The sequence below is a fragment of the Serratia sp. A07 genome (assembly GCF_058725505.1).
Genome location: NZ_JBZXDO010000009.1, coordinates 56,270 through 112,332, shown reverse-complemented (window position 1 = coordinate 112,332; position 56,063 = coordinate 56,270). Strand labels below are relative to the sequence as shown.

General features: G+C 60.3%; 56 protein-coding genes (2 of these 56 running past the window's edge). 43 read left to right on the top strand and 13 right to left on the bottom strand.

What is annotated here, in order from left to right; genetic code table 11:
• The 3 genes in view from AC4PR2_RS12105 to AC4PR2_RS12095 are tightly spaced (each overlapping or abutting the next) and all read left to right on the top strand, a layout consistent with a single transcriptional unit that may run on beyond the window.
• Positions 1–1,465: the 3' portion of a protein-disulfide reductase DsbD family protein gene (locus AC4PR2_RS12105; RefSeq protein ID WP_337046883.1), read on the top strand. The gene continues 572 nt to the left of window position 1, outside the view; 1,465 of the gene's 2,037 nt are visible here — the last part of the coding sequence; the start codon falls outside the window, past its left edge; the stop codon is at positions 1,463–1,465.
• On the top strand, positions 1,462–2,178 hold the full coding sequence (locus AC4PR2_RS12100; protein ID WP_197803807.1) for a DsbA family protein: 717 nt from the start codon (positions 1,462–1,464) through the stop codon (positions 2,176–2,178). Before AC4PR2_RS12105 ends, AC4PR2_RS12100 begins: the two co-directional genes overlap by 4 nt.
• The gene (locus AC4PR2_RS12095) at positions 2,171–2,671 is read left to right on the top strand and encodes a protein disulfide oxidoreductase (protein WP_084827340.1); all 501 of its coding nucleotides are present in this window, start codon (positions 2,171–2,173) and stop codon (positions 2,669–2,671) included. The genes AC4PR2_RS12100 and AC4PR2_RS12095 overlap by 8 nt, the downstream gene beginning before the upstream one ends.
• Here the strand turns inward: AC4PR2_RS12095 and pdxR are convergent.
• Positions 2,668–4,134, bottom strand: coding sequence for a MocR-like pyridoxine biosynthesis transcription factor PdxR (pdxR, locus tag AC4PR2_RS12090; RefSeq protein WP_060439342.1), 1,467 nt, complete (start codon positions 4,132–4,134; stop codon positions 2,668–2,670). The genes AC4PR2_RS12095 and pdxR overlap by 4 nt on opposite strands.
• 172 nt (positions 4,135–4,306) lie before the next feature.
• Between pdxR and AC4PR2_RS12085 the strand changes: the two genes are divergently transcribed.
• Both AC4PR2_RS12085 and AC4PR2_RS12080 read left to right on the top strand, forming a co-directional pair.
• A complete protein-coding gene (locus AC4PR2_RS12085; protein ID WP_049200152.1) occupies positions 4,307–5,302 on the top strand; it encodes a DMT family transporter in 996 nt (331 codons plus the stop codon).
• Between the two features lie 155 nt (positions 5,303–5,457).
• Positions 5,458–6,087 carry a CatB-related O-acetyltransferase gene (locus AC4PR2_RS12080; protein WP_084827343.1) on the top strand — a complete coding sequence of 210 codons (630 nt, stop codon included), beginning with the start codon at positions 5,458–5,460 and terminating at the stop codon, positions 6,085–6,087.
• Between the two features lie 34 nt (positions 6,088–6,121).
• Here the strand turns inward: AC4PR2_RS12080 and AC4PR2_RS12075 are convergent, their stop codons facing one another.
• The 3 genes from AC4PR2_RS12075 to AC4PR2_RS12065 are packed head-to-tail and all read right to left on the bottom strand — an operon-like array spanning position 6,122 to position 9,081.
• Positions 6,122–7,639, bottom strand: coding sequence for a tripartite tricarboxylate transporter permease (locus tag AC4PR2_RS12075; protein ID WP_016926872.1), 1,518 nt, complete (start codon positions 7,637–7,639; stop codon positions 6,122–6,124).
• Positions 7,640–7,650: 11 nt separating this feature from the next.
• Positions 7,651–8,082 (bottom strand): tripartite tricarboxylate transporter TctB family protein, encoded by a 432-nt coding sequence (locus AC4PR2_RS12070; protein WP_019453755.1) that lies wholly within the window; start codon positions 8,080–8,082, stop codon positions 7,651–7,653.
• A gap of 15 nt (positions 8,083–8,097) precedes the next feature.
• Positions 8,098–9,081 carry a Bug family tripartite tricarboxylate transporter substrate binding protein gene (locus AC4PR2_RS12065; protein WP_084827344.1) on the bottom strand — a complete coding sequence of 328 codons (984 nt, stop codon included), beginning with the start codon at positions 9,079–9,081 and terminating at the stop codon, positions 8,098–8,100.
• A 276-nt stretch (positions 9,082–9,357) separates the two neighbouring features.
• Between AC4PR2_RS12065 and AC4PR2_RS12060 the strand changes: the two genes are divergently transcribed.
• The 3 genes from AC4PR2_RS12060 (at position 9,358) to AC4PR2_RS12050 (ending at position 11,934) form a co-directional block, all read left to right on the top strand.
• On the top strand, positions 9,358–9,687 hold the full coding sequence (locus AC4PR2_RS12060; RefSeq protein ID WP_049200156.1) for a hypothetical protein: 330 nt from the start codon (positions 9,358–9,360) through the stop codon (positions 9,685–9,687).
• A 167-nt stretch (positions 9,688–9,854) separates the two neighbouring features.
• Positions 9,855–10,529 (top strand): transcriptional regulator TctD, encoded by a 675-nt coding sequence (gene tctD / locus AC4PR2_RS12055; protein ID WP_038876462.1) that lies wholly within the window; start codon positions 9,855–9,857, stop codon positions 10,527–10,529.
• Complete coding sequence (locus AC4PR2_RS12050) at positions 10,516–11,934, top strand: sensor histidine kinase (protein ID WP_342168943.1); 1,419 nt, start codon at positions 10,516–10,518, stop codon at positions 11,932–11,934. The genes tctD and AC4PR2_RS12050 overlap by 14 nt, the downstream gene beginning before the upstream one ends.
• Here AC4PR2_RS12050 and AC4PR2_RS12045 read toward each other — a convergent pair.
• The gene (locus AC4PR2_RS12045) at positions 11,931–12,851 is read right to left on the bottom strand and encodes a DMT family transporter (protein ID WP_055311859.1); all 921 of its coding nucleotides are present in this window, start codon (positions 12,849–12,851) and stop codon (positions 11,931–11,933) included. The two genes, AC4PR2_RS12050 and AC4PR2_RS12045, sit on opposite strands and share 4 nt — an antisense overlap.
• A gap of 117 nt (positions 12,852–12,968) precedes the next feature.
• Between AC4PR2_RS12045 and AC4PR2_RS12040 the strand changes: the two genes are divergently transcribed.
• The 15 genes from AC4PR2_RS12040 (at position 12,969) to hisP (ending at position 27,277) form a co-directional block, all read left to right on the top strand.
• On the top strand, positions 12,969–13,742 hold the full coding sequence (locus AC4PR2_RS12040) for an AraC family transcriptional regulator (protein WP_038876456.1): 774 nt from the start codon (positions 12,969–12,971) through the stop codon (positions 13,740–13,742).
• A gap of 53 nt (positions 13,743–13,795) precedes the next feature.
• Positions 13,796–14,917, top strand: a complete 1,122-nt coding sequence (gene pdxB, locus AC4PR2_RS12035; RefSeq protein ID WP_443014438.1) for a 4-phosphoerythronate dehydrogenase PdxB — start codon at positions 13,796–13,798, stop codon at positions 14,915–14,917.
• A 110-nt stretch (positions 14,918–15,027) separates the two neighbouring features.
• Positions 15,028–16,038, top strand: coding sequence for an aspartate-semialdehyde dehydrogenase (locus tag AC4PR2_RS12030; RefSeq protein WP_038876452.1), 1,011 nt, complete (start codon positions 15,028–15,030; stop codon positions 16,036–16,038).
• Complete coding sequence (gene truA / locus AC4PR2_RS12025) at positions 16,038–16,859, top strand: tRNA pseudouridine(38-40) synthase TruA (protein ID WP_055311861.1); 822 nt, start codon at positions 16,038–16,040, stop codon at positions 16,857–16,859. Before AC4PR2_RS12030 ends, truA begins: the two co-directional genes overlap by 1 nt.
• A gap of 78 nt (positions 16,860–16,937) precedes the next feature.
• On the top strand, positions 16,938–17,600 hold the full coding sequence (locus AC4PR2_RS12020; RefSeq protein ID WP_019453745.1) for a DedA family protein: 663 nt from the start codon (positions 16,938–16,940) through the stop codon (positions 17,598–17,600).
• A gap of 232 nt (positions 17,601–17,832) precedes the next feature.
• The gene (gene accD / locus AC4PR2_RS12015; protein ID WP_025303691.1) at positions 17,833–18,741 is read left to right on the top strand and encodes an acetyl-CoA carboxylase, carboxyltransferase subunit beta; all 909 of its coding nucleotides are present in this window, start codon (positions 17,833–17,835) and stop codon (positions 18,739–18,741) included.
• A gap of 191 nt (positions 18,742–18,932) precedes the next feature.
• Positions 18,933–20,198 (top strand): bifunctional tetrahydrofolate synthase/dihydrofolate synthase, encoded by a 1,266-nt coding sequence (gene folC, locus AC4PR2_RS12010; protein ID WP_047730185.1) that lies wholly within the window; start codon positions 18,933–18,935, stop codon positions 20,196–20,198.
• On the top strand, positions 20,199–20,948 hold the full coding sequence (gene dedD / locus AC4PR2_RS12005) for a cell division protein DedD (protein ID WP_038876445.1): 750 nt from the start codon (positions 20,199–20,201) through the stop codon (positions 20,946–20,948).
• Between the two features lie 234 nt (positions 20,949–21,182).
• On the top strand, positions 21,183–21,683 hold the full coding sequence (gene cvpA / locus AC4PR2_RS12000) for a colicin V production protein (RefSeq protein WP_004936119.1): 501 nt from the start codon (positions 21,183–21,185) through the stop codon (positions 21,681–21,683).
• 21 nt (positions 21,684–21,704) lie between these two features.
• Entirely contained in the window at positions 21,705–23,222 is a 1,518-nt protein-coding gene (gene purF, locus AC4PR2_RS11995) for an amidophosphoribosyltransferase (protein ID WP_049200165.1), read from the top strand.
• Positions 23,223–23,353: 131 nt separating this feature from the next.
• Complete coding sequence (locus AC4PR2_RS11990) at positions 23,354–23,926, top strand: UbiX family flavin prenyltransferase (RefSeq protein WP_336850834.1); 573 nt, start codon at positions 23,354–23,356, stop codon at positions 23,924–23,926.
• A gap of 303 nt (positions 23,927–24,229) precedes the next feature.
• On the top strand, positions 24,230–25,012 hold the full coding sequence (gene hisJ / locus AC4PR2_RS11985) for a histidine ABC transporter substrate-binding protein HisJ (protein ID WP_019453740.1): 783 nt from the start codon (positions 24,230–24,232) through the stop codon (positions 25,010–25,012).
• Positions 25,013–25,094: 82 nt separating this feature from the next.
• Positions 25,095–25,781: a histidine ABC transporter permease HisQ gene (locus AC4PR2_RS11980; RefSeq protein WP_049200166.1), complete on the top strand. Its 687-nt coding sequence runs from the start codon at positions 25,095–25,097 to the stop codon at positions 25,779–25,781.
• A complete protein-coding gene (locus tag AC4PR2_RS11975) occupies positions 25,778–26,482 on the top strand; it encodes an ABC transporter permease (protein ID WP_087763411.1) in 705 nt (234 codons plus the stop codon). The genes AC4PR2_RS11980 and AC4PR2_RS11975 overlap by 4 nt, the downstream gene beginning before the upstream one ends.
• A 21-nt stretch (positions 26,483–26,503) precedes the next feature.
• Positions 26,504–27,277: a histidine ABC transporter ATP-binding protein HisP gene (gene hisP / locus AC4PR2_RS11970; protein WP_038876434.1), complete on the top strand. Its 774-nt coding sequence runs from the start codon at positions 26,504–26,506 to the stop codon at positions 27,275–27,277.
• 7 nt (positions 27,278–27,284) lie between these two features.
• On the opposite strand, the gene AC4PR2_RS11965 is transcribed toward hisP, so the two are convergent.
• From AC4PR2_RS11965 to yfcG, 3 genes are all read right to left on the bottom strand, one after another.
• Complete coding sequence (locus tag AC4PR2_RS11965; RefSeq protein WP_087763410.1) at positions 27,285–28,199, bottom strand: TIGR01777 family oxidoreductase; 915 nt, start codon at positions 28,197–28,199, stop codon at positions 27,285–27,287.
• A 16-nt stretch (positions 28,200–28,215) separates the two neighbouring features.
• On the bottom strand, positions 28,216–28,587 hold the full coding sequence (folX, locus tag AC4PR2_RS11960; RefSeq protein ID WP_063988979.1) for a dihydroneopterin triphosphate 2'-epimerase: 372 nt from the start codon (positions 28,585–28,587) through the stop codon (positions 28,216–28,218).
• A gap of 111 nt (positions 28,588–28,698) precedes the next feature.
• The gene (gene yfcG / locus AC4PR2_RS11955; protein WP_055317045.1) at positions 28,699–29,328 is read right to left on the bottom strand and encodes a GSH-dependent disulfide bond oxidoreductase; all 630 of its coding nucleotides are present in this window, start codon (positions 29,326–29,328) and stop codon (positions 28,699–28,701) included.
• Between the two features lie 233 nt (positions 29,329–29,561).
• Here yfcG and yfcE point away from each other — a divergent pair, with 233 nt between their 5' ends.
• Positions 29,562–30,113: a phosphodiesterase gene (gene yfcE / locus AC4PR2_RS11950; RefSeq protein WP_033635338.1), complete on the top strand. Its 552-nt coding sequence runs from the start codon at positions 29,562–29,564 to the stop codon at positions 30,111–30,113.
• A gap of 99 nt (positions 30,114–30,212) precedes the next feature.
• A complete protein-coding gene (gene yfcD, locus AC4PR2_RS11945) occupies positions 30,213–30,758 on the top strand; it encodes an NUDIX hydrolase YfcD (protein WP_004936086.1) in 546 nt (181 codons plus the stop codon).
• A 54-nt stretch (positions 30,759–30,812) separates the two neighbouring features.
• Here yfcD and AC4PR2_RS11940 read toward each other — a convergent pair whose 3' ends face one another.
• Complete coding sequence (locus tag AC4PR2_RS11940; protein WP_004936083.1) at positions 30,813–31,832, bottom strand: LacI family DNA-binding transcriptional regulator; 1,020 nt, start codon at positions 31,830–31,832, stop codon at positions 30,813–30,815.
• A 310-nt stretch (positions 31,833–32,142) separates the two neighbouring features.
• Here AC4PR2_RS11940 and AC4PR2_RS11935 point away from each other — a divergent pair, with 310 nt between their 5' ends.
• The 7 genes from AC4PR2_RS11935 (at position 32,143) to AC4PR2_RS11905 (ending at position 37,362) form a co-directional block, all read left to right on the top strand.
• Entirely contained in the window at positions 32,143–32,586 is a 444-nt protein-coding gene (locus tag AC4PR2_RS11935) for a PTS sugar transporter subunit IIA (RefSeq protein ID WP_038876423.1), read from the top strand.
• 92 nt (positions 32,587–32,678) lie between these two features.
• On the top strand, positions 32,679–32,960 hold the full coding sequence (locus AC4PR2_RS11930; RefSeq protein WP_025303676.1) for a PTS sugar transporter subunit IIB: 282 nt from the start codon (positions 32,679–32,681) through the stop codon (positions 32,958–32,960).
• A 23-nt stretch (positions 32,961–32,983) separates the two neighbouring features.
• Positions 32,984–34,363, top strand: coding sequence for a PTS ascorbate transporter subunit IIC (locus AC4PR2_RS11925; RefSeq protein ID WP_492175168.1), 1,380 nt, complete (start codon positions 32,984–32,986; stop codon positions 34,361–34,363).
• Positions 34,364–34,376: 13 nt separating this feature from the next.
• The gene (locus AC4PR2_RS11920; RefSeq protein ID WP_197803821.1) at positions 34,377–35,228 is read left to right on the top strand and encodes a thiamine pyrophosphate-binding protein; all 852 of its coding nucleotides are present in this window, start codon (positions 34,377–34,379) and stop codon (positions 35,226–35,228) included.
• The gene (locus AC4PR2_RS11915) at positions 35,221–36,195 is read left to right on the top strand and encodes a transketolase family protein (protein WP_060420040.1); all 975 of its coding nucleotides are present in this window, start codon (positions 35,221–35,223) and stop codon (positions 36,193–36,195) included. The genes AC4PR2_RS11920 and AC4PR2_RS11915 overlap by 8 nt, the downstream gene beginning before the upstream one ends.
• Before the next feature lie 208 nt (positions 36,196–36,403).
• On the top strand, positions 36,404–36,943 hold the full coding sequence (locus AC4PR2_RS11910; protein WP_084827354.1) for a hypothetical protein: 540 nt from the start codon (positions 36,404–36,406) through the stop codon (positions 36,941–36,943).
• Positions 36,940–37,362 carry a putative T6SS immunity periplasmic lipoprotein gene (locus AC4PR2_RS11905; RefSeq protein WP_197786511.1) on the top strand — a complete coding sequence of 141 codons (423 nt, stop codon included), beginning with the start codon at positions 36,940–36,942 and terminating at the stop codon, positions 37,360–37,362. The genes AC4PR2_RS11910 and AC4PR2_RS11905 overlap by 4 nt, the downstream gene beginning before the upstream one ends.
• 71 nt (positions 37,363–37,433) lie before the next feature.
• On the opposite strand, the gene pta is transcribed toward AC4PR2_RS11905, so the two are convergent.
• Positions 37,434–39,593 (bottom strand): phosphate acetyltransferase, encoded by a 2,160-nt coding sequence (pta, locus tag AC4PR2_RS11900; RefSeq protein ID WP_049203683.1) that lies wholly within the window; start codon positions 39,591–39,593, stop codon positions 37,434–37,436.
• A 74-nt stretch (positions 39,594–39,667) separates the two neighbouring features.
• Positions 39,668–40,870: an acetate kinase gene (ackA, locus tag AC4PR2_RS11895; protein WP_055312511.1), complete on the bottom strand. Its 1,203-nt coding sequence runs from the start codon at positions 40,868–40,870 to the stop codon at positions 39,668–39,670.
• A 358-nt stretch (positions 40,871–41,228) separates the two neighbouring features.
• On the opposite strand from ackA, the gene yfbV reads away from it, so the two are divergent.
• The 4 genes from yfbV (at position 41,229) to AC4PR2_RS11875 (ending at position 44,925) form a co-directional block, all read left to right on the top strand.
• Positions 41,229–41,684, top strand: a complete 456-nt coding sequence (gene yfbV, locus AC4PR2_RS11890; protein ID WP_004936061.1) for a terminus macrodomain insulation protein YfbV — start codon at positions 41,229–41,231, stop codon at positions 41,682–41,684.
• A gap of 143 nt (positions 41,685–41,827) precedes the next feature.
• Entirely contained in the window at positions 41,828–42,322 is a 495-nt protein-coding gene (locus AC4PR2_RS11885) for a YfbU family protein (protein ID WP_016926898.1), read from the top strand.
• A gap of 17 nt (positions 42,323–42,339) precedes the next feature.
• A complete protein-coding gene (locus AC4PR2_RS11880) occupies positions 42,340–42,996 on the top strand; it encodes a sugar phosphatase (protein WP_147840078.1) in 657 nt (218 codons plus the stop codon).
• Between the two features lie 78 nt (positions 42,997–43,074).
• Positions 43,075–44,925, top strand: a complete 1,851-nt coding sequence (locus AC4PR2_RS11875) for an SLC13 family permease (RefSeq protein WP_072265425.1) — start codon at positions 43,075–43,077, stop codon at positions 44,923–44,925.
• Positions 44,926–44,952: 27 nt separating this feature from the next.
• On the opposite strand, the gene yfbR is transcribed toward AC4PR2_RS11875, so the two are convergent.
• Together yfbR and AC4PR2_RS11865 are read right to left on the bottom strand one after the other, a co-directional pair.
• Positions 44,953–45,552, bottom strand: coding sequence for a 5'-deoxynucleotidase (gene yfbR, locus AC4PR2_RS11870; protein WP_025303666.1), 600 nt, complete (start codon positions 45,550–45,552; stop codon positions 44,953–44,955).
• A gap of 107 nt (positions 45,553–45,659) precedes the next feature.
• Positions 45,660–46,874, bottom strand: coding sequence for a pyridoxal phosphate-dependent aminotransferase (locus AC4PR2_RS11865; protein WP_004936047.1), 1,215 nt, complete (start codon positions 46,872–46,874; stop codon positions 45,660–45,662).
• Between the two features lie 857 nt (positions 46,875–47,731).
• Here AC4PR2_RS11865 and lrhA point away from each other — a divergent pair.
• The 7 genes from lrhA to nuoG all read left to right on the top strand — a co-directional run.
• Positions 47,732–48,676 (top strand): transcriptional regulator LrhA, encoded by a 945-nt coding sequence (lrhA, locus tag AC4PR2_RS11860; RefSeq protein ID WP_004936045.1) that lies wholly within the window; start codon positions 47,732–47,734, stop codon positions 48,674–48,676.
• Positions 48,677–49,383: 707 nt separating this feature from the next.
• Entirely contained in the window at positions 49,384–49,821 is a 438-nt protein-coding gene (gene nuoA, locus AC4PR2_RS11855) for an NADH-quinone oxidoreductase subunit NuoA (RefSeq protein ID WP_443014439.1), read from the top strand.
• A gap of 15 nt (positions 49,822–49,836) precedes the next feature.
• Positions 49,837–50,511, top strand: a complete 675-nt coding sequence (locus tag AC4PR2_RS11850) for a NuoB/complex I 20 kDa subunit family protein (RefSeq protein ID WP_004936039.1) — start codon at positions 49,837–49,839, stop codon at positions 50,509–50,511.
• 96 nt (positions 50,512–50,607) lie between these two features.
• Positions 50,608–52,404 (top strand): NADH-quinone oxidoreductase subunit C/D, encoded by a 1,797-nt coding sequence (gene nuoC / locus AC4PR2_RS11845; RefSeq protein WP_004936036.1) that lies wholly within the window; start codon positions 50,608–50,610, stop codon positions 52,402–52,404.
• Between the two features lie 2 nt (positions 52,405–52,406).
• Positions 52,407–52,958, top strand: a complete 552-nt coding sequence (gene nuoE / locus AC4PR2_RS11840) for an NADH-quinone oxidoreductase subunit NuoE (protein WP_015378580.1) — start codon at positions 52,407–52,409, stop codon at positions 52,956–52,958.
• Positions 52,955–54,301, top strand: a complete 1,347-nt coding sequence (gene nuoF, locus AC4PR2_RS11835; RefSeq protein WP_015378579.1) for an NADH-quinone oxidoreductase subunit NuoF — start codon at positions 52,955–52,957, stop codon at positions 54,299–54,301. Before nuoE ends, nuoF begins: the two co-directional genes overlap by 4 nt.
• 76 nt (positions 54,302–54,377) lie before the next feature.
• A protein-coding gene (gene nuoG / locus AC4PR2_RS11830) for an NADH-quinone oxidoreductase subunit NuoG (RefSeq protein ID WP_031300541.1) crosses the window boundary here: on the top strand, positions 54,378–56,063 show its 5' portion. 1,053 nt of this gene lie beyond the right edge of the window; 1,686 of the gene's 2,739 nt are visible here — the first part of the coding sequence; it begins with the start codon at positions 54,378–54,380; the stop codon falls past the right edge of the window.

Sequence of the window (56,063 nt, the reverse complement as noted above, 5' to 3'; positions counted from 1 at the left end):
CGAACGCGCCGCCGGCTGGCAGCAGCCCGCGCTGTTCTTCGATACGCTGGCGGATGCCGATCTCGGCAAGCCGCAGGTCGAGACCGACGGCGCTCAGCTGTTGGTGCGAGTGCCGGTCAGCGATGGCTGGGGCGATGCGGCGCCGGATCTGCGCGGCAAAACGCTGACGCTGGTGATCGACGACGGCGGCATGGCGCAGCAGATTACGCTGCCGATTGGCGATCCGCTGGCCGCGCCCGCCGGTGCGGCGTTCCCGCTATGGCAGGCGGTATTGATGGCGCTGGCGGGCGGGTTGATCCTCAACCTGATGCCGTGCGTGCTGCCGGTGCTGGGCATCAAGCTCGGCTCCATCCTGCAGGTGGAACGGCGCGATCGGCGCAGCGTGCGTTTGCAGTTCCTGGCGTCGTCGTTGGGTATCGTCGCCTCGTTTATGGCGTTGGCCTTGCTGATGACGCTGCTGCGGCTCGGCAACCATGCGCTCGGCTGGGGCATTCAGTTCCAGAACCCGTGGTTTATCGGTTTTATGGTGCTGGTGACGCTGCTGTTCAGCGCCAACCTGTTTGGCCTGTTCCATCTGCGCCTCTCGTCCGATCTGAATACGTCGCTAGCGACCCATAATGGGCACGGTCTGAGCGGCCATTTCTGGCAGGGCGCGTTTGCCACGCTGCTGGCGACGCCGTGCTCGGCGCCGTTTCTCGGCACGGCGGTGGCCTTCGCGCTGGCGGCGTCGCTGCCGGTGCTGTGGGGCATGTTCATCGCGCTCGGCATCGGCATGAGCCTGCCGTGGCTGCTGATCGCCGCCTGGCCATCGCTGGCGCTGCGCTTGCCGCGCCCCGGCCGCTGGATGAATACCGTCAAGCTGGCGATGGGGTTGCTGATGCTGGCGTCGTCGCTGTGGCTGCTGAGCCTGCTGAGCAATCATATCGGCGTGCAAGCCACGCTGTGGCTGGGGGCGTTGGCGCTGCTGGCGTTGCTGCTGGCGGTGTGGCGTCAGCAGGGCGCACGGTTGGCGGCCAAGCTGGCGGCGGGCACGTTGGTGCTGGCGGGCGTGGCCTTGCTGGCCGGATCGCTGACCGCCGGCCTGTGGCGCCAGCCGTTGCAGGATCGGGTGCAGTGGCAACCGCTGAGCGAGCGAGCGATTACCGAGGCGCTGGCCCAGCATAAGCGGGTGTTCGTCGACGTGACCGCAGACTGGTGCGTGACCTGTAAAGCCAATAAATTCAATGTGCTGCTGCGCGATGACGTACAGCGCGCGCTGAGCGCCGACGACGTGGTTGCGCTGCGCGGCGACTGGAGCCGCCCGTCGGCCGACATCAGCGCCTTCCTGCAAAAGCGCGGCAGCGTCGCCGTGCCTTTCAACCAAATCTATGGCCCCGGCAGCCCGGACGGCGAGGTGTTATCCCCGCTGTTGACCCGTGACGCCGTGCTGCAAACGCTTTCCCATGCCAAAGGAACCGAACAATGAAAAAGCTACTGATTTTACTGATGATCATCGTCGCCCCGGTGTGGGCCGCCGAGCCTTTCACCCCGGCACAAGAGGCGCGTATCAAAGAGATGATCCGCGAAACGTTGGTGTCCAACCCGGACATTCTGGCGCAGGCGGTGGACGCCTGGCAGCAGCAAACCGCCGGCCAGCAAATCAGCCAGGCTATCAAGCAGAACGCCAAAACGTTGTACCAGGATCCGGCCAGCCCGCGCCTCGGCGCCGCCAACGCCAAACTGACGCTGGTGACTTTTACCGACTATAACTGCCCGTACTGCAAGCGTTTTGATCCGATGCTGGAGAAGATCGTCAAGCAATACCCGGACGTGGCGCTGGTGGTGAAGCTGCTGCCGTTCAAGGGCGAAAGCTCGGTCAGTTCGGCGCGCGTGGCGCTCACCACCTGGCAACAGCACCCGGATCAATTCTGGGCCCTGCACCAGCGGCTGATGGCGAAAAAGGGCTTCCACGACAACGCCAGCATCGCCGCCGCGCAAGAGAAAACCGGCGTCAAGGCGGTGGCGCCCAGCGAACAGAGCATGACCACGCTGCGCACCAATATGGAGCTGGCGGAACAACTGGGCGTGCAGGGGACGCCGGCGACGCTGATCGGCGATCGGATGCTGCCGGGGGCGGTGTCGTATGAAGAGCTGGAAGCGATGGTGAAGCAGCAGCTGGCGAAGGCCAACCATGGCTAAGCTCAAGCGCTGGGGGCGCGAGTTGCTGCTGCTGGCGCTGATCGCGCTGGCGGTGGTGACGGTGATGGATTGGCTGAACGCGCCGCAGGCGCCGCCGGCCTTCGATGCTCAGACCCTGACCATGCTGGACGGCGAGCGCGTGTCGTTGGCGCAGCTCAGCCATGAGCGGCCGCTGCTGGTTTACTTCTGGGCCAGCTGGTGTGGCGTCTGCCGCTTCACTACGCCGGACGTCGCCCGTTTGCAGGCGGCGGGCGGCAACGTGCTGACCGTCGCGCTGCGCTCGGGCGACGATACCCAGGTGAAACACTGGCTGGCGCGCAAACGGCTGGCGCTGCCGGTGGTCAACGATCCGGCCGGTACGCTCTCGGCGCAGTGGCAGATTGGCGTGACGCCGACCTTCGTGGTGGTCTCGCAGGGCAAGGTGGTGCAGAGCACCACCGGCTGGACCAGCTACTGGGGGATGAAGCTGCGGCTTTGGTGGGCCGCCGTCTAACCGGCGTTTTTCTCCGTTATCACCTCCTCAATCGCCCGGCACAGCCGGGCGATACCTTCTTCAATCTGCGGCGGCGAGTTGGCGGCGAAGTTCAGCCGCAGGCCGTGCGCGCCCAGCTGTTCCTGCGCATAAAAGCATTCGCCGCGTGCGAAGGTTACGCCGTGCCGCCAGGCGACCGGCATCAGTTCGGTGGTGGTCACCGTCGCCGGCAGTGTCAGCCAGATAAATAAGCCCCCCTGCGGCGTTTCGAAGCGGCACCCCGGCGGCAGCCGCCGTTGCAAGGCATCAATCATCACCTCCAGATGGCGGCGGTAGACGCGCCCGGCGCGCCGCAGTTGCTTGTCGTAACGGCCGACGGTGACGAACGCGTCCAGCGCCCGCTGGATCAGGCTGGAACTGGTGAAGCTGTCGACGTGTTTCAGCCTGGCGAAACGCTGATAGTGTTCGCTGTCCGCCACCAGATAGCCGATGCGCATGCTGGGCAGCAGCATTTTGGAGAAGGTGCTGACGTAGATCACCGCGCCCGGCTGCGCCAGCGCGCGCAGCGACGGCAGCTGTTTGCCCTGATAACGCAGATCGCCGACGAAGTCGTCCTCCAGGATCACCACGCCGGCCTGTTGGGCGACAGTCAGCAGGCGTCGCCGCCGCGCCTCGCTCAGGCAGCGGCCGGTCGGGTTGTGGAAATTGGGGATGGTGTAGATCAGTTTGGGGCGGTGGCGTTCCAACAACTCCGGCAACAAATCCACCCGCATGCCGTGGCGGTCGCCCGGTACGGTGACGATATTGATGCGGTGCTGGCGCAGCAGGCCCAGCGCTTCGGCGTAGGTCGGCTCTTCGACGATCACCGTATCGCCCGGCGCCAGCAGGCTTTGCACCACCAGACTGATGGCGTGCTGCGAGCCGTTGGTGATCAGCACCTGTTCCGCCTGCGTGGGGATGCCCTGCGCGCTGAGAATGCGGCTCAGCGTATCGCGCAGCGGGTAGTAGCCGCAGTATTCCCCGTAGCTGAAGGCCTCTTCCGCATGGCGGCTGAGCACCGACAGCAGCACTTTGCGAAACGCCTCCAGCGGAAACACCTTAGGGCTGCCGACGCCGGCGGCGAAGTTGATCAGCCCCTCCGGCAGCGGGGCGTCGGCGTAGCCGTCCAGCCGCGAGGTGAGGGTGGTGAAGCTCTCCAGCGGGAATGGAGCATCGCTGCTCGGCCGGGCCGGGCGCGCCTGCGCCTGCGGGTGCGCGACATAGGCGCCGCTGCCGCGCCGCTGATGCAAAAAGCCCTTGGCCGCCAGTTCGGCGTAGGCGTTATCCACCGTTAAACGGCTGACCGCCAGTTCGGCCGCCAGCGTGCGCGTCGAGGGCAGTTTGTCACCATCGACGAACACGCCGGTGAGGATGGCGCGCCGCAGCGCTTCTTCGATTTGTAAATAGAGCGGAACGTCCTGCTCGCGATCCAACGGGATATGCATGCGAAATTGGCCCGGTTATGGAGAGTGATTTTTACTATACCCCATGTCGAAAGGGCTTCAAGCGCAGAAAAGTGGCCTGCATGACAACGCCGTAAAGTGGCTATAGTGAGAAAAAATGGCCGCGTTACACTGTCCGCCTGAGCATTTACGTCGCCATTTCTCCGAGGATCTCATGTCATTACCGTCAGGCGTTTCCGCCCGGCCGGCGCTGCCCGGCGCGCGCCTCTTTCAGGGCAGCCACCAGGGTTACGTCATCGCTATTATCAGCGCCATGTTGCTGGCCTTTACCGCCATTATCATCCGCGCGCTGACCGAGTACTATCACCTGCCGACCTTCGTGCTGGCGTTCTGGCGCGCGGCGCTGGTGGCGCTGGTGCTGTTGCCGCTGCTGTTGCTGGTGAAACCGCAGTGGGCGCGCCTGCGCCGTGAACAGGTGGTGTTCTACGCACTTTACGGGCTGCTGCTGGCGCTGTTCAACAGCCTGTGGACGCTGTCGGTAGCGCTGAACGGCGCGTCGGTGGCGACCATTCTGACCTACTGCTCGGTGGGCTTTACCGTGTTCCTCGGCTGGGTGATGTACAGCGAACGCCTGACGCTGCGCCAATTGCTGGTGATCGCCATCAGCCTGGGCGGTTGCTTCCTGGTCAGCAACGGCGACAGCATGGGGAACAGCCACTTCGATCTGCTGGGGCTGCTGGTAGGGATGCTGTCGGGCATCGGTTATACCCTGTATACCCTCGGCGGGCGGGTGGCCAGCGAGCGCGGCTATCCGGTGTGGAACACCATCCTGTACGTGTTCGGTTTTTCGGCGCTGTACCAGCTGGTGTTCAACGCGGCGCTGACGGCGTTCCCGCTGGCGGCGTTCCACGGCATGGCCGGCTCTCTGTGGTTCCTGTCGCACGGCGCACAGGGCATCCAGTGGAGCGGCTGGCTGTTGCTGCTGGCGCTGGCCGCCGGGCCGACGCTGCTGGGCTTCGGGCTGTACAATATCAGCCTGAAAACGCTGCCGCTGGCGGTGGCCAACCTGATCCTGTCGCTGGAACTGGTGTTCACCGCGGTGATCGCCTATTTCCTGCTGGGGGAGAGCATGAATCAGCTGCAGCTGCTGGGCAGCGCGCTGGTGATGGGCGGGGTGCTGCTGCTGAAAAGCAAGACCGCCGAGGCGTGATCGGCTACCATTACGCCTCGCAAGAGAGGCCGTAAGATGAATAACCCGAGATTGAAACGAGCGCTTATCGCTTGAATGGCCGTGTTGAGTGAACGACAACACGGCCACAGACATTCCGTTCCGTGGCTTTTATTCCCGTAACAAGAGAATACGCCATGTCCGAAAAACACTGGTCCAAAACTGAGCTGCTGCATCAGACGGTGACCAACCCGAATATCATCATCAAAGGCACCCACAGCTACTACAGCGACTGCTGGGATAACGGCTTCGAGCGCTCGGTGGTGCGCTATCTGCACGGCGACGCGGTCAGCCGGCAATGGCAGCCGCTGGGTGACATAGATCGCTTGCTGATCGGCGATTATGTGTGCATCGCGGCCGAAGCGGTGATCCTGATGGGCGGCAACCACACCCATCGTATCGACTGGTTGAGCCTGTATCCGTTTATGGCAACCATCAAACGGGCGTACCGCCCCAAAGGCGACACCCGGCTGGGGGACGGTTGCTGGATTGGCATGCGGGCGATGTTGATGCCAGGGGTATCGATAGGCGAAGGGGCGATCGTCGCCGCCGGCAGCGTGGTGGTCGGCGATGTTGAGCCTTATGCCATCGTCGGCGGTAATCCCGCGCGGTTTATCCGTTGGCGGTTCGCGCCGGAGGTCATCGCGCGGTTGCTTGCCTTGCGCCTCTATGACTTGTCCGAGGCGGACTTTGCGGTGATTCAGCCCCTGCTCGCCGATGACGATATCGAGGCGTTGGAAAGGGGAATTGCGGCCCTACGCCGTTAAACACAACGGGCGGGGGATCCCCGCCCGTTTCGCGTTACTCGGCTTTGGCCTCGGCCGCCGGTTGGCGGCGTTTGCGCATCAGGCGCAGCAGCGGCGGCAGCGCCAGTACCGCAACCGCCAGCACCAGCAGCGTTTGCGCGATGCTGCTGCTCCACAGAATGCCGAACTCGCCGTTGCTGATCGACAGCGCGCGACGCAGATTCTGCTCCAGCATCTCACCCAGTACGAAGCCCAGAATCAGCGGCGACATCGGGAAGTGCATTTTGCGCAGGATGTAGCCGAACACGCCCAACCCGACCATCAGCAGCAGGTCGAAAGTGGTGCTGTGCACCGCATAAACCCCCACCGCCGACACCGCGGCGATCGCCGGCACCAGGAACCACAGCGGGATGGTCAGCATGCGGGTGAACAGGCCGACCAGCGGCAGGTTCATGATCAGCAAAATGACGTTGGCGATCAGCAGCGCGGCGATCAGTCCCCAGACGATGTCCGGTTGTTCGGTGAACATTGCCGGGCCGGGGGTGATATTGTACAGCGTCAGCGCACCCATCATCACCGCCGTGGTGCCGGAACCCGGCACCCCCAGCGTCAGCATCGGAATGAACGAACCGCAGGCCGAGGCGTTGTTGGCCGCTTCCGGCGCCGCTACGCCGCGGATGTCGCCCTTGCCGAAGGTGTCGCTGTTGCCGCTGATTTTCTTCTCGGTCATGTAGGTCAGCGCACTGGCGATAGTGGCGCCGGCGCCTGGCAGAATGCCGACGAAGAAGCCGATCACCGACGAGCGCAGGGTAGGGCCTGCGCACTGCGCCGCCTCTTTGCGGTTGAACAGCAACCGGCCGGTTTTACGCACCAGCTTTTGCCCGGCGCTGGTGCTTTCCAGCATCAGCAGGATTTCGCTGACCGAGAACAGGCCGATCACCACCACGATAAACTGCACGCCGTCGGAGAGGTGCACGCTGTCAAAGGTAAAGCGGTAAACGCCGGTGTTGGCGTCGACGCCCACCGTCGCCAGCCCCAGGCCGATCAGCGCCGCCAGCAGCGATTTCAGCGGGTTTTGGCTCATCATGCTGCCGAGGCAGGCGATGGCGAACACCATCAGAGCGAAATACTCCGCCGGGCCGAAGGCCAGTGACCAGCGGGCCAGCAGCGGCGCGAACAGGATGATGCCGCCGATGGCGATCATCGATCCGACGAACGAGCTGACCGCCGAGATGGACAGCGCCACGCCGGCGCGCCCCTGCTGCGCCATCGGGTAGCCGTCCAGCGCGGTCATGATCGCCGCCGCGTCGCCCGGTACGTTAAGCAGTATCGACGAGATGCGCCCGCCGTACTCGCAGCCGATATACACCGTCGCCAGCAGGATCAGCGCCGATTCGGCCGGCAGCTTGAGGGCAAACGCCAGCGGCAGCAGGATCGCCACGCCGTTGATCGGCCCGAGGCCCGGCAGCAGGCCGACGATGGTGCCGACGAAGCAGCCGATCAGGGCGATAATCAGGTTCTGCGGCACCAGCGCCACTTCGAACCCTTGGGTCAAATACATCCAGGTATCCATCATCGCTCCCGTTAGCTCAGCCAGGCGCCGAGCGGCAGTGTGACATCGAGAAGTTGGTCAAAGGCGTAATACAGCGCTGCACCCATGACGACGCCGGAAATGGCCGCCGCCGGCAGGCTGGCTTGAAACAGCAGGCCGATGCTGAATGTCAGCAGCGCGGTCGCCAGCGGGAAGCCCAGCCATTCAAAGCCCCAGGCATACAGCACCAGGGTGATCACCAGCACCAGCAGCCGCTGCAGCACCTTGTTGTGCGGCCACTCCACCGCCTGCGGGCGGCGCAGCAACAGCAGGGCCGCGCACAGCGCCATCAGGCTGAGGATCGCCAGCGGAAACGGGCGCGGCCCCAGCGGTTCATAGCTGTATTCGCTTTGGATGCCCCAGCCGATGAACAGCCCGCCGATACACAGCAGCAGCCAGAAGCCGGCAAAAATACGATCGCTCATGGTTTTCCCCTGCGGTTATTTGGCCAGGCCGAACACTTTTGCCTGCTCACGGTATTGGGCAACCTGATTCTTCACGTAGGCGTCCAGCTCTTTGCCGGTCATGTTGAATTCGAACAGGCCGCGCAGATCGCGCTGTTGCTTGAATTCGTCGGTCGCCATCATTTTCTGGAAGGTGTCGATCCACCACTGATACTCTTCATCGCTGACTTTCGGCCCGACGTAGAAGCCGCGAATGATCGGCCACACCAGGCTGTATCCCTGCTCTTTGGCGGTGGGAATGTCGGCCAACTGGCCCGGCAGACGTTGCTCGGCATACACCGCCAGCACGCGGATCTTGTCGCCCTGCAGATAAGGCACCATCTCGCTCAGGTCACCGGAGACCGCCTGGATATGGTTGCCGAGCAGCGCGGTTACCGGCTCGCCGCCGCCTTCGAATGCCACATAGCGCATCTTGCGCGGATCCACGCCGACTTCGCGCGCCAGCAGCGCGGTTTTCATCCAGTCCTGGCTACCGATGGAGGCGCCGGCGCCGAACACCACGCTGTTGGGATCTTTTTGGAAGGCGTCCATCAGGTCTTTCAGGGTTTTGTAAGGCGAGTCGGCGCGCACCGCGATCATGCCGTAGTCGGTACCGACCGCCGCCAGCCATTTCACGTCGTCCACGTTATAGCGGCCGAACTTGCCCTGGGCCAGATTGAGCAGCGAGCCGCCGGAGAAGGCCACCACGGTGCCGAACTCCGCCGGGCGCTGCGCGACGATGGCGTTATAGGCCACTGCGCCGACGCCGCCGGGCATATAGGTGACGCGCATCGGCTTATCGATGGCCTTGGTGTCCTGCAGCGACACCTGAATCAGCTTGCAGGTCAGATCGAAGCCGCCGCCGGGCTTGGCCGGCGCGATGCATTCGGTGCGTTTGGGCGCTTCCACGGCAAAGGCCTGATTGGCCGCCAGCAGCAGCAGGGCGGCGGCGGTAAAGGTACGGGTCATTATTTTTTTCATTGTGACTTGCCCTCGGTATTGTTCTGGTTGTGAAATCCCGCCGGGTGCGGTTGCAGGATTGTTAAAACAACAACCTTTCATTTACCTTTCAGCGGCCGGAAAAGTTTCCAGTCTGTGATTGGGGTCGCTTGTCGCGAGCGGAGAGCGGGTGCGCTACCATAGAAAGGAAGAGAAGAACAGGGGGCAAAACCGGCCAAAATCCTGCGTAATATCAGGTTTGCGGTTCTGCTTTTGCGATAGAATCATGAGCAATGAAATGAATAGAGACGCAGTAATATGTTTTCGTTAGGGAAATTGTTTGGTGGCAGGGACAGCGCCAAAGTGTGCGCGATTAAACGGCTGCCGGAGGTCTATGCAGAGATGACCGGTGAAACCGGGCAGTGTCGTTTAAAGCGGCTGCGTGCCGATATTGGCGTATTTGAGCTGCATTTCGTCAATGCCGACGGTGAAAAGTATGCCTGCCAGATGACCGCCTGCGTGACCGGCATCGATCTGGTGTTTGCCGCCAACAATCGCTCCGTGCTGGTTTCTTCACCGTTTACCGCCGACAAGCTGCGCCCGGTGCTGGACATTGCCGTTGCCGACAGCCCCATTCCGCTGATCTGATACCGGCCTGCGATCGCGCTCCATACGCATAATTGTGTGCCAGCTCCCAAAACTGGCGGCGCGGCGCTCTTTTATCCCCTTATTTTCCATGCCATTCTCTGTTATCGACCTGTTAACAAGCACGCTATCGGCGTCAGGTTGTTCAGGTAAATCAATGGAATGGAAACATGCGACTGTTATTGGTTGAAGATCACCCCGAGCTGTCTCACTGGTTGCAAAAGGCGCTGACCGGCGCCGGCTTTGCCGTCGACGTCGCCCCGGACGGCGTGGCGGCCGATCATCTGTTGCTCAACGAACGCTATGCGCTGGCGGTGTTGGATGTGGCGCTGCCGCGTTTGAACGGCCTGGATTTGCTGGCGCGCCTGCGCAAGCGCGGGCAGGATCTGCCGGTGTTGCTGCTGACGGCGCGCACCGACGTGGCCGATCGGGTGAAGGGCCTGAATCTGGGTGCAGACGATTACCTCACCAAGCCGTTCGAACTGGACGAGCTGGAAGCGCGCATTCGGGCGCTGCTGCGCCGCAGCGTCGGCGCCGCGCAGCCGGCGTTGCAATACGGCGCGTTGACCTATCACGACGAAGGCTATTTCCTGCTGGAAGGCAAGCCGCTGGCGCTGACGCCGCGCGAACTGGCGGTGTTGACCGCGTTGATGCACCGCCGCGGCCGCCCGGTGGCCAAGCAGCAGCTGTTTGAGCAGGTGTTTACGCTGTCCGACGAGGCCAATCCGGAGAGCATCGAGCTTTACGTACACCGTTTGCGGAAAAAGCTGCAGGGCAGCGACGTGGCAATCATCACGCTGCGCGGTCTGGGTTATAGCCTGGAGCGGTGCAATGCGGTGGTTTAACGCGCCGCGTTCGTTGTTTTATCAACTGCTGCTGTTTTTTGGCCTGCCGCTGGTGGCGTTGGGCGGCATCTCGATCTACACCCACTATTTCAGCGCCATGAGCGCCGCCACCCTGGCTTACGATCGCACGCTGCTGGCGTCGGCGCGCACCGTGGCGGAGCGGCTAGTGGTGCGCGACGGCAAGCTGGCGGTCGATGTGCCCTATGTGGTGCTCGACAGCTTCGAGCGCAACATGAACGATCAGCTCTATTACGAGGTGATATCGCCGCAGGGGAAAAGCATTTCGGGCTATGACGATTTGCCGCCTTTGCCGCCCCATATCCCGCGTTCCACGCTCTACCCGGCGCTGGTGCATTTTTACGATGCGGAATACCTCGGCCGGGCGATCCGCGTGGCGGCGCTGTTTCAACCGATCAACGAGTCGGGCGTGAGCGGCATGGCGACCATTCTGGTGGCGGAAACCCTGGAATCGCGCCGTTACCTGGCGCGACAGATGATGATCGCGGCGCTGTTGAGCCAGGGCACGGTGGTGGTGTTGACCCTGATTCTGGCGTTCGCGCTGCTCAAGCGGGTGTTGAAGCCGATGCGCAAGCTCTCCGGCATCATGCTGCGGCGCGATCCGGGCGAGCTGACGCCCCTGCCGCGGGTATTGCCGTGGTCGGAGATGCAGCCGCTGCTGGTGGCGTTCAATCGCTATATCGAACGGCTGCGGCTGATGGTGGCGCGCCAGGAGCGTTTCAGCGCCGATGCTTCGCACCAACTGCGCACGCCGCTGGCAGTGTTGAAGACTCAGGTTGGGGTGGCGCTGGCCAGCGACCGGCCGCAGCAGTGGCGCGAAAGCCTGCAGGCGATGAGCGCGACGCTGGATAATACCGTGTCGCTGACCGACCGCCTGCTGCATCTCTCACGCCTGAAGGCCAGCGAGCACCGGGCCGAGCGCCAGCTGCAGCCGGTCAATCTGGCGCAGGTGTTGCGCGACGCCTGTTTTTCCCGCTTGCCGCAGGCGCGCAGTAAACAGATCGATCTCGGGTTTGAAGGCGAGGCGGCGTGCCAGGTGGCGGGGGAAGCGCTGCTGTTGGCCGAACTGTGCGCCAACCTGCTGGACAACGCGCTGAAATACACGCCGCGTCAGGGCGTGGTGACCGCGCGCCTCACTCAGGATCAGGCGGCAGGGGAAGGCGTGCTGGAGATTGAAGACAGCGGCCCCGGCATCGCCTTGCAGGACAAGGCGCTGGCGCTGCAGCCGTTTCACCGGCTGGACAACGTGGGCGATCAGCCGGGCGCCGGATTGGGACTGGCGTTGGTGAAAGACATCACCGCGTATCACGGCACCCGCCCGGAGCTGCTGAGCTCCGCCGCGCTAGGCGGCCTGTTGGTGCGGGTGCGTTTCAGGCTGCTGCCTTAGGCCTGTTCTTTGCAGGATTCGACGTCGGCCGCCGGGGCTTTGGCTTTACGCGTCAGCGGCGTGCGCAGCCGCTGCGACAGAATAACGCCCAGCAGGGTGATGCCGCCGCCGATCAGGTGGTAACCGTGCAGCTGCTCATGCAGGAACAGCACGGCGATAGCGGCGGTAAACACCGGCGCCAGGTTCATAAAGATCGAGGCGGTATTAGCGCCCAGGCGCATCACGCCCTGGATCCACAGGAACGGGGCGATGATCGAAGCCGGAATGCCGGCGAACAGCACCAGCGGCAGGTTATGGCCGTTCAAGCCGACATCCTGCGCCATCAGGAAATTAGGCAGCAGCAACAGCACGCCGAACAGGATCTGCACGTACAGCGATTGCCAGTTCGGCAGCGCGATGGCCCAGCGTTTGGTCAACACGCCATACAGCGCGTAAGAGGCGGTGGCGAGCAGCATCATCAATTCCCCCTTGCCGATACCGTGCTGCAGCAGCACGCCGGGCTGACCGCCGCTGACCAGCCAGATCAGACCGCAGAAGGAGAGTATGCTGCCGAGCAGCACGCCGACGGTTGGCGCAATGCGCAGCAGTACGATGCTGATCAGGATGGTCAGCAGTGGGATCAGCGATACGATGATGCCCATAAACAGCGCGCTGACGCTGTGCGCGGCGTAATACGCCAGGCTTTGGTACAGCACCATGCCCAGCAAACCGAGGATCATCAATTTCCACCAGTTGGCGCGCACCTGCGCCCAGTTGCGCAGCACGCCCGGCAGCACGAACGGCGTCAGGGCAATCAGCGCCAGCAGCCAGCGGTAGAGCGAGATGGCCGCCGGATCGATGGCGGTGGCGGAGAGTTTGCTGACGACGGCGTTAATCGACCAAATCAGCACGGCCAACAGCGGGAAGAGCATATTCATGATAATTATTCTCAATAACGTCCAACATGCTGGCTAGTCTACGCGTGTCCGGTTTATCATATATAGCGATATCCAGACAAAAATCGGCGTAAACAAGACAAATCACGGGACGAAACCATGCCAGAAATCCGCCATTTCCCCGAGTCGCTGATCCCGGCGCCGAAGCCGGTGCAGTTCCGCTGCGAGGAGTTCAACGCGCGCACCGAATTCCAGCCGCACAGCCACACCTGGGGCCAGTTGATGTGGGTCAAAGCCGGGGTGATGGTGCTGCGCATCGGCGGGCAGCGCTTTCTGGCGCCGCCGGAGTTCGTGCTGTGGGCGCCGGCCGGCATCGAACACTCCTGCTATAACCAGCGGCTGGCGCAGTGCCGCATGGTGGACATTACGCCGGCGCTGTGTGCCGGCATGCCGGCCGACCCTTGCCTGGTGAGCGTGACGCCGATATTCCGCGCCATCGCCGAGGATTTCTATGCGCGCAAGCAGTACATTCCGCAAACGGAAGAGGATTTGCGCCTGTGCCAGGTGCTGATCGACCAGCTGCGCCTGTCGCCGCGCCAGCAAACCTATCTGCCGTCGTCGGACGACAAATTTTTGGCGCCGGTGCTGGAAGCGCTGGAGCACTGCCCGGCGGACAACACCTCGCTGGCGGCGTGGGCGGCTCGGGTCTACACCACCGAGCGCACGCTGTCGCGCCGCTGCCAGCAGGATCTGGGCATGTCGTTCAGCGAATGGCGCCAGCGCCTGCGTTTCCTGCATGCCGTGTCGCTGCTCGAGCAGGGCAAGACCGTGCAGGACGTGGCGCTGGACGTCGGCTACAGCTCCGCGTCGGCGTTTATCGTCATGTTCCAGCAGATCGCCGGCACCACCCCTGAGCGCTTTCGCCGTGCCTGATTCAGTGGCACACTATTTCGCAGACAAATAGCCGTAAACCGTCGGAGAACGCAGTGAAAATTCTGGTTGATGAAAATATGCCGTACGCGGCCGAGCTGTTCAGCCGCCTGGGCGACGTGCAGGCCGTGCCGGGCCGCCCGATCCCGCGTGAGGCGCTGGCGGATGCCGATGCGCTGATGGTGCGTTCGGTCACCAAGGTCAATGAAGCGTTGCTGGCCGGCAGCCGCATCGGCTTTGTCGGTACCGCCACCGCCGGCACCGATCACGTCGATGACGCCTGGCTGCAACGGCAGGGCATCGGCTTTTCCGCCGCACCGGGCTGCAACGCCATTGCGGTGGTCGAGTATGTGTTCTCTGCCTTGATGCTGCTGGCCGAACGCGATGGCTTCCATCTGCGGGATAAAACCGTCGGCATCATCGGCGTGGGCAACGTCGGTTCCCGCCTGGACGCGCGCCTCAAAGCGCTGGGCGTGCGCACGCTGCTGTGCGATCCGCCGCGTGCCGATCGCGGCGACGCCGGGGAGTTTTGGCCGCTGGAGAAGCTGGTGGCCGAGGCCGACGTGCTGACCTTCCATACGCCGCTGAATAAATCCGGCCCATACCATTCGCTGCATCTGGCGGACGCCGATCTGTTGGCGGCGCTGCCGGACAACCGCATTCTGATCAACGCCTGCCGCGGGCCGGTGGTGGATAACGCCGCGTTGTTGCAGGCGCTGGAAAAGGGCAAAAAGCTGAGCACGGTGCTGGACGTGTGGGAACCGGAGCCGGATCTCTCCTTGCCGCTGCTGGCGCGGGTGGATATCGGCACTGCGCACATCGCCGGGTATACGCTGGAAGGCAAGGCGCGCGGCACCACTCAGGTGTTCGAAGCGTTCAGCCGCCATCTGGGGCAGCCGCAGCAGGTGGCGCTGGCCTCGCTGCTGCCGGTGCCGGAGTTCAGCCAGATCCGCCTCAACGGGCCGCTGGATGAAGCGCGTTTAAAACGATTGATGCACTTGGTGTATGATGTGCGCCGCGATGATGCGCCGCTGCGCAAAGTCGCCGGGCAACCGGGCGAATTCGATCGCCTGCGCAAGCACTATCAGGAACGCCGCGAGTGGTCGTCGCTGGCCGTGCAATGCGATGACAGCGCCAGCGCCGAGCTGCTCAGCAAGCTGGGCTTCAGCGTGGCATAGCGCGTAAGGTTGTCTTAAGCCAACGCCGCTACAGTGAGCGGCAAAGATTATCGGGCGGTGATTGCACTGCCCGTCTGCTTTTATGAATGAAATACTCTGGAGAAAACCCGATGTCTGACGGCTGGAATATCGCGCTGCTCGGCGCCACTGGCGCGGTAGGTGAAGCGTTGCTGGAATTGTTGCAGGAACGCCAGTTCCCGGTGGGTGAGCTCTATCCTCTGGCAAGCGAACGCAGCGCGGGCGCCAATGTGCGCTTCAACGGCAAGTCTCTTCTGGTGCAAAACGCCGAAGAGTTCGACTGGTCACAGGCGCAGCTGGCCTTCTTCGTCGCCGGCAGCGAAGCGTCCGCGCGCTATGCCGAAGAAGCCGGCAACATGGGCTGCCTGGTGATCGACACCAGCGGCCTGTTCGCCATGGAGCCGGATGTGCCGCTGGTGGTGCCGGGCGTTAACCCGCAGGTGCTGGCGGATTACCGCAACCGCAATATCGTGGCGGTGGCCGACAGCATGGTCAGCCAGCTGCTGACGGCGATCAAGCCGCTGACCGAACAGGCGGGGCTGTCGCGTCTGCACGTCACCACGCTGATGTCGGTATCGTCGCGCGGCAAGGTGGCGGTGGACGACTTGGCCGGCCAGAGCGCGCGCCTGCTGAACGGCATCCCGGCCGAGGAAGGCGTTTTCGGCAAGCAGCTGGCGTTCAACCTGTTGCCGCTGATTGCCGACGAGCAGGGCAGCGTGCGCGAAGAACGCCTGATCGTCGATCAGGTGCGCAAGGTGCTGCAGGATGAAGGGCTGCCGATTTCGGTGAGCTGCGTTCAGTCGCCGGTGTTTTACGGCCACGCGCAGGTGGTGCACCTGGAAGCGCTGCGCCCGCTGTCCGCCGAAGAGGCGCGCAGCGAGCTCGAAGAGGTCGAGGACATTCAGCTGAGCGAAGAGGACGATTACCCGACTCAGGTCACCGACGCCTCCGGCAGCGATGCGCTCAGCATCGGTTGTCTGCGTAACGATTACGGCATCCCCGAGCTGTTGCAGTTCTGGACGGTGGCGGACAATGTGCGCTTCGGCGGCGCATTGATGGCTATCGAAACCGCCGAGCGTTTGGTGCAGGAGCAGATGTACTGATGTCTGAGGTGGTCTCGCCCGTTCAGCCGACGCTGAAAATTGCGCTGGGCATCGAATATGACGGCAGCCGGTACTACGGCTGGCAGCGGCAGCAAGAAGTGGCCAGCGTGCAGCAACGCCTGGAGCAGGCGTTGAGCAAGGTGGCGGATGCGCCGATTAGCGTGCTGTGCGCCGGGCGTACCGACGCCGGGGTGCACGCCACCGGGCAGGTGGTGCATTTCGAAACCACCGCGCGCCGCAAGGACGCCGCCTGGACGATGGGGGTAAACACCCATCTGCCGCCGGATATCGCGGTGCGTTGGGTGAGCCCGGTCGCCGACGATTTTCACGCGCGTTTCAGCGCCACCGCGCGCCGCTACCGCTATATTATTTTCAACCATCGCTACCGGCCGGCGGTGCTGCAACAGGGGGTGACGCATTTTTATCACCCGCTGGACGCCGATCGCATGCATCGGGCGGCGCAGGCGCTGCTGGGCGAAAACGACTTCACTTCGTTCCGCGCGGTGCAATGTCAGTCGCGCACCCCGTGGCGCTGCGTAAAACACGTTAAGGTTACGCGCTACGGCGAATATATTGTGGTAGATATCAAGGCGAATGCCTTCGTGCATCACATGGTTCGCAACATCGTCGGCAGCCTGATGGAGATCGGCTGCGGCAATCAGGATGAGAACTGGATGGCCGAGTTGCTGGCGCTGAAAGATCGCAACCTGGCGGCGGCGACGGCGCGAGCCGAGGGGCTGTATCTGGTTGCCGTGGATTACCCTGACCACTTTGGTCTACCGCGGCCGCCGATGGGGCCGCTGTTTTTGCCCGACGATTAAACGCCGGCACGCCTGAAAGCGTCGCTCCCTTGTGCTTCTGCCGGGTGACTGAAACACCCGGCATCAATGAGAGAATTTATGGACATCATCAAGTTTATTATTGATTTCATTCTGCATATTGATGTGCACCTGGCCGAACTGGTCGCACAATACGGCATGTGGGTCTACGCTATTCTGTTCCTGATCCTGTTTTGCGAAACCGGGCTGGTGGTGACGCCGTTCCTGCCGGGGGATTCTTTGCTGTTTGTCGCCGGTGCGCTGGCGGCGTTGCCGACCAACGATCTGAACGTGCACACCATGGTGGCGTTGATGGTGGTGGCGGCGATCCTCGGCGATGCGGTGAACTACACTATCGGGCGGTTGTTCGGCGAGAAGCTGTTCAGCAACCCGAATTCGAAAATTTTCCGCCGCAGCTATCTGGACAAGACGCACCAGTTCTATGAGAAACACGGTGGGAAAACGATTATTCTGGCGCGATTCGTGCCGATCGTGCGTACTTTTGCGCCGTTCGTCGCTGGTATGGGGCATATGTCCTATCGCCACTTCGCCGCCTACAACGTGATTGGCGCACTGGTTTGGGTGCTGCTCTTCACTTATGCTGGATACCTGTTCGGCGATCTGCCGGTGGTGCAGGAGAACCTGAAACTGCTGATCGTCGGGATCATCATCGTTTCGATTCTGCCGGGCGTGATTGAAATTTGGCGCCACAAGCGCGCGGCCGCCCGCCAGCAAAAACAGTAAAAACATTGTTTAACCTGTCGGTTCGACCAGTTTTTTGTCCACAGCGTCGGGCCGATATGGTTTAATGAGCGACATTATGGTCTGTTCCTGCGAACAACCCTGAAGCCGATGCCTCAGTCGCCGCGCTTGCCGCGCCGCGAACGGGCATTTTTTCATTGGGGTGTTTTCAGGGGGATTGTTAAAGCATGAACAGCGGACTGGCGTGTGCCAGGTTCAAACAGAAAGGTCATCGATGAGCTGGATTGAACGAATTCTTAACAAGAGCAATATCACACAAACCCGTAAGGCGAGCATTCCTGAAGGGGTCTGGACCAAATGCGACAGCTGCGGCCAGGTTCTCTACCGCGCCGAGCTGGAGCGTAATCTGGAAGTGTGTCCGAAGTGCGACCACCACATGCGTATGGGCGCGCGCGCGCGTCTGCATACCCTGCTGGACGAAGGCAGCGAAGTGGAGCTGGGCAGCGATCTGGAGCCGAAAGACGTTCTGAAATTCAAGGATTCCAAGCGCTATAAAGATCGCCTGGTCGCCGCACAGAAAGCGACCGGCGAGAAAGACGCGCTGGTGGTGATGAAGGGCACGCTGTACGGCATGCCGATCGTCGCCGCGTCCTTCGAATTCGCCTTCATCGGCGGCTCGATGTCTTCCGTGGTCGGCGCGCGCTTCGTGCGTGCGGTTGAGCAGGCGCTGGAGGACAACTGTCCGCTGGTGTGCTTCTCCGCCAGCGGCGGCGCGCGCATGCAGGAAGCGCTGATGTCGCTGATGCAGATGGCGAAAACCAGCGCGGCGTTGGCCAAAATGCAGGAGCGCGGCTTGCCGTACATCTCCGTGCTGACCGACCCGACCATGGGCGGCGTTTCTGCCAGCTTGGCGATGCTGGGCGACATCAACATCGCCGAGCCGAAAGCGCTGATCGGCTTTGCGGGCCCGCGCGTCATCGAGCAGACCGTGCGCGAGAAATTGCCGCCGGGCTTCCAGCGCAGCGAGTTCCTGATCGAAAAAGGCGCGATCGACATGATCGTTCGCCGTCCGGAAATGCGCCAAACGTTGGCGAGCATTCTGTCCAAGCTGACCAACCAGCCGCAGCCGCATTTCGATGAGGCCGCGCCGGTCATTGAGCCGGAGCCGCAGGCCGACGCCTGAGGCAAAGACAGATCCCGCCCGGGTTCAGCCGCCACTTTGTGGCTAAGTGACGGCTGATGCCCGTTCCCTGCCGGTCGCAGCCCTTCTCGCTGCGGTTTGCAGGTTGGCGGCAGTCACGAAGCGCATCGCCTTTACCGCGGTGAGGGTGGTGCCCTGATGGATTAATGAACCCAAGTTCAGTGATGGGACTCATGCAAAACCACCAAATTCCCCAAGCCACGTCGCCATTGAGCTCGTGGCTTTATTATCTGGAACGTCTGCACAGCCAGGCGATCGAACTCGGCCTTGAGCGCGTACAGCGCGTCGCGGCGCATCTGGATTTACTGACCCCCGCTCCCACGGTGTTCACCGTTGCCGGCACCAACGGCAAAGGCACCACCTGTCGTACCCTCGAAGCCATTCTGCTGGCCGCCGGCCTGCGCGTCGGCGTCTACAGTTCGCCGCATCTGGTGCGCTATACCGAACGCGTGCGCATTCAGGGGGAAGAGCTGAGCGAAGCGGAGCACAGCCGCTCGTTCGCCGCCATTGAAGCCGGCCGCGGCGAAACGTCGCTGACCTATTTCGAATTCGGCACCCTGTCGGCGCTGCAGCTGTTCAAACAGGCGCGGCTCGACGTGGTGATCCTGGAAGTGGGGCTGGGCGGGCGTCTCGACGCCACCAACATCGTCGATCCGAGCGTGGCGGTGATCACCAGCATCGCGCTCGATCACACCGACTGGCTGGGCAACGATCGCGAAAGCATCGGCCGCGAGAAGGCCGGCATTTTCCGCAGCGGCAAGCCGGCGGTGGTGGGCGAACCCGACATGCCGGACAGCATTCGTCAGGTTGCCGAAACGCTGGGCGCGCCGCTGTATCGCCGCGGCGAAGCCTGGAGCTTCAGCGAGCAGGGCGATCGCTGGCAGTGGCAGGGCGGCGACACGCTGCTGACCGATCTGCCGACGCCGAACGTACCGCTGGCCAACGCCGCTACCGCGCTGGCGGCGCTGAACTGCTCCCCGCTGGAAATCGACGAACGCGCGATCTTCACCGGGCTGCAACAGGCGACGCTGCCGGGGCGTTTCCAGATCGTGCGGCGGGAGCCGACGCTGATCCTCGACGTGGCGCACAACCCGCACGCCGCCGGCTATCTGGCCGGGCGCCTGGCCAAACTGCCGCGCGACGGCGGCAAGGTGCGCGCGGTGGTGGGCATGCTGTCGGACAAAGACATCGCTGGCACGCTGGCCTGCCTCAGCGAGCAGGTGGATGAATGGTACTGCGCACCGCTCGACGGGCCGCGTGGCGCCAGCGTCGAACAGCTGGCGCAACATCTGACGGAACCGCGCCGCTTTAATGATGTCGAAACTGCCTGGCGGCAGGCTATGCAGGATGCTGATAAACAGGATATTGTGATCGTCTGTGGATCGTTCCACACCGTGGCGCAGGTGATGGCGGCGTTAGACGAGATGCGGGGAGTGTGAGTGGCGAGTAAATTTCAGAACCGACTGGTCGGAACCGTGATTCTGGTGGCGCTGGGGGTAATCATCCTGCCAGGGCTGCTGGACGGCAAAAAGAAGCATTACGAGGATGAATTCGCGGCCATTCCGTTGGTGCCGAAGGCGGGCGATGTCGAAGAGAACGACGTGCTGCCGCCGGTGACGCAGCCGCTGCCGGCACAGCCGCCGGAAGGGGCGGGCGCGCTGGTCGAGCAGCAGGCGGCCAACGAAGCGGCGGCGCAACAGGCGGCGCGGCAGACTGCCCAACAGCCGACGCAGGTGGCACCGCCGCCGGTCGAAACGCGTCCTCAACCGGTGCCGCAGCCCAAGCCGAAACCGGTAGAAACCAAACCGGTAGAAGTGAAGCCGAAACCGACGCCGCAACCGAAGCCGGTGGAAGTGAAGCCGGCGCCGAAGCCGGAACCGAAACCTGAACCGACGCCGAAGCCTGAACCGGCACCGCAGCCGAAACCGGCGGAAGAAAAAGCGCCGGCTGGACAAGCCTATGTCGTGCAGCTCGGGGCGTTGAAAAACGCCGCCAAGGCGAACGAGATTGTCGCCTCGCTGCGCCTCTCGGGCTATCGCGCCTTTACCGTGCCGTCAACGCCGGTGCAGGGGCAGATCACCCGCATCTACGTTGGCCCGGACGCTTCCAAGCAGAAGCTGCAGGCGGCGCTGCCGTCGCTGAACTCGATCAGCGGGCTGAGCGGGCAGGTGAAGCCGTACGGCCGTTAAACCCCGCGGGGGCGCAGCACGATGCGCCCCTGAATTAAGGAGTGGTGGAGAGAAAGCGAGAAAAACCGCGCCTTTTACAGGCGAAATCACCTATGTAGGCGCGGCGATTGGGAATTTTTTGATCGCCGCTTTTTATTTGTAACGTGGTAGGAAATCCCCTACGCAAACGTTTTCTTTTTCTGTTAGAATTCGCCGCGAATTGGATGCAGGGGCGATTCATCATTGGAATAGTTCATGGTCTGGATTGATTACGTCATTATAGCGGTGATTGGATTTTCGGCTCTGGTGAGCCTGATCCGAGGGTTTGTTCGCGAAGCATTGTCACTTGTGACATGGGGATGTGCGTTTTTTGTTGCCAGCCATTTCTACTCTTACCTTGCGGTCTATTTCACTCGTTTTGAAGATGAACTGGTGCGAAACGGCATCGCGATCGCGATTTTGTTCATCGCGACCTTGATCGTAGGGGCTATTGTTAACTATGTGATTAGCTCACTGGTAGAGAAAACCGGGTTGTCGGGCACCGACCGCGTGTTGGGCATCTGCTTCGGCGCGCTGCGCGGAGTGTTGATCGTCGCGGCGATCCTGTTCTTCCTGGATACCTTTACCGGCTTCTCACAAAGCGCCGACTGGAAACAGTCGCAGCTCATTCCCCAGTTCAGTTACGTCATCAGGTGGTTCTTTGACTACCTGCAGAGCACGTCGAGTTTCTTGCCGACCCAATTGCCGGGGCGGTAGCGCTGATGAGGAAAAGACAACATGTGCGGTATTGTCGGTATCGCCGGTTTCATGCCGGTAAACCAGTCGATTTATGATGCGCTGACGGTGCTTCAGCACCGTGGCCAGGATGCCGCAGGCATCGTCACCATTGACGCCCACAACGGGTTCCGTTTGCGTAAAGCCAACGGCCTGGTGAAGGATGTGTTTGAGGCGCGCCATATGCAACGCTTGCAGGGCAACATGGGCATTGGCCATGTGCGTTACCCGACGGCCGGCAGCTCGAGCGCCTCTGAGGCCCAGCCTTTCTACGTCAACTCGCCGTTCGGCATTACGCTGGCCCACAACGGCAACCTGACCAACGCCCATGAGCTGCGCCAAAATCTGTTCGAAAGCGGCCGCCGCCATGTCAACACCACCTCCGACTCGGAAATCCTGCTGAACGTGCTGGCCAGCGAGCTGGACCGCTTCCCGCACTACCCGCTGGAGGCCGACAACATCTTTACCGCGGTCGCCGCCATGCATCAGCAACTGCGCGGCGCTTACGCCTGCGTGGCGATGATCATCGGCCACGGCCTGCTGGCGTTCCGCGACCCGAACGGCATTCGCCCGCTGGTGATCGGCAAGCGCACGCTGGAGGATGGCCGCAGCGAGTACATGGTGGCCTCCGAGAGCGTGGCGCTGGATACCCTGGGCTTTGAGTTCCTGCGCGACGTGGCACCGGGCGAAGCGGTGTACATCACCACCAAGGGCCAGCTGTTCACCCGCCAGTGCGCGGAGAACCCGAAAACCAACCCGTGCCTGTTCGAATACGTTTATTTCGCGCGCCCGGACTCCTTTATGGACAAGATCTCGGTCTACAGCGCCCGCGTGCGCATGGGCCAGAAGCTGGGTGAGAAGATCGCCCGCGAGTGGGAAGATCTGGACATCGACGTGGTGATCCCGATTCCGGAAACCTCCTGCGACATCGCGCTGGAGATCGCGCGCATTCTCGAGAAGCCATACCGCCAGGGCTTCGTGAAGAACCGCTACGTCGGCCGCACCTTCATCATGCCGGGCCAGCAGGCGCGTCGCCAGTCGGTGCGCCGCAAGCTGAACGCCAACCGCGCCGAGTTCCGCGACAAGAACGTGCTGCTGGTGGATGATTCCATCGTGCGCGGCACCACGTCGGAACAGATCGTCGAGATGGCGCGCGAAGCGGGCGCCAAGCGCGTGTACCTGGCTTCCGCCGCGCCGGAAGTGCGCTTCCCGAACGTCTACGGCATCGACATGCCGAGCGCCAACGAACTGATCGCCCACGGGCGTGAAGTGGATGAAATCCGCCAGATCATCGGCGCCGACGGGCTGATTTTCCAGGACCTGGACGATCTGATCGAAGCGGTGCGCGAAGAGAACCCGGACATCACCCAGTTCGAATGTTCGGTGTTCAACGGCATCTACGTGACCAAAGACGTCGACCAAAGCTATCTGGAATACCTGGAGTCGCTGCGCAGCGACGACGCCAAGGCGCTGCGGGTGCAAACCGAAGCGGAAAATCTGGAACTGCACAACGAAGGCTAACCGCCTGCGTTGATCCCTCAGGGTGCATCGCCGCGTCTGCGGCGGTGCACCTTGCTCCTCTGACTTGCTTATCCCTCGCCATTGCGGCAAAGTCTGCCTGATCTTACTTTTTACGGCAGAGGCCATTTTCCATGAAACGACTCATCATCGGCATTTCCGGCGCCAGCGGCGCTGTCTACGGCGTGCGCCTGTTGCAGGTTTTGCGCGACGTCGCAGAGGTGGAAACCCATTTGGTGATGAGCAACGCGGCAAGACAGACGCTGGCGCTGGAAACGCCGTACAGCCTGCGGGAAGTGCAGGCGCTGGCCGATGTGGTGCACGACGCGCGCGACATCGCCGCCGGCATCTCCTCCGGCTCCTTCAAGACCCTGGGCATGGCAATCCTGCCCTGCTCGATCAAAACCCTGTCCGGCATCGTTAACAGCTACAGCGACGGGCTGCTGACCCGTGCCGCCGACGTGGTGCTCAAAGAGCGCCGCCGTTTGGTGCTGTGCGTGCGGGAAACGCCGCTGCATTTGGGGCACCTGCGGTTGATGACCCAGGCGGCGGAGATGGGGGCGGTGATCATGCCGCCGGTGCCGGCGTTTTACCACCAGCCGAAAAACGTGGAAGACATCATCGATCAGACCGTCAATCGGGTGATCGATCAGTTTGATATCGAACTGCCGACCGACCTGTTCACCCGCTGGCAGGGTGCTAATTAACAGTTTTATCCCTAAATTGGCACATTTGTGCAACACCGCACTGAATTGGGGCGGAGTATGCACCATAATGATCCCACTTCATCACGCTCACTGTTTCATGGCGCCGCCTTGTCGCGGCTGCCAGTGGCGCGGCCCCGACCGGCCGATTTAATTTTGCGGTTATCGTCCCAGGAAACAGTATTGTGAAGGCCGGAGCCGTTCCCTCCGCCCGTAGCACCGAATGTGGCACGATTACTGCAAATTGATTTGGTGGGGAAAGTAATGCCCGTAGTGGCATCAAAAAAATCAATTTGAGGGTAATTTATGAAAAAGCGGGTTTTGATTTTGCCGTTAGTTCTGGCTTTGAGCGCCGCCAGCAGCGCCTTTGCCGCCATTCCTTCCACGCTGAAGATTGGCACCGATCCGACATACGCGCCGTTTGAATCCAAAAACGCCAAAGGCGAGCTGGTCGGCTTTGACATCGATTTGGCCAAAGAGCTGTGCAAACGCATCAATACCCAATGCACCTTCGTGGAGAGCGACTTCGACGCGCTGATCCCATCCCTCAAGGCGAAGAAGATTGACGCCATTATCTCTTCGCTGTCCATCACTGAAAAACGCCAGCAGGAAATCGCCTTTACCGACAAGCTGTATGCCGCCAACGCGCGTCTGATCGCGCCGAAGGGCTCCAAGCTGCTGCCGACCGCCGAAGCGCTGAAAGGCAAGAGCGTGGGCGTGCTGCAGGGCACCACCCAGGAAGCCTACGCCAACGCCATGTGGCAGCCGAAAGGGGTGACCGTCGTGCCTTACCAGAATCAGGATCTGGCTTATGCCGACCTGGCCTCCGGCCGTATCGATGCCGCCTTCCAGGATGAAGTGGCGGGCAGCGACGGCTTCCTGAAACAGCCGCCGGGCAAAGACTATGCGTTCGCCGGCGAATCGGTGAAGGATGACAAGTTCTTCGGCGTCGGCACCGGCATGGGGCTGCGCAAGACCGATACCGAGCTGAAAGCGGCGTTGGACAAAGCCTTCGCCGAGATGCGTAAAGACGGCACCTACGACAAATACGCGAAAAAGTACTTCGACTTTGACGTCTACGGCGGGTAATCCGCTTCCCGTTCCATGCTGTGACTGCGGGGCCGGTGCGCCGGCCCCGATGGTTCGGATCCTAGACCACAGGGTGAAGTAGATGCTGCAAGGCTATTCCCAACTGATTTTCGAGGGGGCTCTGGTGACGTTGGAGCTGGCCCTCAGTTCCGTGGTGCTGGCGGTGGTGATCGGTCTGATCGGCGCCGGTGGCAAACTGTCTCATAACCCCTTTATCTCCGGCCTGTTCGGCGCCTATACCACGCTGATCCGCGGCGTGCCCGATCTGGTGCTGATGCTGCTGATCTTTTACGGTTTGCAGATCGCGCTGAACAATATCACCACGCTGCTGGGCTTCGCGCAGATCGATATCGATCCGCTCGGCGCCGGCATCATTACCCTCGGCTTTATCTACGGCGCTTATTTTACCGAGACCTTCCGCGGCGCCTATCTGGCGGTGCCGAAAGGGCAGATCGAAGCGGCGACGGCCTACGGCTTCAGCGGCGCGCAGATCTTCCGGCGCATTCTGTTCCCGGCGATGATGCGTTTCGCCTTGCCGGGCATCGGCAACAACTGGCAGGTGATCCTGAAGGCGACGGCGCTGGTGTCGATCCTTGGCCTGAACGACGTGGTGAAAGCCACGCAGCTGGCGGGGAAAGGCACCTATCAGCCGTTCTTCTTTGCCATCGTGGCCGGCGTGGTTTACCTGATCTTCACTACCGTTTCCAACGGCGTGCTGCTGTGGCTTGAACGGCGTTACTCACTGGGCGTCAAGAGGGCCGAGCTATGATCGACATCCTGCAACAGTATTGGCAGTCGCTGCTGTGGAGCGACGGCTACCGCTTCACCGGCGTGGCGGTAACGCTGTGGCTGCTGATCGCCTCGGTGGTGATGGGCGGGCTGCTGGCGATCCCGATGGCGGTGGCGCGCGTCTCTTCCATCCGCTGGGTGCGTTTCCCGGTGTGGCTCTACACCTATGTGTTTCGCGGTACGCCGCTGTACGTGCAGCTGCTGGTGTTCTACTCCGGCATGTACAGCCTTGAGATCGTGCGCGGCAGCGAGTTTCTCAACGCGTTTTTCCGCAGCGGGCTCAACTGCACCATCCTGGCGCTGACGCTCAACACCTGCGCCTATACCACCGAGATCTTCGCCGGGGCCATCCGCTCGGTGCCGCACGGTGAAATCGAGGCCGCCAACGCCTACGGTTTCTCGCGCTTCAAGATGTATCGCTGCATCATTTTACCTTCGGCGCTGCGCACCGCGCTGCCGGCTTACAGCAACGAAGTGATCCTGATGCTGCACTCCACCGCGCTGGCGTTTACCGCCACCGTGCCGGATCTGCTGAAGATCGCGCGCGACATCAACGCCGCGACCTATCAGCCGTTCTACGCCTTCGGCATCGCGGCGGTGCTGTACCTGATCATCTCCTACGTGTTAATCAGCCTGTTCCGCAAGGCTGAAAGACGCTGGATGGCACACGTTAGTCACTGATAAATGACGGGAAGAAAAACCATGTCTGAGAATAAATTAGCCGTCACGGAACTGCATAAACGCTATGGCGACCACGAAGTGCTGAAGGGTGTCTCGCTGGCGGCCAACGCCGGGGATGTGATCAGCATCATCGGCTCCTCCGGCTCCGGCAAAAGTACCTTTCTGCGCTGCATCAACTTCCTCGAGAAGCCGAGCGAAGGCTCGATCAGCCTGAACAACGAAGACATTCGCATGGTGCGCGACAAAGACGGCCAGCTGAAGGTGTTCGACAAGAAGCAGCTGCAGCTGCTGCGCACCCGCCTGACCATGGTGTTCCAGCATTTCAATCTGTGGAGCCACATGACGGTGCTCGAGAACGTGATGGAGGCGCCGGTGCAGGTGCTGGGGCTGAGCAAGGCCGAAGCGCATGAGCGCGCGGTTCGCTATCTGGATAAGGTGGGCATCGATGAGCGGGCGCGCGGCAAATACCCGGTGCACCTGTCGGGCGGCCAGCAGCAGCGTGTTTCTATCGCCCGCGCGTTGGCGATGGAGCCGGAAGTGCTGCTGTTTGACGAGCCGACGTCGGCGCTGGATCCCGAGCTGGTGGGCGAGGTGCTGCGTATCATGCAGAAGCTGGCGGAAGAGGGGAAAACCATGGTGGTGGTGACGCACGAAATGGAGTTTGCGCGCCACGTTTCCAACCACGTGATTTTCCTGCACAAAGGGTTGATTGAAGAGCAGGGGCCGCCGGCCGAGCTGTTCGGCAACCCCAAAAGCCCGCGCCTGCAGCAGTTCCTGTCCGGCGCGTTGAAGTAACTTCAGATCAGCGGGCTTCGGCCCGCTGATTAATCACGTCATCCAGCGCCTGTTCCAGCTCCAGATAGCGGAAGTGGAAGCCGGCCTCCTCCAGCCGCTTCGGCACCGCCCGCTGGCCGCCGAGCACCAGCACCGCCGCTTCCCCCATCAACAAACGCATGACGAACGCCGGCACCCGCAGAAACGCCGGGCGATCGAGCACGTTGGCCAATTGGGCGGCGAACTGTTCGTTATGCACCGGGTAGGGAGCGACCATGTTGAACGGGCCGGTCAGCGTGGCGTGATCCAGCAGATAAATAATGGCGTTGACCATGTCTTCGAGATGGATCCACGGCAGGTATTGGCGACCGTCGCCGATCGGGCCGCCCAGCCCGAAGCGGAACGGCGGCAGCATTTTAGCCAGCGCGCCGCCCTGTGGCGCTAGCACCACGCCGGTGCGCAGCAGGCAGACCCGGGTGGCGTCGCTCTGCGCCTGCAGCGCCAGCGCTTCCCAGCGTTGGCACAGCTGGTGGGTGAATTCGTCGTGCGGCGGCTCCTCTTCGGTGACCACCGCCTGCCCCTGGTCGCCGTAGTAGCCGACGGCGGAACCGGAAATCAGCACACCGGGCGGCGTGCTGCCGGCCTTGATAAGCTGCGCCAACCGCTCGGTCAGATCCCAGCGGCTATGGCACAGCCGCTGTTTCTGCTGTGCGCTCCAGCGCTTGTCGGCGATAGGTTCGCCGGCCAAATTGATCACCGCATCGAAGTCATCCAGCGACTGCCGGTCGTCCAGCGTTTGCCAATAGCTCGGCTGGTCGCCCAGCCTGGCCCGGGCTCGCCGTTCGTCTCGCGTCAGCACCGTAATGTGGTGAGAAAGCGCCAGCAGCCTGGCCGTCAGGCTGCTGCCTATCAATCCCGTTGCGCCGGTGATCAGGATCCGCATGGTCGACCTCCCTGAGTTAGTCCCGGCGGTAGCTCATGGTCATGGAGACCGAATCGGCGTAGCGCAGGGCCAGAAGTTTATCTATCTCCACTTCAGCATAGGTCACCCAGGCATGTTCTTTTACGATATCGAGCACATCCTGCGTTAATTTTTCCAGTAGCGCGAAACGGTTATCTTCCACATGGCGGATGATCGCTTTGGTGATGGTGCGGTAGTTGAGCGCGTCGGCGATGTCTTCGCTGTTGCGCGCCTTGTCCGCCGGGTAGTGGATCGCCACGTTAATCAGGACGTCCTGTCGGTTGTTGATTTCTTCTTCCTTGATACCGATGAACGTGCGCAACCGCAGATTTTTAATGCGAATAACGGCGTCGGGTTGACTGAAAGACATCAGAGATTCTCCATAGGTCTGATTATTGGCGTTCAGAATACACGGAAAGTAGGGAAATGATAACGCAGGGGCGATGTGACTCCCCGGCGGCGGGGAGTCGGGGAGCGGGGGTTAGCCCTGTTCAGCCAGCTTATAGGCGCGCTCGGTCGCCGGGCGGTTGCTGATGCGCTCGAACCAGTTGCGCACCGCCGGGTAATCCGCCAGATCGATGCGCTGGCGCGGATGCGACACCACCCACGGGTAGGTGGCGATATCGGCGATGCTGTAGTTGTCGCCGCCCAGGTACGGGTGTTTTTGCAGTTCGGCTTCCAGCACGCCGTACAGCCGCTTGGTCTCCAGCTGGTAGCGCTCGATGGCGTAAGGCACCGGCTGCGGCGCGTAGTGGTTGAAGTGGTGATTCTGCCCGAGCATCGGCCCGAAACCGGCCACCTGCCAGAACAGCCACTGCAGGGTGGCGGCGCGTTCGCGCAGGCCCTTGCTCAACAGCTTGCCGGTTTTCTCCGCCAGATACAGCAGGATTTCCCCGGACTCGAACAGGCTGATTGGCGCGCCGCCGTCCACCGGTTGCTGATCGACGATCGCCGGGATTTTGTTGTTGGGAGAAATGCTCAGAAAGTCCGGTTTGTACTGCTCGCCGGCGCTGATGTTTACGCGATGGATACGGTAGGGTAAGCCGACCTCTTCCAAAAACAAGGTGATCTTGTGACCATTGGGAGTAGGCGCGTAATACAGGTCAATCATGTTGCCTCCTGCGGTAAGGTGATCTGTAATTCATTACACGTTGCTGCGGTCTTCGCCGCGCACAAAGGTATATCAGAGATCCAACAATAGCAGCTAAGGATAGCAGGCTATGTGGGATTCGTCCGATGCTATCTGCGCGGTTGGATCACAATTCTCCACCGGGGCGGACGGCGGTTTGCCGCACGGCGCCGGCGCGGTAAAATGGCGCTTATTTCCCTCTATAGGACAAGGTTATGAAGCTGATGTTCGCCTCGGATATCCACGGCTCGCTGCCGGCCACCGAACGCGTGCTGGAATTGTTCGCACAAAACGGCGCCGACTGGTTGATTCTTCTGGGTGATTTGCTGAATCACGGCCCGCGCAACGCGCTGCCGGCAGGGTATCAGCCCGCTCAGGTTGCCGAACGATTGAATCGCTATAGCGACAAGATCATCGCCGTTCGCGGCAATTGCGACAGCGAGGTCGATCAGATGCTGCTGACGTTTCCCATCGAGGCGCCCTGGCAACAGGTTTTACTGCAAAAAAGACGATTGTTTTTGACCCACGGTCACCTTTATCATCCCTCGGCACTGCCGCCGTTATCCCGCGGTGACGTCCTGGCCTACGGCCATACGCATCTGCCGCAGGCGGAGCGGCAGGGTGAGATCTATTGCTTCAATCCGGGCTCGGTCAGCATTCCCAAAGGGGGCTTTCCGGCCAGCTACGGCATGTTGGATCGGGGCACTTTGCGCGTGCTGACGCTCGACGACGGCAAGGTCGTCGCGGAGGTGGCGTTAACACGCTAAACGCACTAATTTATACACACACAATAAAAATCTTTGAAAAACACTCATTGATTAACCAGCGCGCGGGATGCATCGCGCCAAAATAGAAGGTTTTAGAGGATGGCGGAACAGGGTCAGGCTGCAGATACCGAATGGGTTGATATCGTCGACGAGCAAAACGAGGTGATCGCGCAATCCAGTCGTCAACAGATGCGGGCGGAGCGGCTGCGTCATCGTGCTACCTATATTGTGGTGCATGATGGGATGGGAAAAATTCTGGTGCAGCGTCGCACCGAGATCAAGGACTTCTACCCGGGCTGGTTGGACGCAACGGCGGGTGGCGTAGTGCAAAGCGGTGAAAACGTGCTGGATTCGGCGCGCCGCGAGGCGGAAGAAGAGCTGGGCATCGCCGGTGTGCCTTTCGCCGAACACGGTCTGTTCTACTTCGAAGAAGAGCAGTGCCGGGTGTGGGGCGCGCTGTTCAGCTGCGTTTCGCACGGCCCGTTCGCGCTGCAGGAAGAAGAAGTGGCCGAGGTGTGCTGGCTGACGCCGGAAGAGATCACCGCGCGCTGCGACGAGTTTACCCCGGATTCGCTGAAGGCGCTGTCGCTGTGGCTGACGCGCAACAACGAACAGGATTACGGTAAGCCGCTCGACAACCACTGAGACGCCAACGCGTGAGAAAGCCGGTCATCGACCGGCTTTTTTTATGGCGCGGATTCAGCAGCTGTCGCGGCGGCACAGCGTGGCGGGCAGGGAGCCTGCCGGCTGCCAGGGTTGCTCGTTCAGGCGCGCCAGCAGCGCCTGGCCGGCCTGAATGCCGATGTCGCGATGCGGAATGGTCATGGTGGTCAGCGGCGGTTGGCAGACCCGGCTGAACTCGCTGTTGCCGAACCCCACCACCGCCAGATTGTCCGGCACCTTGATGCGCCGCCGTTGGCATTCATACAGCGCGCCGCCGGCCAGTTCGTCCGAGGCGCACACCAGCGCGTCCAGCTCCGGCCAGGCCAGCAGGAATTCCGGCAGCTGCTGCGCGCCGGTGCTGAAGCTGGCGGGCTGTGCGGCGTTGATCACCCGATGCGGCGACATATGGTTGCGCAGCAGCGCCTTGTGCCAGCCCTGCAGGTGCTGCTGGAAGATCCACTGTTCCTGATTGGCGCACAGCAGCCCGATGTTCTGATAGCCGCTGGCGATCACCGTTTGCGTCAGCTGATACATGGCCGCCACGTAGTCGATGCCGATGCTCATGTCGATAGGATCGGCGCGCACGGCGCCGATCTCCACCACCGGAATGTTGGCGGCGATCAGCGCGTTGCGGGCGTTTTGCGAATGCTCGACGCTGAGCAGCACCGCCGCCGCCAGGTTGTAAGAGAGCAGGGTCTCCAGCAATTTCTCTTCGCGTTCTAGGTGATGCTGCGACTCCGCCAGCATGATGTGATAACCGGCCGGCTGCAGCACTTTCTGCAGGCCGGCGAACATCTCGGCGCAGCCGGATTCGGACAGGCTGGGCACCACCATGGCAATGGTGTAGGACGAGGCCGACGCCAGCGAACTGGCGGCCAGGTTGGGCAGATACCCCAGTTCGCTCACCGCGGCTTCAATCTTCTCGCGCAGTTTGTCTGAAACCTGCTCCGGCGTGCGCAGCGCGCGCGACACCGTCATGGTGCCGACGCCCGCCAGCTGCGCTACGTCAGCCAACGTCACCCTGCCCGTGCTGCGTCGTTTTTTACCGATCGACATGCCTAATCCCGACTGAAATGCGCGCGCGGCGCATAAAAATGGTGAGGGCGGGAAGCCGACGGCGCGGCTTCGACGATCCCCGTATGCGGCACATTCTACCCCGTTACCCGAAATAGCGAGAAAAAATTGTGGTTAACGCCATGCCGCGGTGCGGCGTTTTGATAGCGCTATCACAGATCTGCATGATAGCGCTTTGGTAGCGCTATCTTTGTGATATCCATCACTGTGTGGCCGGGTGGGGTTGATTAAAGTTTTACCGTCGTCGGTGAATTAATCACCGGCCGAAACCATCAACCTTTAGGAGGGTAACGTGCTGAAAGAGTGGCTGACCGCCGATCATATACAGCTGTGCGAACGGGTGGAGGACTGGCGCCAGGCGGTAACGCTGAGTGCGCAGCCGCTGCTGCAAGACGGCGTGATCACGCCGAATTACCTGACGGCCATCTTTCATCAGCAGGAGAAGCTCGGGCCTTACTTTGTCCTGGCGCCGGGCATCGCCATGCCGCACGCCCGGCCCGAAGAGGGCGCCAACGCGTTGGGATTATCGCTGTTGAAGATCCATCAGGGGGTGAACTTTCATTCCGCGGATAACGATCCGGTTCAGGTGGTGGTGATGCTTTCGGCGCCCGACGGCGACAGCCACATCGAATTGATTTCGCAACTGGCGGAGTTATTTTCAGACAATCAGGCCATGGAGGCGTTATTTCACGCCAAAGATAAACGGCAAATCGAGGATATTATCGCCCGCTATTAACGCTTAATCACCAGGAACACTATTAATGCTAACAACGCCGGGAATATGACCGGCGGCGCTACCCTACACGCTAAATTCAACAGGTGGATATTATGAAAATCATGGCGATTTGCGGTTCCGGTCTCGGCAGCAGTTTTATGGTGGAAATGAACATTAAAAAGGTGCTGAAAAAGATGGGCGTGGAGGCCGAGGTCGAACACTCCGATCTGTCGTCCGCCACCCCCGGCGCCGCCGACGTGTTCGTGATGGCGAAAGACATCGCCGACAGCGCCAGCGTACCGGCCGAGCAGCTGGTGGTGATCAGCAACATCATCGACATTAATGAGCTGGAAGCCAAGCTGCGCGCTTACTTCGAAGCCCACTCAATCATCTGAATAAAACGATTGGCGAGGTGGATATGTTTATCCAGGAAACGCTTAAGTTTGTGGTGGATATATTAAAGGTGCCTTCGGTACTGGTCGGGCTTATTGCGCTGATCGGTTTGCTGGCGCAAAAAAAATCGTTTTCCGACGTGGTAAAAGGCACGGTAAAAACCATTCTCGGCTTTATCGTTTTGGGCGGCGGCGCCACGGTATTGGTCGGATCGCTCAATCCGCTGGGCGGCATGTTCGAACACGCGTTCAATATTCAGGGCATCATTCCGAATAACGAAGCCATTGTCTCCATCGCGCTGGAGAAATACGGCGCCTCCACCGCGCTGATCATGGCGTTCGGCATGGTGGCGAATATCGTGGTGGCGCGCGTCACCCGGCTGAAATACATCTTCCTGACCGGCCACCACACCTTCTACATGGCCTGCATGATCGGCATCATCCTAACGGTGGCGGGCTTCGAGGGCGTGCAGCTGGTGTTTACCGGCGCGCTGACCCTGGGGCTGGTGATGGCGTTCTTCCCGGCGATCGCCCAGCGCTATATGCGCCGCATCACCGGCAATGACGATATCGCCTTCGGCCACTTCGGCACCCTGGGCTACGTGCTGTCCGGCTGGATCGGCTCGAAGGTGGGTAAAAACTCGCGCTCGACCGAGGAGATGAACCTGCCGAAAAACCTCAGCTTCCTGCGCGACAGCTCCATTTCGATCTCGATGACCATGATCGTCATCTACCTGATCCTGGCGATCTGCGCCGGGCGGGCCTATGTGGAAAGCGAGCTCAGCGGCGGCCAGAACTACCTGGTGTATTCGATCATTCAGGCCATCACCTTCGCCGCCGGGGTGTTCATCATCCTGCAGGGCGTGCGTTTGATTCTGGCGGAAATCGTGCCGGCGTTCACCGGCTTCTCGGAAAAGCTGGTGCCGAATGCGCGGCCGGCGCTGGATTGCCCGGTGGTCTATCCCTATGCCCCCAACGCGGTGCTGATCGGCTTCCTGTTCAGCTTCCTTGGCGGATTGGCCGGGCTGTTCCTGCTGGGGCAGCTGAAGATGGTATTGATCCTGCCCGGCGTGGTGCCGCACTTCTTCACTGGCGCTACCGCCGGGGTGTTCGGCAACGCCACCGGCGGGCGGCGTGGCGCGATGCTGGGCGCCTTCGCCAACGGGCTGCTGATCACCTTCCTGCCGGTATTGCTGCTGCCGGTGCTGGGGGCGCTGGGCTTTGCCAACACCACCTTCTCCGACGCCGACTTCGGCGCGATCGGCATCCTGCTGGGCAATATGGCGCGCTTTATGTCGAAGGAGATGATCATGCTGGCGATCGTCGCCGTGTTCGCGCTGCTGGTGGCGCATAACTTCCTGGGAAAACGCAAAGGCGCGCCGGCCGCTGACCGCGTCGAGAAATAACGAGGGCAGACTGATGAACTACACAACGAGCGAAACGGAAATTGAAGAGCTGCATACCCTGGCGCGGGCGATCCGCCTGGAAACGCTGAAAGCGCTGACCGGGCTGGGCTTCGGCCACTACGGCGGCTGCATGTCGGTGGTTGAGACGCTGGCGGTGCTGTATGGCAGCGTGATGCGCATCGATCCGGCGGATCCGGACTGGCCGGAGCGCGATGACTTCGTGCTGTCGAAAGGGCACGCCGGCCCGGCGCTGTACAGCACGCTGGCGATCAAGGGCTACTTCCCGCTGGCGGAGCTGAAGACCCTCAACCAGAACGGCACGCGTCTGCCGAGCCACCCGGACCGGCTGCGCACGCGCGGCGTGGACGCCACCACCGGCTCGCTGGGGCAGGGCGTGTCGATCGCCGCCGGCATGGCGTTGTCCCATCGGCTGGCGGGGCGTCGCAATCGGGTGTTCAGCATCCTCGGTGACGGGGAACTGAACGAAGGGCAGTGCTGGGAGGCGTTCCAGTTTATCGCCCACCACAATCTGAACAACCTGACGCTGTTCATCGATTACAACAAGCAACAGCTGGACGGCGCGCTGGACGAGGTGATCCAACCGTTCGATCTGGCCGCCAAGTTCCGCGCCTTCGGCTTTGAGGTGCAGACCATCAAGGGCGACGACATCGCGGCGCTGCTGGCGGCGGTGGCGCCGGCGCGCGGCGGCGAACAGCGGCCGCTGGCGATCGTGCTCGACAGCATCAAAGGGCAGGGCGTGGCCTATCTGGAAAACCTGTCGAACTCTCACCACCTGCGCCTGACGCCGGACGTGCAGCAGGAAATCGAAAAAGCCATCGCCGAACTGGAGGCCGCCTATGTTTAACGTAGTGACGCAGTTGGAAAACGACGCCGTCGAAATGCGCAAAGTCTACGCCGGCGCGGTGCGTCGGCAGATTGAGGCGGGCGCGCCGATCATCGCGCTGGAGGCGGATCTGATGAGCTCAATGGCGATGGATGGCGTGCACAAGGATCACCCGCAGCACGTGATCAACTGCGGCATCATGGAGGCCAACGTGATCGGCGTCGCCGCCGGGCTGTCGCTTACCGGCCGGGTGCCGTTCGTGCATACCTTTACCGCCTTTGCCAGCCGCCGCTGTTTCGATCAGCTGTTCATGTCGCTGGATTATCAGCGCAACAACGTCAAGGTAATCGCCTCCGACGCCGGGGTGAGCGCCTGCCACAACGGCGGCACCCACATGTCGTTCGAGGATATGGGCATCGTGCGCGGGCTGGCGCATTCGGTGGTGCTGGAGGTGACCGACGCCACCATGTTCGCCGATATTCTGCGCCAGCTGATGGATCTGCGCGGCTTCTACTGGGTGCGCACCATTCGCAAGCAGGCGACGCGCATCTACCAGGAGGGCTCGCGCTTTACCATCGGCAAGGGCAACCTGCTGCGCGACGGCGACGACATTACGCTGATCGCCAATGGCATCATGGTGGCGGAGGCGCTGAAGGCGGCGCAGATGCTGGCGCAGCAGGGCGTCAGCGCGGCGGTGATCGATATGTTCACCCTCAAGCCTATCGACCGTGAACTGATCAAAACCTATGCGGCCAAAACCGGGCGCATCGTCACCTGTGAAAACCACAGCATTCATAATGGGCTGGGATCGGCGGTGGCGGAGGTGCTGGCGGAAGAGTGCCCGACGCCAATGCGGCGCGTGGGGGTGAAGGAGCGTTACGGCCAGGTGGGCACCCAGGCATTTCTACAGCAGGAGTACGGCCTGACCGCCGAGCATATTCTGGAGGCTGCCGGGCAATTGCTGCAAAAACAGTTCTCGAGTCAATAACAACTGCTGTAACGAATGAGGTCTGGTGCTATGTATAAAGCACATACCTTCCTGCCCAGTATCTGAGTTATGACTCACACGTTATCAACTGAGAAGCCCCTTAAGGGGCTTTTTGTGTTTAATGGATAATAGATGGCCAATGCTTGGGTAAAAAGAGATAATAAAAACAATCTAATAAATACAATAAGTTATATTCATGGAGTGAATAATGATAACAACAAGAGGCTCGTTCAGAAGGCTGACGCTAGGCGAGATCACACTATCCCGTTTTCTCTATAAAAATGCCATCGACTACAGTCTTGTTAAAGTGCATAACGCGAGCTATTTCCCGTTTGGTTTGCAGAATGAGGAAACGGCCGTTACGCCTAATGGTGAACTTTATTGGCCTGAAAAACACTTCAGGGAAGATTTTTCCACAGAAACAACGCGCTACCTATGGTGGTTCATGCATGAAATGGCCCACGTATGGCAGTATCAGATGGGGATGAACGTCCGGCTGCGGGGAATAATGAGCTGGGCGGTAACTTATAAATACTCGCTGCCTGATTACTACTCCTTAGCTGATTATGGTATGGAGGCACAAGCCAGCCTTCTTGCAGATTACTTCATCCTTTCTCGTTATGGCAAAGAACGGTGGTTTGAGGTGAAACTGATGCAAGGTATTATAGGTCCTGATTTGAAAAGCCGTTATGAGCATGTTTTGAAAGGATTTCTTAATTCTCCTGCCGACAGGAAAAACCTGAAATGAGAAGAATCTATACCCTCATCATGATGATGTTGCTCAGTGGCTGTATGCTTGAAAAGCAACGTTTTTACGCTGCGGACATTACGCTGCGGGGAAATGATCTCTGTTTCTCTTTACCGCAAACCTACTCAACACAGAGTGGCAGGGTCAGTCTGGTCAGCATCGCTATTGAACAACGGTTGGATAGTCAAACGCATGAGCTCTGGCGCAGGACCACTCTACCACCGAAGCCCGTTGAGACGATTACGCCCGGCCAATGTATCCCATACTCGTTCAAGGCATTTGAGAGCAATGCGCTATACACCGTGGCAATCAGTACCGTGGATCCTCAGGATGCAGATTCCAAACGTTTCTGGCAGCGCAGTTTCTCGCTGAAAATCAGCGACGGCCAGATTTTGCAGGTTATTGCCAGCGCGGAGTAATAAAGCGAGAGAAGGGATGAATGAAATAGCAAGGGCCGGCAATGCCGGCCCTTGTTTCGTTTGGCGATGAATTACGCCTTGGCGGCAGCATCAGCCTGGGAAGACTGGATCGCCGTCAGCGCAACGGTGTAGACGATATCGTCAACCAGTGCGCCGCGCGACAGGTCGTTCACCGGCTTGCGCATGCCTTGCAGCATCGGCCCGATGGAGACCAGGTCAGCGGAACGCTGTACCGCTTTGTAGGTGGTGTTGCCGGTGTTCAGATCCGGGAAGATGAACACGGTCGCCTGGCCGGCTACCGGTGAGTTCGGCGCCTTGGACTTGGCAACGTCGGCCATGATGGCGGCGTCGTACTGCAGCGGGCCGTCGATGATCAGGTCCGGGCGTTTTTCCTGCGCCAGACGGGTCGCTTCGCGCACTTTCTCGACGTCGCTGCCCGCACCGGAGTTGCCGGTGGAGTAGGAGATCATCGCTACGCGAGGCTCGATGCCGAAGGCCGCGGCGGAATCCGCAGACTGGATGGCGATCTCAGACAGCTGCTCGGCGGTCGGATCCGGGTTGATCGCGCAGTCGCCGTAGACCAGTACCTGGTCAGGCAGCAGCATGAAGAACACGGAGGACACCAGCGAGCTGCCCGGCGCGGTTTTGATCAGCTGCAACGGCGGACGGATGGTGTTGGCGGTGGTGTGAACCGCGCCGGAGACCAGACCGTCGACTTCGCCTTGTTCCAGCATCAGGGTGCCGAGCACCACGTTGTCTTCCAGCTGCTCGCGCGCGACCACTTCGGTCATGCCTTTGCTCTTGCGCAGCTCAACCAGACGCGGCACGTAGTTTTCACGTACGGCGACCGGATCGACAATTTCGATGCCTTTGCCCAGCTCAACGCCTTGCGCTGCCGCGACGCGCTGGATCTCGTCCGGGTTGCCGAGCAATACGCATTCCGCGATGCCGCGTTCGGCGCAGATGGCTGCCGCTTTCACGGTGCGCGGCTCGTCGCCTTCCGGCAGCACGATGCGTTTGCCGGCTTTACGCGCCAGCTCGGTCAGCTCGTAACGGAACGCCGGTGGAGACAGACGGCGTGAACGTTCGGAGGTGGCGGTCAGCGAGTCGATCCACTCGGTGTTGATGTGGCTGGCCACGTAGTTCTGCACTTTCTCGATGCGCTGGTGGTCGTCCGCCGGCACTTCGAGGTTGAAGCTCTGCAGGCTCAGCGAGGTCTGCCAGGTGTTGGTGTCGACCATGAACACCGGCAGGCCGGTCTGGAAGGCGCGTTCGCACAGCTTCTTGATCGGCTCGTCGATGGCGTAGCCGCCGGTCAGCAGGATGGCGCCGATTTCCACGCCGTTCATCGCCGCCAGGCAGGCGGAAACCAGCACATCAGGACGGTCTGCGGAGGTCACCAGCAGAGAGCCCGGGCGGAAGTGTTCCAGCATGTGCGGGATGCTGCGCGCACAGAAGGTCACGGACTTCACGCGGCGAGTCATGATGTCGCCTTCGTTGACCACGCGGGCCTTCAGGTGGCGAGCCATGTCGATGGCACGGGTGGCGATCAGATCGAAGCTCCACGGCACGCAGCCCAGAACCGGCAGCGGGCTGTTGGCGAACAGCTGCGCAGGATCGACGTGGGCGATGCTGGCTTTGGTGGAGTCGTCGAAGATTTCGGACAGGTCAGGACGGGTGCGGCCCTGATCGTCGACCGGTGCGTTCAGCTTGTTGATGATTACGCCGGTGATGTTTTTGTTCTTGCTGCCGCCGAAGCTGGTGCGCGCCAGTTCGATGCGCTCTTTCAGCTGCGCCGGGGAGTCGTTGCCCAGCGCCAGCACGAAGACGATCTCGGCGTTCAGTGTTTTGGCGATCTCGTAGTTCAGCGCGTTGGCGAACTGATGCTTGCGGGTCGGCACCAGGCCTTCGATCAGCACCACTTCCGCGTCTTTGGTGTTCTCGTGGTAGCGCGCCACGATCTCTTCCATCAGCACGTCTTGCTGGTTGGAGCTCAGCAGGCCCTCGACGTAGTCCATGCGCAGCGGTTCGGCCGCCGTAATGGTGGAGTTGCTGCTGCGGATGATGGTGGTGGTCTGGTCGAGCGCGTTGTCGCCGGTGCGCGGTTGAGCGATAGGCTTGAACACGCTCAGACGAACGCCTTTTTGCTCCATGGAGCGGATGACACCCAGGCTGACGCTGGTCAGGCCGACGCTGGTGCCGGTGGGGATCAACATAATAGTACGTGACACAGAATAGTCCTCTTCACGATTAACATGAGGCTAAAACAACACCGTCAGCCTGGGCTGACGGTGTTTTGAGAGCATTACGCGGTCAGGCGGGATGCGTCCTGCGCGATGACCAACTCTTCGTTGGTCGGGATCACCAGCGCCAGGCGGCTGCCGTCTTTGGTGATGGCGCCGGATTTGCCGAAGCGAGCGGCCATGTTGCGGTCGTGGTCGATTTCGAAGCCCAGCAGGCCCAGTTTGTTCAGGGTCAGCTCACGCACCATGCCGGCGTTCTCGCCGATGCCGCCGGTGAAGATCACCGCGTCCAGACGGCCTTCCATCAGGGCGCTGTATGCGCCGATGTATTTGGCCAGACGGTGGCAGAACACGTCCATGGCGCGTTTGGCGTCGGCTTTGCTGTCGTAGTTGTCTTCAACGTAACGGCAGTCGCTGGTGACTTCGGTCAGGCCCAGCAGGCCGGATTCTTTGGTCAGCATCTTGTTGATCTGGTCAACGCTCATGCCCAGAGAATCGTGCAGGTGGAAGATGATAGCCGGATCGATGTCACCGCTGCGGGTGCCCATCACCAGGCCTTCCAGCGGGGTCAGACCCATGGAGGTGTCAACGCACTGGCCGTTGCGCACTGCGGTAACGGAACCGCCGTTGCCCAGGTGGCAAGTGATCACGTTCACTTCTTCTACCGGCTTGTTCAGCATCTTCGCGGCTTCCTGAGTCACGTAGAAGTGGCTGGTGCCGTGTGCGCCGTAGCGGCGAACGCCGTGGTCGCGGTACAGGCTGTACGGCAGGGCGTACAGGTAAGATTCTTCCGGCATGGTCTGGTGGAACGCGGTGTCGAACACGGCAACGTTCTTGTCGGCCAGGTTAGGGAAGGATTTCAGCGCTTCCGCGATGCCGATCAGGTGAGCCGGGTTGTGCAGTGGTGCAAACGGCACGGAATCTTTGATACCCTGCAGAACTTCGTCGTTGATCACGGCGGAAGCGGTAAACTTCTCGCCGCCGTGCACGATGCGGTGGCCGATAGCGGTCAGCTGCGCAGAAAGCTCTGGTTTTTGTGCCAGAATAGTATTAACAATGAAGTTCAGCGCTTCGCTGTGTGCAGCGCCGGCCCCCAGGGCAGCTTCGTGTTTGGCGCCGTCCATTTTCCACTTGATGCGAGCTTCAGGCAGGTGGAAACACTCGGCCAAACCGGAGAGGAATTCGTCGCCGTTAACGGCATCGATGATGGCGAATTTCAGAGAAGAACTGCCGCAGTTAAGAACCAGTACTAGCTTACTCGACATGGAAGTACCTACTTAAATAGTCGTGTTGTTAAAAGAAAATCGAAAACACGTGGTGAATTAATCGTCAATCAGACAACAAGCGTAGCGCATAGTGCCGATGACATTTATGATTAACATCATGTGAAGTGCACAAATCACAGGATGATGGAAAAACCGATGATTTCTCTGCGGTTTAAATAATCTTGATTTTTATAGGGCTAAAAGTTGACAAAATTTGCGTCATCTTCTACCGGCCACAAGGCCGGCTTAGGATACCGATAGCCCGGTGCAAACACAAAATAAATTTAAAGCTTCAAATTTTTTAGTATGGTCTCTGGCAGCACGCTTTTAGTTTCTTTACGTGACGTTGAGGTACGCAATGACGAGCAAACCGTCCGGTTCCGTAAGCTGGTTTCAGGTCTTCCAGCGCGGGCAGCATTATATGAAAACCTGGCCGTCGGACAAACGTCTGGCACCGGTCTTTCCGGAGAACCGCGTTGCGCGTGCCACCCGTTTCGCTATCCGTTTCATGCCGCCGTTGGCGATTTTCACGCTGACCTGGCAGATCGCGCTTGGCGGTCAGCTCGGCCCGGCGATCGCTACCGCGCTGTTCGCCTGCAGCCTGCCGATGCAGGGACTGTGGTGGCTGGGGCGCCGTTCGGTCACGCCGCTGCCGCCGACGCTGCTGCAATGGTTCCATGAGGTGCGCAACAAGCTGACGGAAGCCGGGCAGGCGGTCGCGCCGCTCGAAGGCACGCCGACCTATCAGACGTTGGCCGATCTGCTCAAACGTGCTTTTAAGCAGCTGGACAAAACCTTCCTCGACGATCTGTAACTGAGAAAAGGCCGCGTTGATGCGGCCTTTTTCGTCAAAGCGCCAATAACCCCGGTTTAAATCAAAGAACGGTCGAGTTGTGATTTCCTGCGTTCTTGCGCTGTGCGATGCTCCCGCCATCACACAGAAATGAGGAAATCCTGATGGAAATGACCAACGCCCAGCGGCTGATCCTGTCGAACCAGTACAAGATGATGACCCTGCTCGACCCGGACAACGGCGACCGTTATCGCCGGTTGCAAACCATCGTCGAACGCGGCTTCGGGTTGCAAATGCGCGAACTGGATCGCGACTTCGGCGAACTGAGCGAAGAGGTGTGCCGCACCATCATCAACGTGATGGAGATGCACCATGCGCTGCAGGTTTCCTGGGGCAACCTGAAAGAGAAGCAGGATCTGGACGAGCGCCGCCTGGCGTTTCTCGGCTTCGACGCCGCCACCGAAGCGCGCTACCTGAGCTACGTGCGTTTCCTGGTCAGCACCGAGGGGCGTTATACTCACTTCGATTCCGGCAGCCACGGTTTCAACGCCCAGACCAAAATGTGGGAAAAATACCAGCGTATGCTGGCGATCTGGCTGGCCTGTCCGCGCCAGTATCACCTGAGCGCCGTTGAGATAGCGCAAATCATCAATGCTTGATTAAGAAGAGGTTTTCTGTGGAGTGTAAGGGTTTTCTGTTCGATCTTGATGGCACCCTGGTGGATTCATTGCCGGCGGTAGAGCGCGCCTGGACGCACTGGGCCGAGCGCCGCGGTGTCAACCCGCAAGCGGTGCTGGATTTCATTCACGGTAAACAGGCCATTACTTCTCTGCGCCACTTTATGCCGGGCGAAAGCGAAGCGGAAATTCAGCGCGAGTTCCAGCTGCTGGAGCAGGCCGAAGCGCAGGATACCGACGGCGTTCGCGCGCTGCCGGGCGCGATTGCGCTGCTGGAGCGCCTGAACGCGCTCGGTATCCCTTGGGCGATCGTCACCTCCGGTTCGGTGCCGGTGGCCGGCGCTCGCCGCCAGGCCGGCGGTTTGCCGCAGCCGGAGGTGTTCATCACCGCCGAGCAGGTTAAACACGGTAAGCCACAGCCCGACGCCTATCTGCTGGGCGCCGAGCGCCTGGGGCTTGCGCCGCACGAGTGCGTGGTGGTTGAAGACGCGCCGGCCGGCATTCTCTCCGGCCTGGCGGCGGGCTGCCAGGTGATTGCGGTCAACGCGCCGGCGGATGCGCCGAAGCTGGAGCAGGTCGACCTGCGGCTGGATTCGCTGGCGCAGATCGCCGTCGATAAAACGGCGCAGGGCGCGATCGTTCGCCGGCTGGCCTGAGCGGCATTATCTTCACCCTAATTGATTAGACCCCGCTTCGGCGGGGTTTTTTTATGCTATTTTTAGACCCTTGGACATTTGCCGGATGAGGCCGTTTTGAACAGCGAATTACTGTGGGTGCTGAGTTTACTGCTGATTGCCATCGTGCTGTTTACCACCAACAAGCTGCGCATGGACGTGGTGGCCCTGTTGGTGATAATCGCCTTCGTGCTGAGCGGCACGCTCAGCCTGCAGGAGGCGACGGTCGGTTTCAGCGATCCCAACGTGATTTTGATCGCGGCGCTGTTCGTGATCGGCGAAGGGCTGGTGCGCACCGGCGTGGCCTATCAGGTGGGGGACTGGCTGGTGAAAGTGGCCGGCAGCAGCGAAACCAAAATGTTGATGCTGCTGATGGTGACGGTCGCCGGGCTGGGGGCGTTCATGAGCTCGACCGGCGTGGTGGCGATCTTTATCCCGGTGGTGCTCAGCGTGACGGCCAGAATGAAGATCGCGCCGGGGCGGCTGATGATGCCGCTCAGCTTCGCCGGGCTTATCAGCGGCATGATGACGCTGGTGGCCACGCCGCCCAACATGGTGGTCAACAGCGAGCTGGTGCGAGAAGGCATCCATGGTTTCGGTTTCTTCAGCGTGACGCCCATTGGCCTGGTGGTGCTGGCGCTGGGCGTCGGTTACATGCTGATCGCCCGGCGTTGGCTGGGCAGCGGTGAAACGGGCAAAGCCGGCGATGACTGGCAGCGCCGTACCTTCCGCGATTTGATCCGCGACTACAAGCTGACCGGTCGCGCGCGGCGGCTGGCTGTCCGCAGCGCTTCGCCGCTGATCGGGCGTTCGCTGGATGAACTGCACCTGCGTGCGCGTTATGGCGCCAACGTGGTGGGTATCGAGCGCTGGAAACGCTTCCGGCGGGTGATGGTCAGCGCCTCTGGCAGCACCGAGCTGCGCGAGGGCGACGTTCTTTTGATCGACATGTCGGACAGCCAGGTCGATCTGCGCGAATTCTGCGGCGAGCAGCGGCTGGAGCCGATGGTGCTGCGCGGCGATTACTTCTCTGAACAGTCGCGCAACGTCGGCATGGCGGAAGTGTCGCTGATCCCGGACTCGGCGCTGCTGGGCAAAAGCCTGCGCGAAGCGGCGTTCCGCAGCCGCTACGATCTCAACGTGGTGGGCATCCGCCGCCACGGCGAGACGCTGGGCGGCAAGCTGGTGGACGAGCCGCTGGAGCTGGGCGACATTTTGCTGGTGATCGGTGACTGGAAGGCGATCCGTCAGCTGCAGGCCAAAACCCACGACTTTATCGTGCTCAACCTGCCGGCTGAGGTGGACGAAGTGGCGCCGGCGATCACGCAGGCGCCGCACGCGCTGTTTTGCCTGGCGTTGATGGTGGCAATGATGTTGACCGACGAAATCCCCAATCCGATCGCGGCGCTGATCGCTTGCCTGCTGATGGGTAAGTTCCGCTGTATCGATATGGAAAGCGCCTATAAATCGATCCACTGGCCGAGCATTATTTTGATCGTCGGGATGATGCCGTTTGCGCAGGCGCTGCAAAAGACCGGCGGGGTGGATCTGATCGTCAGCGGGCTGATGGACGTCGCCGGCGGCGCGGGGCCGCGCGTGATGCTGCTGTGCCTGTTCGTCTTGTGCGCCACCATCGGCCTGTTTATTTCCAACACCGCGACGGCGGTGCTGATGGCGCCGATCGCCATCGCCGCCGCGCGCGAAATGGGCGTCTCGCCATACCCATTTGCGATGATTATCGCCATCGCCGCGTCCGCCGCCTTTATGACGCCGGTCTCTTCACCGGTCAACACGTTGGTGCTGGGGCCGGGCAATTACAAGTTCGGCGATTTCGTGCGTCTCGGCGTGCCGTTCACTCTGCTGGTGATGGTGGTCAGCGTGATTGTGGTGCCGTGGCTCTACGGCTTTTAACGGCGCAGCGAGGCTGCGCCGGCGGGGTTACAGCGAACTGTCGAGGCTGATTTCGTCCAATGACAGGCTGAAGCTGGGAATGAACACGTCCATGAAGTAGTCCATTTCCGGGCTGCGGCGCTGTTCCAGGGTTTTATCCAGCCGCGCCTTGGCCAGGGTGAATTCGTTGTTGCCGGCAGAGAGTTCCTCCAGGCATTTCAGGTAGGCGCACAGCGCGTCTGCCTGCTTCACTACCTGCTTTTCATCTTCGCTGTAGTAGTGCTCATCGAGAATGGTGCGGAAATCGTTGCGCAGCTCCGCGGGGATCATGTCCAGCAGCTTTTGCTGGGCGATCTTTTCGATCTTCTTGTATTCATGGGCGATCTGCGGATTGTAGTACTTGATCGGCGTCGGCATGTCGCCGGTGATCACTTCGCTGGCGTCGTGGTACATCGCCAGCAGCGCAACGCGGTCGGCGTTGAGGTTGCCGTTGAATTTGCGGTTCTTGATCACCGCCAACGCGTGGGCGACAAAGGCCACCTGCAGACTGTGTTCGGAGACGTTCTCGGTACGCACGTTGCGCATCAGCGGCCAGCGGTTAATCAGTTTCAGACGGGACAGATGGGCGAAGAAATGGCTCTGGCTCATGGTGCTCTCTTTAACGGCAAGTGAGGGCCCCATTGTGAAGCAGTGACGGCGAATTTTGCAACCGGGCAATGAGAGAAGGGCGCAGCAAGGCGCTGCGCCCCAGGCGATTACTGGTGGTAACCTTCCAGGAAGCGGCCCAGCTTGCCGACCGCCATTTCCAGTTCATCTACGCGCGGCAGGGTGACGATACGCACGTGATCCGGGTAAGGCCAGTTGAACGCGGTGCCCTGCACCAGCAGCACTTTTTCCTGCAGCAGCAGATCAAGCACCAGCTTCTGGTCGTCGTGGATGTTGAAGCGCTTGGCGTCGATGCGCGGGAACATATACAGCGCGCCCTGTGGCTTCACGCAAGAGACGCCCGGGATGTCGTTGAGCAGTTCCCAGGTGCGATTGCGTTGTTCGTACAGGCGGCCGCCAGGCTGAATGAATTCGCTGATGCTCTGATAACCGCCCAGCGCGGTTTGAATGGCGTGTTGCATCGGCACGTTGGCGCACAGGCGCATCGAAGCCAGCATCTCCAGCCCTTCGATATAGCCTTTGGCGTGCTTCTTCGGCCCGTTCAGCACCATCCAGCCCTGGCGGAAGCCCGCCACGCGGTAGGTTTTCGACAGGCCGTTGAAGGTCACGGTCAGCAGATCCGGCGCCAGCGCGGCGATCGAATGGTGCTCGGCTTCGTCATACAGGATCTTGTCGTAGATCTCGTCGGCGAAGATGATCAGGTTGTGTTGACGGGCGATCTCGACGATCTGTTCCAGCAGCGCTTTGCTGTAAACCGCGCCGGTCGGGTTGTTCGGGTTAATGATCACGATGCCGCGGGTGCGCGGGGTGATCTTGCTGATGATGTCGTCCAGATCCGGGAACCAGCCGGCCTGCTCATCGCACAGGTAGTGCACGGCCTTGCCGCCGGACAGCGATACCGCGGCGGTCCACAGCGGGTAGTCCGGCGCCGGCACCAGCATTTCGTCGCCGCTGTTGAGCAGCGCCTGCATGGATTGGACGATCAGCTCCGAGACGCCGTTGCCAATGTAGATATCCTCAACGGTCACGTCACGCATGTTGCGCGCCTGGTAGTGCTGCATGATCGCTTTACGTGCCGAGAAGAGGCCTTTGGAATCGGAGTAGCCTTGCGCCGTGGGCAGATTGCGGATCACGTCGACCAGGATTTCGTCCGGGGCGTCGAAACCGAACGGGGCAGGGTTGCCGATGTTCAGTTTCAGGACTTTGTTGCCTTCTTCTTCAAGACGTTTAGCTTCTTTAAGCACCGGGCCGCGAATGTCATAGCAGACGTTGTCCAGTTTGCTGGATTTCTCAATGGGGGACATAAAAAGTTGAGCCTTTTGCTGGGATAGGGGCGCTCCTACCGTGGGACGCCGCAACCCGCCCAATGTACTCCTGGCGTAGTTGCTTTTGAAGGGTTTTGCACGCCTTTGGTGCAAATGCATGTCGTAACGGGGGATTTTAGTTATGATAAGCAAAGGTAAAGTTATTTTGTGGTTCATAATTTCATGAACTATAATTTTACTAGGGTTTTGTTCTGTAAAATCCCGCCTCGATAAACGCGACGTGCCGGCGAGCGCGGCCGGCAGCAGTAAACTGATAAGCCGAAAGGGAGAATAGGCTTCAATAAACTGTAAAGGAACGATAATACCGGAGTTGTCTGATAGCGGGGTGTCAGTTAGCGCACCACACTAAGAAAAATGACATATTTACATTAGCTTTACTTTATATTTTACCTTAAGCATTGTTTATGTGGTTATAGGATTATTATTTAAAGCAAAAATCTTACTGATTGAATTTATTAAATTCATTGAGTGGTAACACGAAGTCGGTAGCGTTAATTATTTATCTTTTTTGCTCTGTAATGCAGTCTGAACGCCGGTTGATAAGGGTTCTCAGTAGCACGAATGGAGTGGAAATTAGGCAGTATGAATGAGTAAAATCTCAGGTTCGGTGGGGGGTTTTCCCTTTTCACCGGTATTCAGTCCCCCGCGTTCTATAAGCACCATCGATAGATCGCATTTTAAAAAGCGATAGAGGTAACGAATCATAAGTAATTTTTTTGCCCTCCACTTATGAGTGGGGTACTGTCATAACAGGCTCCGTCCTTTTCAACGGCGTCTGAGAAACACACCAGGGTAGTAGTTCGTAAATTAGAATTTAAAAAAGTGAAGAATACACTATGACAACTGCAAATCGTCCGATACTTAATCTCGACCTCGATCTGCTAAGAACCTTTGTTGCGGTTGCTGATTTGAATACCTTTGCGGCGGCGGCGGTTGCCGTATGCCGTACTCAATCAGCCGTCAGTCAACAAATGCAGCGATTAGAGCAACTGGTCGGCAAAGAACTGTTTGCCCGCCATGGGCGTAACAAACTCCTGACTGAGCATGGTATTCAGCTTCTCGGTTATGCCAGGAAGATCCTGCGCTTTAACGACGAAGCCTGTACCTCGCTGATGTACAACAATATTAAAGGTGTTCTGACCATCGGCGCTTCCGACGACACCGCCGATACCATTCTGCCTTTCCTGTTGAACCGCGTGACCGCCATCTATCCGAAGCTGGCCATTGACGTGCGCGTAAAGCGCAGCACGACGATGGTCGATCTGCTGGAAGAGGGCGAGATCGATCTGGCGGTGACCACGGCCGATCCGGCCGGACATCCGCATATCGTGCTGCGCACATCGCCGACGCTGTGGTACTGCGCCGCCGATTACCACTATCAGGCGGGCGAACCGATCCCGTTGGTGGTGATGGATGAGCCAAGCCCGTTCCGCGCGCTGGCGATCAAGCAGCTGGACGAAGCCGGTATCCCTTGGCGAATCGCCTACGTCGCCTCCACGCTGTCCGCAGTGCGGGCGGCCTGTAAGGCCGGCCTGGGCGTGACCGCGCGGCCGATCGAGATGATGAGCCCCGATCTGCGGGTGCTGGGGGCGGTGGAAGGTTTGCCGCCGCTGCCGGATACCCAGTATGCGCTGTGCAAAAACGCGCAGTGCAGCAATGAGTTGGCGATGGCCATCTTCAGCGCAATGCAGGGCGGTAATGACGGTTATGGCTTCAACGGCGCGGAAGCCGGTCTCCAGGGCGATCAGGATGACGCCAGCCTGGTGGACGAAGAAGAATAACGCCGCGGCGTTAGATCTGATGAAAACCTCTGCTTCGGCGGAGGTTTTTTTTGCCCTTTTTTTGGCGATTTTTACTGTTATAGGGATTTAATGACGATTTTGTTATGAGTTGGCTGTTTTATTAACTTTTAAGCGTTACTGAAAAGAGAGTTTGGCCGGGTTTAAGACGCTGAGTTTGTTTTTTGAGCAATAAGATTGAATGGGTTAAAGGCATGGTAATAGCAGGGTTATTTTGTTAGCTTATAGCGGCCGTTTTTGCGGCTTAATTTGAGGAAAATTGTTAAAGGGCCACACTTTTTTTGAGGATTTATGCTGAAAACGTGTCCTGGATCAAAAAAATACCCCTAGGTAGTGAGTGGAAGAACAGGGAATTCCTGAGACAATGGTATAGTAAAACTGAAATGTGCACGTTGGTTTATATCTATCTGTTTCTACACAAAAATTAACTGACACGATTTAGCCAGCCCCTGGCGCATCAAATGTTAATCAAATGATACGTATGTAAACTAGTGTGTAGATACTTTTGTCAAAGTTGACAAAAGGTTATAGAAAGGAGTAAAAAGCCCACAGAAAAACGCTGCCTAACTCGCTGTAAAAGCAGTTTGTTTGTGTGGTTATTTATCCTTCCCTTAAATCGATGTGGCGCACTAACTGCCGGTGACAAGAGCAGCGCGATCGACGCCACTTTTGATGAGTAAGCATAGAGTATGTCAACAACCACTGAAGTTATCGCTCATCACTGGGCGCTCGCCGTATTTCTCGTCGTGGCTATCGGGCTTTGCGGCTTAATGCTGCTGGGTGCGTTCTTCTTGGGCGGGAGAGCCCGGGCGCGCGCCAAACACATCCCGTTTGAATCAGGCATCGACTCGGTCGGTACGGCGCGCATGCGCTTGTCCGCCAAGTTCTACCTGGTGGCCATGTTCTTCGTTATTTTCGACGTTGAAGCCTTATACCTGTATGCCTGGTCGGTCTCGGTTCGCGAGAGCGGTTGGGTAGGCTTTATCGAAGCCGCCATTTTCATTTTGGTGCTATTGGCCGGTCTGGTTTATCTGGTGCGCATCGGCGCGTTGGATTGGACTCCGGCGCGTTCCCAACGCCGCAGCAAACCGAGCACGATCACTAACACCAACAGTCATCCGCAGTAACAGCGAGGCATTAAGATGGACTATACGCTCACCCGCATAGACCCGAACGGTGAGAACGACCGTTATCCCCTGCAAAAACAGGAGATCGTCGCCGATCCCCTGGAACAACAGGTCCACCGCACGGTTTACATGGGTAAACTCGAACATGCGCTGCATGACATGGTGAACTGGGGGCGTAAAAACTCTATTTGGCCGTATAACTTCGGCCTTTCGTGCTGTTACGTGGAGATGGTGACGTCGTTTACCGCCGTTCACGACGTGGCGCGTTTCGGTGCGGAAGTACTGCGCGCCTCCCCGCGTCAGGCTGACCTGATGGTGGTGGCCGGTACCTGTTTCACCAAGATGGCCCCGGTCATCCAACGCCTGTACGAGCAGATGCTGGAGCCTAAGTGGGTGATCTCGATGGGCGCCTGCGCCAACTCCGGCGGCATGTACGACATCTATTCCGTGGTGCAGGGCGTGGACAAGTTCCTGCCGGTCGACGTGTACATTCCCGGCTGCCCGCCGCGTCCGGAAGCCTACATGCAAGCGCTGATGCTGCTGCAGGAATCCATCGGCAAAGAACGTCGCCCGCTGTCGTGGGTTGTCGGCGATCAGGGCGTTTACCGCGCCAATATGCAGTCTGAAAGAGAGCGTAAACACGGCGAGCGCATCGCGGTGACCAACCTCCGGACGCCTGACGAGATTTAAGACGTTCATTTAACGTCCATCTTAGTGCGCTATTGGTTAACACAGCGAAAAGTGAAACTTGCGGCGAATAATCCTTTAGTGTGGTGAAAAAAAATTATGACAGATTTGACGACGCACGACGCCTTGCCTGCCTGGCAGACCCGAGATCACCTTGACGACCCGGTGATCGGCGAACTGCGCAACCGTTTTGGGCCGGAAGCCTTTACTGTTCAGGCCACCCGTACCGGCATGCCCGTGGTATGGGTTAAACCTGACCAGTTGCTGGAAGTAATGACGTTCCTGAGAAAACAGCCGAAGCCGTATGTCATGCTGTTCGATCTGCATGGCGTGGACGAACGTCTTCGCACCCACCGCGACGGCCTGCCCGCTGCGGATTTCTCCGTTTTCTACCATCTGATTTCCATCGAACGCAACCGCGACATCATGCTGAAGGTGGCGCTGTCTGAAAAAGACCTGCACGTGCCGACGGCGACCAAGGTGTTCCCGAACGCCAACTGGTACGAGCGCGAAACCTGGGAAATGTTCGGCATCACCTTCGACGGCCACCCGCACCTGTCGCGCATCATGATGCCGCAGACCTGGGAAGGGCACCCGCTGCGCAAGGACTACCCGGCGCGCGCCACCGAATTCGATCCTTTCGTGCTGACCAAGCAGAAAGAAGATCTGGAGATGGAAGCGCTGACCTTCAAGCCGGAAGACTGGGGCATGAAGCGCGGCACCGAGAACGAAGACTTCATGTTCCTCAACCTCGGCCCGAACCACCCGTCTGCGCACGGTGCGTTCCGCATCATTCTGCAGCTGGACGGCGAAGAGATCGTCGACTGCGTGCCGGATATCGGCTATCACCACCGCGGCGCCGAGAAGATGGGCGAGCGTCAATCTTGGCACAGCTACATTCCGTACACCGACCGTATCGAGTACCTCGGCGGCTGCGTGAACGAAATGCCTTATGTGCTGGCGGTCGAGAAGCTGGCCGGCATCAAGGTGCCTGAGCGCGTCGACACCATCCGCGTGATGCTGTCCGAGCTGTTCCGCATCAACAGCCACCTGCTGTACATCTCCACCTTCATTCAGGACGTCGGCGCGATGACCCCGGTGTTCTTCGCCTTTACCGACCGTCAGAAAATCTACGATCTGGTGGAAGCGATCACCGGTTTCCGTATGCACCCGGCCTGGTTCCGCATCGGCGGCGTCGCGCACGATCTGCCGCGCGGCTGGGATCGCCTGCTGCGTGAATTCCTCGACTGGATGCCGAAGCGTCTGGACTCCTACGTGAAAGCGGCGCTGAAGAACAGCATCCTGAAAGGCCGTTCCATCGGCGTAGCGTCTTACAACGCCAAAGAAGCGCTGGAGTGGGGCGTGACCGGCGCCGGCCTGCGTGCCACCGGCGTCGAGTTCGACGTGCGTAAATGGCGTCCGTACTCCGGCTACGAGAACTTCGACTTCGAAGTGCCGGTCGGCGACGGCACCAGCGACTGCTACACCCGCGTGATGCTGAAGGTGGAAGAGCTGCGCCAGAGCCTGCGCATTCTCGAACAGTGCCTGAACAACATGCCGGAAGGCCCGTTCAAGGCCGATCACCCGCTGACCACGCCGCCGCCGAAAGAGCGCACGCTGCAGCATATTGAAACGCTGATCACCCACTTCCTGCAGGTTTCCTGGGGCCCGGTGATGCCAGCCAACGAATCATTCCAGATGATTGAAGCCACCAAAGGGATCAACAGCTACTACCTGACCAGCGACGGCAGCACCATGAGCTACCGCACCCGGGTACGTACGCCGAGCTTTGCGCACCTGCAGCAGATCCCATCGGTCATCCGTGGCAGCCTGGTTTCCGACCTGATCGTCTATCTGGGTAGTATCGATTTTGTAATGTCAGATGTGGACCGCTAACTATGCATGATCAAAAAGACAATCACGCAGTCAATGATGCGCTCGAGCCCATCAACGCAGCCGCTCCTCAGAGCGGCGTTGATGCATTTGTACTGAGCGCGGAAGAACGTGATGCGATCGAGCACGAAAAGCACCATTACGAGGATCCGCGCGCCGCTTCCATCGAAGCACTGAAAATTGTGCAGAAGCAGCGCGGCTGGGTTCCGGACGGTGCGATTTACGCCATCGCGGAAGTGCTGGGCATCCCCGCCAGCGACGTAGAAGGCGTGGCCACGTTCTACAGCCAGATTTTCCGTCAGCCAGTAGGACGTCACGTGATCCGTTATTGTGACAGCGTTGTCTGTCACATCACCGGTTACCAGGGCATTCAGGCCGCTATCGAGAAGAAGCTGAACATCAAGCCGGGTCAAACCACCTTTGATGGCCGCTTCACGCTGTTGCCGACCTGCTGTCTGGGCAACTGCGATAAAGGGCCGACCATGATGATTGATGACGACACTCACAGTCAGCTGAAGCCTGAAGATATCGAGACGCTACTGGAGCAGTATCAATGACCAAGCACATTGTACGCACTCCCGAAACGCATCCGCTGACCTGGCGTCTGCGCGATGACAAGCAGCCGCTGTGGCTGGACGAGTACCGCAGCAAAAACGGCTATGCCGGCGCAGAAAAGGCCCTCAAAGGCCTGGCCCCGGACGAGATCGTCGGCCTGGTGAAAGACTCCGGGCTGAAGGGCCGCGGCGGCGCGGGCTTCTCCACCGGTTTGAAGTGGAGCCTGATGCCGAAGGACGAATCCATGAACATCCGTTACCTGCTGTGTAACGCCGATGAAATGGAGCCGGGCACTTATAAAGACCGCCTGCTGATGGAGCAGCTGCCGCATCTGCTGGTGGAAGGCATGTTGATCTCCGCGTTCGCGCTGAAAGCCTACCGTGGGTACATCTTCCTGCGCGGTGAGTACATCGAAGCGGCGGCGCACCTGCGTCGCGCCATCGCGGAAGCCACCGAAGCCGGCTATCTGGGCAAGAACATTCTCGGCACCGGGTTCGATTTCGAGCTGATCGTGCACACCGGCGCCGGCCGTTACATCTGCGGCGAAGAAACCGCGCTGATCAACTCGCTGGAAGGCCGCCGCGCCAACCCGCGTTCCAAGCCGCCATTCCCGGCCAGCGCCGGCGTATGGGGCAAGCCGACCTGCGTCAACAACGTCGAAACGCTGTGCAACGTGCCGGCCATTTTGGCGAACGGCGTGGAGTGGTACACCGGCATCTCCGGCAGTGAAGACAAAGGCACCAAGCTGATGGGCTTCTCCGGCCGGGTGAAAAATCCGGGCGTCTGGGAGTTGCCGTTCGGCACCACCGCGCGCGAGATCCTGGAAGACTACGCCGGCGGCATGCGCGACGGTCTGCGCTTCAAAGCCTGGCAGCCGGGCGGTGCGGGGACCGACTTCCTGACCGCCGATCACCTCGATCTGCCGATGGAATACGGCGCGATCGGCAAAGCCGGCAGCCGTCTCGGCACCGCGCTGGCGATGGCGGTAGACCACGAGATCGGCATGGTGCCGCTGGTGCGTAACCTGGAAGAGTTCTTCGCCCGCGAGTCCTGCGGCTGGTGTACGCCATGCCGCGACGGCCTGCCGTGGAGCGTGAAGATCCTGCGTGCGTTGGAAAACGGCGAAGGGCAGCCGGGGGATATCGAAACCCTCGAACAGCTGTGCCGTTCCCTCGGCCCGGGCAAAACCTTCTGCGCCCACGCGCCAGGTGCCGTAGAGCCACTGCAAAGCGCGATTAAATATTTCCGTGAAGAGTTCGAGGCGGGCATCGCCGTGCAGCACTTCGGCAACGCCCATGCGATTGGCGGCATTCAGCCGAACAATCTGCTGAAGCAGCGCTGGTAAGCCGACTCGCCCGAACACGGCCAGAATTTTTGATTAACGCCTGCCGCAAGGCAGGCCACTTGGAAGCATGCTGACTATGGCTACGATTCATGTAGACGGCAAAGAGTATGAGGTAGACGGAGCGGACAACCTGCTGCAGGCTTGTCTTTCCCTCGGCCTTGATATTCCTTACTTTTGCTGGCATCCGGCGCTGGGAAGCGTCGGCGCTTGCCGCCAATGTGCGGTAAAGCAATACCAAAACGCGGAAGATACGCGCGGCCGTTTGGTGATGTCCTGTATGACCCCGGCATCCGACGGCACCTTCATCTCCATCGATGACGGCGAAGCGAAGCAGTTCCGTGAAAGCGTGGTCGAGTGGTTGATGACCAACCACCCGCACGATTGCCCGGTCTGTGAAGAAGGCGGTAACTGTCACCTGCAGGATATGACGGTAATGACCGGCCACAGCTTCCGCCGCTACCGCTTCACCAAGCGCACCCACAACAACCAGGAGCTGGGGCCGTTTATCTCGCATGAGATGAACCGCTGCATCGCCTGCTACCGCTGCGTGCGTTACTACAAAGACTATGCGGACGGCACCGACTTCGGCGTGTACGGCGCGCACGACAACGTCTACTTCGGTCGCCCGGAAAGCGGCACGCTGGAAAGCGAGTTCTCCGGCAACCTGGTGGAAGTGTGCCCGACCGGCGTATTCACCGACAAAACGCACTCCGAACGCTACAACCGTAAATGGGACATGCAGTTCGCGCCGAGCATTTGCCAGCAGTGCAGCATCGGCTGTAACACCAGCCCGGGCGAACGCTATGGCGAGCTGCGCCGTATCGAAAACCGTTACAACGGCAGCGTGAACCACTACTTCCTGTGCGACCGCGGCCGTTTCGGTTACGGCTACGTCAACCAGAAAGATCGTCCGCGTCAACCGCAGCAGCTGCGCGGCGATGACTGGATCACCCTGAACGCCGAGCAGGCGATGCAGGGCGCGGCGGACATCCTGCGTCAGGCGAAGAAAACCATCGGCATCGGCTCCCCGCGCGCCAGCCTGGAAAGCAACTTCGCGCTGCGCGAGCTGGTCGGCGCCGAGAACTACTACACCGGTATCGCTCAGGCGGAGCAATCACGCCTGGCGCTGATGCTGAACGTGCTGAAAAACGGCGGCGTCCATACGCCGGCGCTGCGTGAGATCGAAGATTACGACGCGGTGCTGGTGCTGGGCGAAGACCTGACGCAAACCGGTGCGCGTATCGCGCTGTCCGTGCGCCAGGCCGTCAAGGGGAAAGCCCGCGCGATGGCGGCGGCGCAACGCGTGGCCGACTGGCAGATCGCGGCGGTGCAGAACATCGGTCAGCACGCCAAGTACCCGCTGTTCACCACCAACGTCGACAACACCCGTCTGGACGACATCGCCGCCTGGAATTACCGCGCGCCGGTGGACGAACAGGCGCGCTTCGGCTTCGCCATCGCTCACGCGCTGGACAGCGCGGCGCCGGCGGTGAACGATCTGGCTGAAGGCCTGAACAAGAAAGTCGATATCATCGTGCAGGCGCTGACCGGCGCACGCAAACCGCTGATCGTGACCGGCAGCAACGCTGGCAGCGAAGCCATCATCGAAGCGGCGGCCAACATCGCCAAAGCGTTGAAGGGCCGCGGTTCCGATGTCGGCATCACCTTCGTGGCGGGCGCAGCCAACAGCATGGGCCTGGCGATGATCGGCGGCGGTTCGCTCGATCAGGCGCTGGAACAGCTGGCGAGCGGCGCAGCAGAC

Coding starts and splice junctions, on each gene's coding strand:
- AC4PR2_RS12100 (WP_197803807.1), top strand. CDS start 1,462: ATGAAAAAGCTACTGATTTTACTGATGATCATCGTCGCCCCGGTGTGG.
- AC4PR2_RS12095 (WP_084827340.1), top strand. CDS start 2,171: ATGGCTAAGCTCAAGCGCTGGGGGCGCGAGTTGCTGCTGCTGGCGCTG.
- pdxR (WP_060439342.1), bottom strand. CDS start 4,134: ATGCATATCCCGTTGGATCGCGAGCAGGACGTTCCGCTCTATTTACAA.
- AC4PR2_RS12085 (WP_049200152.1), top strand. CDS start 4,307: ATGTCATTACCGTCAGGCGTTTCCGCCCGGCCGGCGCTGCCCGGCGCG.
- AC4PR2_RS12080 (WP_084827343.1), top strand. CDS start 5,458: ATGTCCGAAAAACACTGGTCCAAAACTGAGCTGCTGCATCAGACGGTG.
- AC4PR2_RS12075 (WP_016926872.1), bottom strand. CDS start 7,639: ATGGATACCTGGATGTATTTGACCCAAGGGTTCGAAGTGGCGCTGGTG.
- AC4PR2_RS12070 (WP_019453755.1), bottom strand. CDS start 8,082: ATGAGCGATCGTATTTTTGCCGGCTTCTGGCTGCTGCTGTGTATCGGC.
- AC4PR2_RS12065 (WP_084827344.1), bottom strand. CDS start 9,081: ATGAAAAAAATAATGACCCGTACCTTTACCGCCGCCGCCCTGCTGCTG.
- AC4PR2_RS12060 (WP_049200156.1), top strand. CDS start 9,358: ATGTTTTCGTTAGGGAAATTGTTTGGTGGCAGGGACAGCGCCAAAGTG.
- tctD (WP_038876462.1), top strand. CDS start 9,855: ATGCGACTGTTATTGGTTGAAGATCACCCCGAGCTGTCTCACTGGTTG.
- AC4PR2_RS12050 (WP_342168943.1), top strand. CDS start 10,516: ATGCGGTGGTTTAACGCGCCGCGTTCGTTGTTTTATCAACTGCTGCTG.
- AC4PR2_RS12045 (WP_055311859.1), bottom strand. CDS start 12,851: ATGAATATGCTCTTCCCGCTGTTGGCCGTGCTGATTTGGTCGATTAAC.
- AC4PR2_RS12040 (WP_038876456.1), top strand. CDS start 12,969: ATGCCAGAAATCCGCCATTTCCCCGAGTCGCTGATCCCGGCGCCGAAG.
- AC4PR2_RS12030 (WP_038876452.1), top strand. CDS start 15,028: ATGTCTGACGGCTGGAATATCGCGCTGCTCGGCGCCACTGGCGCGGTA.
- truA (WP_055311861.1), top strand. CDS start 16,038: ATGTCTGAGGTGGTCTCGCCCGTTCAGCCGACGCTGAAAATTGCGCTG.
- AC4PR2_RS12020 (WP_019453745.1), top strand. CDS start 16,938: ATGGACATCATCAAGTTTATTATTGATTTCATTCTGCATATTGATGTG.
- accD (WP_025303691.1), top strand. CDS start 17,833: ATGAGCTGGATTGAACGAATTCTTAACAAGAGCAATATCACACAAACC.
- folC (WP_047730185.1), top strand. CDS start 18,933: ATGCAAAACCACCAAATTCCCCAAGCCACGTCGCCATTGAGCTCGTGG.
- cvpA (WP_004936119.1), top strand. CDS start 21,183: ATGGTCTGGATTGATTACGTCATTATAGCGGTGATTGGATTTTCGGCT.
- purF (WP_049200165.1), top strand. CDS start 21,705: ATGTGCGGTATTGTCGGTATCGCCGGTTTCATGCCGGTAAACCAGTCG.
- AC4PR2_RS11990 (WP_336850834.1), top strand. CDS start 23,354: ATGAAACGACTCATCATCGGCATTTCCGGCGCCAGCGGCGCTGTCTAC.
- hisJ (WP_019453740.1), top strand. CDS start 24,230: ATGAAAAAGCGGGTTTTGATTTTGCCGTTAGTTCTGGCTTTGAGCGCC.
- AC4PR2_RS11980 (WP_049200166.1), top strand. CDS start 25,095: ATGCTGCAAGGCTATTCCCAACTGATTTTCGAGGGGGCTCTGGTGACG.
- AC4PR2_RS11975 (WP_087763411.1), top strand. CDS start 25,778: ATGATCGACATCCTGCAACAGTATTGGCAGTCGCTGCTGTGGAGCGAC.
- hisP (WP_038876434.1), top strand. CDS start 26,504: ATGTCTGAGAATAAATTAGCCGTCACGGAACTGCATAAACGCTATGGC.
- AC4PR2_RS11965 (WP_087763410.1), bottom strand. CDS start 28,199: ATGCGGATCCTGATCACCGGCGCAACGGGATTGATAGGCAGCAGCCTG.
- folX (WP_063988979.1), bottom strand. CDS start 28,587: ATGTCTTTCAGTCAACCCGACGCCGTTATTCGCATTAAAAATCTGCGG.
- yfcG (WP_055317045.1), bottom strand. CDS start 29,328: ATGATTGACCTGTATTACGCGCCTACTCCCAATGGTCACAAGATCACC.
- yfcE (WP_033635338.1), top strand. CDS start 29,562: ATGAAGCTGATGTTCGCCTCGGATATCCACGGCTCGCTGCCGGCCACC.
- yfcD (WP_004936086.1), top strand. CDS start 30,213: ATGGCGGAACAGGGTCAGGCTGCAGATACCGAATGGGTTGATATCGTC.
- AC4PR2_RS11940 (WP_004936083.1), bottom strand. CDS start 31,832: ATGTCGATCGGTAAAAAACGACGCAGCACGGGCAGGGTGACGTTGGCT.
- AC4PR2_RS11930 (WP_025303676.1), top strand. CDS start 32,679: ATGAAAATCATGGCGATTTGCGGTTCCGGTCTCGGCAGCAGTTTTATG.
- AC4PR2_RS11925 (WP_492175168.1), top strand. CDS start 32,984: ATGTTTATCCAGGAAACGCTTAAGTTTGTGGTGGATATATTAAAGGTG.
- AC4PR2_RS11920 (WP_197803821.1), top strand. CDS start 34,377: ATGAACTACACAACGAGCGAAACGGAAATTGAAGAGCTGCATACCCTG.
- AC4PR2_RS11915 (WP_060420040.1), top strand. CDS start 35,221: ATGTTTAACGTAGTGACGCAGTTGGAAAACGACGCCGTCGAAATGCGC.
- AC4PR2_RS11910 (WP_084827354.1), top strand. CDS start 36,404: ATGATAACAACAAGAGGCTCGTTCAGAAGGCTGACGCTAGGCGAGATC.
- AC4PR2_RS11905 (WP_197786511.1), top strand. CDS start 36,940: ATGAGAAGAATCTATACCCTCATCATGATGATGTTGCTCAGTGGCTGT.
- ackA (WP_055312511.1), bottom strand. CDS start 40,870: ATGTCGAGTAAGCTAGTACTGGTTCTTAACTGCGGCAGTTCTTCTCTG.
- yfbV (WP_004936061.1), top strand. CDS start 41,229: ATGACGAGCAAACCGTCCGGTTCCGTAAGCTGGTTTCAGGTCTTCCAG.
- AC4PR2_RS11885 (WP_016926898.1), top strand. CDS start 41,828: ATGGAAATGACCAACGCCCAGCGGCTGATCCTGTCGAACCAGTACAAG.
- yfbR (WP_025303666.1), bottom strand. CDS start 45,552: ATGAGCCAGAGCCATTTCTTCGCCCATCTGTCCCGTCTGAAACTGATT.
- AC4PR2_RS11865 (WP_004936047.1), bottom strand. CDS start 46,874: ATGTCCCCCATTGAGAAATCCAGCAAACTGGACAACGTCTGCTATGAC.
- lrhA (WP_004936045.1), top strand. CDS start 47,732: ATGACAACTGCAAATCGTCCGATACTTAATCTCGACCTCGATCTGCTA.
- nuoA (WP_443014439.1), top strand. CDS start 49,384: ATGTCAACAACCACTGAAGTTATCGCTCATCACTGGGCGCTCGCCGTA.
- AC4PR2_RS11850 (WP_004936039.1), top strand. CDS start 49,837: ATGGACTATACGCTCACCCGCATAGACCCGAACGGTGAGAACGACCGT.
- nuoC (WP_004936036.1), top strand. CDS start 50,608: ATGACAGATTTGACGACGCACGACGCCTTGCCTGCCTGGCAGACCCGA.
- nuoE (WP_015378580.1), top strand. CDS start 52,407: ATGCATGATCAAAAAGACAATCACGCAGTCAATGATGCGCTCGAGCCC.
- nuoF (WP_015378579.1), top strand. CDS start 52,955: ATGACCAAGCACATTGTACGCACTCCCGAAACGCATCCGCTGACCTGG.